This window comes from Pseudomonas sp. FW305-E2 (assembly GCF_058782925.1).
The window spans coordinates 74,738-128,171 of sequence record NZ_JBYSYE010000001.1 but is presented as its reverse complement, the minus strand read 5'-3'; the positions used below and the strand labels follow the sequence as shown (position 1 = coordinate 128,171).

Sequence of the window (53,434 nt, the reverse complement as noted above, 5' to 3'; positions counted from 1 at the left end):
GCGATGGCGGCCCCCACTTCGCTGTAATAAGGCTCAAGTGCCTGCTTCCAGCGTGCATCGCGCTCGGCATCGGGCGCTGGCGGCTGGTGGCAGAAGAAGTTCAGGTTCAGCGGGCGCCCCGGGCAGCCGGCGCGGAATGCGGCGATCTCGGCGCGCACCTGTTCGCCGCTGAGCATGGCGCAGGGCAGGGCGCCCAAGCCACCTGCCAGGCCCACGGCGATGGCCATGGCCGAGCCGGTCGCCCCCGCCATGGGTGCCTGCAGAATGGGCAGCTCGATGCCCAGCAGATCGAGGATACGGCGGTCGGGCCAATGGCTCATGCGATTCTCCTTGCGTGGGGCGAGCGATGCGGCGGGGGCTTGCGGCAAGTCTTAGAGGGCCTTGCTGACCTGGATGTCGCTGATTTTCTCGGCGTCCTCGCCATGGATCTTGCGCAGGGCCTCGAGGGCCTGCTCTTGCGAGGCATCGGGCATCAGCGCGAAATCCCAGCGACGCTGGCCGTCGAGCTTGTATTTGATGACGTACTTGATGGTCTGGGTCATGGTGGCCTTATCTGAGTTTCGACGACGAGCGGCGGATGATCTTGATCTTGTGGGTCAGCGTTGGCTTGCGGGTGACCGAGATCGGGCGAGTGGTGACAGTATCGATGGTGATGTTCCAGAAGCCGGTGCTGGGTACGGTGATCTTCGCCGGAAACTTCTCGAAATGGCCGCCGTGGTAAGTATGACGGCCGCCGTTCTTGAAGCTGCGGAAGTTGGCGTCGTTCATCAGGCGGATATTGCAGCGCTGGGAGCACTCGATGACGACGATATCGTCCTCGTTGAGGTGCTCGCGCTGGTGTACGAATTTCATGTGATGCTCCGCAAGGTTTGGATCTGCAAAAGCAAAAGATACCACGATGTGCCGTTACACTGCCGCGTTGATCGCCGGGCGTAGATAATTCTGCCAAAGCAGGGAGCAAAACCGCCTGGATGTGGTCGAAGCGAATTCTTGAAGGCAGAGGTGCAGCAAATGAAGTGGATGGTGGCGGCGTTGTCGGTGACGCTCGGTGGCTGTGTGAGCGTCGCGGAGCTGGAGCAATCGCGTGAAACGATGGATGTGATCTCTGGCAAGAGCCCGCGCGCCTATGCCGATTGCGTAAAGGAGAAGCTTGCCGATACGCGTGACCCGCTGACCGAAGAGCAGCGTGGCGACGGCCTGCGGCTGATCGTACCGCAGAAAGTCACCTCAGGTGCTGGCCCGGCGGCGCTGGTGGATATCGACAAGCGGGGCAGCGGCAGCAGCATCAAACTGCACGAGCGGCTGAATAACTTCCCGCTGCGCCTTGGGGATGTGCGCACTGCGGCAACGCAGTGCATCTCCGGAAGTTGATCTGAAGCAACGGCTCCTCCTTTCTCTGCTTATATGTTTTAAGCCTAAACATATAACAAAAGAAAAGGAGATTCGTGATGACACCGTTGAGACGCTTGATGATCGGCAGCTTGCTGATCCTGGCCTGGCCCGCGGCACATGCCGCTGACGGTCAGAAGGTCTTCACCCAGGGTGGGGCCAACCCCGCCGCCATGGCCTGCCTGGGTTGCCACGGCCCGGACGGCAAGGGCATTGCGGCTGCCGGCTTTCCACGTTTGGCCGGGCTACCGGCCGGTTACCTTGCCAAGCAGTTGCAGGACTGGCGCAACGGCAGCCGCAAGCAGCCGGTGATGGAACCTTTGGCCAAGGCCCTGAGCGACGACGAAATCAAGGCCGTCAGTACTTACCTGGCCAGCCTGCCAGCAGCGCCCGCTGGCGACCTGCACCGCCAGCAGATTGCCGATGACCCAACCACCCGCATGGCCCTGTACGGCGACTGGAGCCGGCAGATTCCAGGTTGCGTGCAATGCCACGGGCCGGGTGGCGGCGGGGTGGGCGAACACTTCCCGCCCTTGGCCGGCCAGCCCGCCAGTTACCTGGTGGCACAGCTCAATGCCTGGCGCGACGGCAGCCGCAGCAATGACCCCAACCAGCTGATGGTCGGCGTGGCCAAGGCCATGACCGATGAGGAGATCAAGGCTGTTGCCGAGTTCTTTGCCCGCCCCGTCCGCCAGGAGGTCACGCCATGAAAACCCTGATTCCCGTCTTGTTGCTGCTGGCCGTGGGCAGCGCCCAGGCCACACCGATCGCCATGGAAGACCAGTCGCAGTTGAAGGTGCCCGGTGTGCAGGCTGCACCGCAGTTCGTGCCGCCCGCTGAGCGTGAGTTGCCCGATAATGCCTTTGGCAAGATGGTGCGTGAAGGCCATTCCTTGTTCGTCGACACCCGCCGATTGATGCCCGAGGCGGTGGGCAACGGCATGAATTGCAGTAACTGCCACCTCGATCAGGGGCGGTTGGCGCATTCGGCGCCGCTGTGGGGTGCCTACCCGATGTATCCGGCCTATCGCAAGAAAAATGACAAGGTCAACACCTTCGCCGAGCGTATCCAAGGGTGTTTTCAGTTCAGCATGAACGGCAAGCCGCCGGCCGCTGACAGCCCGCAGATGACGGCCCTGGCGGTGTATTCATACTGGCTGTCGACCAAGGCGCCGACCGGCGTGGAGATTGCCGGACGTGGTTATCCGGAGGTGGCACAACCCAAGGGTGGTTATGACTTCAAGCGCGGCCAGCAGGTTTACCGTGAACAATGCGCGATTTGCCATGGCGATAACGGTGAAGGGCAAAAGGTCGCCGGCGAGTACGTAATGCCGCCGCTTTGGGGCAAGGACTCCTACAACTGGGGGGCCGGCATGCACCGCATCAATACCGCTGCGTCGTTCATCAAGTACAACATGCCGCTTGGCAAGCCGGGCAGCCTCAGCGATCAGCAGGCCTGGGACGTGGCGGCGTGGATCAACCGCCACGAGCGGCCACAGGACCCGCGGTTGGTAGAGGGATCCATCGAGAAAACGCGGGTGAAATTTCATGCCAATGATGGGGTGAACCTGTATGGTCAGCAGGTTGATGGGGTGCTGATCGGACAAGGGACGGGGAGCTGAGGTAAACCGGTGGCGGCCTCTTGGCGCGTGAGCCCGTCGAAGAGGCCGCCACCGTCACGCTGATTTCCCTGTCATCCAACGGTCATGTATGACAGCAATATTTACGATCCCCCGGAACTATCTACACTGGGATATCTCTATGATGGCAACGGTCGTTATCGGGGGCATTGTAAGGTGACTGCCGCCTGATTAGACTGCGCCGAATTCCACAGGCCTAGCCTTTTGTAAGGACGTATATGATCAAAAAATGCTTGTTCCCGGCAGCCGGCTACGGCACACGCTTCTTGCCTGCTACCAAAGCCATGCCCAAGGAAATGCTGCCGGTGGTCAACAAGCCACTGATCCAGTATGGCGTTGAAGAAGCATTGGATGCGGGTCTGAACGAGATCTCCATCGTTACCGGGCGCGGCAAGCGCGCCCTGGAAGACCACTTCGACATCAGCTACGAGCTGGAAAACCAGATCAAGGGCACCGACAAGGAAAAATACCTGGTCGGTATTCGTCGTCTGCTCAACGAGTGCTCGTTTTCGTACACGCGCCAGACCGAAATGAAGGGCCTCGGCCACGCCATTCTCACTGGCCGCCCACTGATCGGCGACGAGCCGTTCGCGGTGGTGCTGGCGGACGACCTGTGCGTCAACCCGGAAGGTGACGGCGTGCTGACTCAGATGGTCAAGCTGTACAAACAGTACCGCTGCTCGATCGTCGCCATCCAGGAAGTCGACCCGCAGGAAACCAACAAGTATGGTGTGATCGCCGGTGAGATGATCCGCGACGACATCTTCCGTGTGACCAACATGGTCGAAAAACCGGCCCCGGAAGACGCGCCGTCGAACCTGGCGATCATTGGCCGTTACATCCTGACCCCGGATATCTTCGACATCATCGCCAATACCAAGCCAGGCAAAGGCGGTGAAATCCAGATCACTGATGCCCTGTTGCAGCAGGCGAAGGATGGCTGCGTGATTGCCTACAAGTTCAAGGGCAAGCGTTTCGACTGCGGTGGCGCCGAAGGCTACATCGACGCGACCAACTTCTGCTTCGAGAACTACTACAAGACTGGCAAGGCTTACTGATAAGCCCTGCTGGCCTCAAAGCCATCCTTCGGGGTGGCTTTTTTGTTTGCGGCGGCCAACGGCGGTATGCTGGACGCCTGCCTGGGAGAGTGAATACATGGCCTTCGATTTTGATCTGTTCGTGATTGGCGCCGGGTCCGGTGGTGTGCGCGCAGCGCGTTTTGCTGCCGGTTTTGGTGCAAGAGTGGCAGTGGCTGAAAGCCGCTACCTGGGGGGGACCTGCGTCAACGTCGGTTGTGTGCCGAAAAAACTGCTGGTATACGGCGCGCACGTTGCCGACGAGCTGGAGCAAGCCGCGGGTTTCGGCTGGACGTTGGAAGAGGGGCATTTCGACTGGGGCACCCTGATTGCCAACAAGAATCGGGAAATCGAGCGCCTTAACGGCATCTACCGTAACCTGCTGGTCAACAGCGGGGTGACCCTGTTGCAGGGCCACGCGCGGCTGACGGGTGCCAACGAAGTGGAAGTGGACGGTCAGCGCTACACCGCCGAGCATATCCTCATCGCTACCGGTGGCTGGCCGCAGGTACCGGACATTCCCGGCAAGGAACTGGCCATCACCTCCAACGAAGCCTTCTACCTCAAGGACTTGCCGCGCCGCGTGCTGGTGGTGGGTGGGGGTTATATCGCCGTCGAATTCGCCGGCATCTTCCAGGGCCTTGGGGCCGACACCACACTGCTGTACCGTGGCGACCTGTTCCTGCGCGGCTTCGACGGCTCGGTGCGCACCCACCTGAAGGAAGAGCTGGAAAAACGCGGCCTCGACCTGCAGTTCAACGCCGACATCCAGCGCATCGACAAGCTTGAAGATGGTCGCCTCAAAGCCACGCTCAAGGACGGCCGCGAGCTGGTCGCCGACTGTGTGTTCTATGCCACCGGCCGGCGCCCGATGCTGGACAATCTGGGCCTGGAGAACACCGGCGTCGAGCTGGATGCGCGCGGCTACATCCGGGTTGATGAGCAGTACCAGACCACCGCGCCCTCGATTCTCGCCATTGGCGATGTGATCGGCCGTGTGCAGTTGACCCCAGTGGCCTTGGCTGAAGGCATGGCCGTGGCGCGGCGCCTGTTCAAACCCGAGCAGTACCGCCCGGTGGATTATCAGAACATCCCCACCGCGGTGTTCAGCCAGCCACCCATCGGTACCGTAGGCTTGACCGAAGAGCAGGCGCTGGAGGCCGGGCACAAGGTGCAGGTATTCGAAAGCCGCTTCCGGGCCATGAAGCTGACCCTGACCGACATTCAGGAAAAGACCCTGATGAAGTTGGTGGTCGATGCCGAGACCGACAAGGTGCTGGGTTGCCACATGGTCGGTCCTGACGCTGGCGAAATCATTCAGGGCCTGGGCATTGCGCTTAAAGCCGGTGCCACCAAGCAGCAGTTCGACGAAACCATCGGCGTGCACCCGACGGCGGCCGAAGAGTTCGTGACCATGCGCACCGTCACTCGCTGATGACGCGGAGCCTGCTGTACAGCCTGTAGACGCAGCCTTGTGCTGCTACGAGGTCCTTGCTGACACCGGAATGTTTCTGTCATTCGGGCCTCGTTGCAGCACAAGGCTGCTTCAGGGGGGGGTACAAGGCCGGATCAATACACCCACACCTCGACCCGCCGGTTGCGCAGCCGGCCTTGCTCCTGTTCATTGCCGGCCACTGGCAATTCATCGCCCATCCCGGTCACCTGCAGCACCTCCACGCCACCGCGCGCCAGTTCGCGGCGCACCGCTTGCGCACGCAGGCGGGAGAGCAGGGCTGCGCGCCCGGGCGTTTCCTTGGGGTCGCCGAACCCCACCAGCACTGCCTTGCCCTGCAGCTTCCCGGCCTGGCGCAGGTAATCTGCCACCCGCTGCACATCGCGCAAGGCCTTGTTGTCCAGCCTCGCGCTTCCTTCCTGGAAGCGGAAGTTCACACTCAGCCGCTGCGCCTGCAGGGCCAGGATGCGATAGCGCGGTGGCATGTCGCTTTGGGGGGCGACAGACAGGGCCTTGATCTGCTGCGAAACGAAACCCTGCTGGGCGATGATCGCCTGGCCGGCCGGGCTCTGAGCGAAGTCGGCCAGGGCCTTGGCCTGGGGCTTGGGGTTGGCTGGCAAGTAAAAATACAGGCGCCGCGAGAGCGGGTAGTCCTCACTGGCCACCCGTGCGCGCTCCGGCAGCATGGCCGGTGCGTCGCCCTCGGCCACCGCCAGCACCTTGGCCCCGTGTACGGCGGCCAGGCTGCTGAAACCGATGGCCTGGCGGTCGGTACCCACGTGTACCGCCAGTTCGTCGCTGGACTCGAAGCGCCTGGCCTTGACCGAAATTTCGGCGTGCTGAGGTTCCAGCACCAGTGCCTTGAAGGTCTCGAAAGTGCCGGAACGGTCGTCTCGGGCATACAGGTGAATGGCCCCGCCAGGTATGCCCAGTTGTTCCCAGCGCTGGATCTGTCCAGAGAAAATTTCCGCCAGTTGCCGGGTGTTCAGTTGGGGTATTGGGTTGTCAGGGTGGACGATGACCGCGACGCCGTCGAGGCCGATCACTTGTTCTGCGCCGGCTGCGCGCAGGTCGCCCAGCGCCTGCAACTGGCGCACTTCACTGTCGTTGATCGGCCGCGAGGCGGCGGCCAGGTCAGCCTCGCCACGGCCCAGCGCGACAAAGCCGGTGCTTGAGCCGTGGGCGGCAATGTCGATGCGCAAGGGCTGACCATGCACGTCGCGGGCGGTAATCACCCGCTCGTTGGCGACCTTGCCTGGCTGTTGTGCGATGGCGGTGGCCTGCTGCGCGCGCAATTGCCCCTGCACCAGCGCCGGCATCAAGGCCGCGCCGATGGTGTTGGAGCCTTGGACACGCAGGTGCAGGGGCTCAGGCAAGGTCGCTAGTGGAAGCAAGGTGAGCAGCAAGACAAGCAGGCGGAGCATGCCGGGTGGCCTATGGCACAGTATTGGCCGGCAGATTACGACAGTGGCGTGATGATAATGTGACGGGAGCGTACACCTTCAAGCGTGCAGCGCCTGCCCGATCGTGCGCCGCGCGGGCGACGCTCGATCTGGCAGGCGCTGCAACGCTGAAGAGGTTAATGTGCCCCGGCCGACTTGCTCAGGTCGCTCTCGGCCCATTCGGTATAAATGCAAGCGTCGGCCACTGCCCAACGCACCTTCACGCTGTCGCCCGGCTGCATCGGCATGCCCGCGGCCGACAGGGCCTTCACCGTCAGCTCGGTACCCCCTGCAGTCACCACATGACAGGTCTGGCTTTCACCCAGGAACAGCACTTCGCCCACCTTGGCACTGACCTCGTTCCAGCCCGCCGGCAATGGCTCGCGCGCCGCTTGTTCGGCGGTCAGGGCCAGGGCTTTTTCCGGACGCACCATGATCAGCGCATCCTGCTCGGCGGCCAGGCCTGGGGTGAGGCGGATGGCCACTGGTTGGCCCTCGAAGCTGCCTGCGCCATTGCTGCTGGCCTTGATCCGCAGGAAGTTGGAGTTGCCCAGGAACGACGCAACAAAGGCATTCGGCGGATTCTGGTACAAGTCGTACCCGGTGCCCAGGCCGACGATCTTGCCGTGGCTGAAGATGGCGATGCGCTGCGACAGGCGCATGGCCTCTTCCTGGTCGTGGGTCACGTAGACAATGGTAATGCCCAGGCGGCGGTGCAGCTGGCGCAGTTCGTCCTGCAGGTCTTCACGCAGCTTCTTGTCCAGCGCGCCGAGCGGCTCGTCCATCAGCAGGATGCGCGGCTCGTACACCAGCGCCCGGGCAATCGCCACGCGCTGCTGCTGGCCGCCCGACATTTGCGAGGGTTTGCGGTGCGCGAACGGCTCCAGTTGCACCAGCTTGAGCATGGCGTCGACGCGCTTGGCGGTTTCGGCAGCGCCGAGTTTGCGAATGGCCAGTGGGAAGGCGATGTTGTCACGCACATTCAGGTGCGGGAACAGCGAATAGCGCTGGAACACCATGCCGATATCGCGCTTGTGCGGCGGCACATTGACCAACGACTGGCCGTCGACCAGGATCTCGCCGCTGCTGGGTGTTTCGAAGCCGGCCAGCATCGACAGGGTGGTGGACTTGCCCGAGCCGCTGGAACCGAGGAAGGTCAGGAACTCGCCGTCCTGGATCTCCAGGTTGAGGTTGTCCACGGCGGTGAAGTCGCCGTAGTGCTTGTTCAGGCCGCGCAGGCTGACCAGGGTTTTGCCGTGCGCGTTGTCTTTGATCACTGCACTCATTGTTGTTTTCTCCGCGCTCAGGCGTTTTCGGTGCGCCGGCGCAAGGCGGCGGCAATGAACATGACCAGCAACGACAGGCCGATCAGCAAGGTCGAAGCCACGGCGATGACCGGGCTAAGGTCCTGGCGCAAGGTGGTCCACATCTTCACTGGCAGGGTCTGCAGGTCGGGGCTGGCCATCATCACGCTCAGCACCACCTCATCCCAGGACACCAGGAAAGCGAACAGGCCACCGGCGATCATGCCGGGGCGGATGGCCGGGAACGTGACCTTGAAAATGGCCTGCAGGCGTGATGCACCGCAGATCACCGCAGCATCTTCGATCGACTGGTCGAACAGCTTCAGCGAGTTGATGATCGAGATGATCGTGAACGGCAGGGCGACGATCACGTGGCTGACCACGAAGGCGAACAGCGTGCCGGTGTAACCTAGCTTGAGGAACAGTGCGTATACCGCCACGGCAATGATCACCAGTGGCACGATCATCGGCATGGTAAACAGCCCGTACAGCAGCTCGCGGCCCGGGAAGCGGCCACGCACCAGGGCGAATGCGCTGGGCAGGCCCAGCAACACGGCGGCGATGGTGGTCAGCACGGCCACCTTCAGGCTGGCCAGTGCGGCGTCCATCCACTCCGGGTTGGAGAAGAACTGGCCGTACCACTTGAAGGTCCAGCCCGGTGGCGGGAACACCAGCCACTGTGACGAGCCGAATGACAGCAACACAATGAAGACCACCGGCAGCAGCAGGAAGGCCGCGATGACCCCGGTGGTCAGGTACAGGCCCGTACGCAGCGGGCGGCCCATGGCATTGGGAGACAGGAGCATGGCGGTTTACCTCGCGTTGCCAACCGGGGATTCCGGCTGCAGCTTCAGGTACAGGTAGAAGAGCACCAGGGTGATCGCCACCAGCAGTGCGGCAGCGGCGCTGGCCAGGCCCCAGTTGAGGAACGACTGCACCTGCTGGATGATGAATTCAGGCAGCATCATGTTCTGCGCGCCCCCCAGCAGCGCCGGGGTGACGTAGTAACCGAGCGACATCACGAACACCATCAGCGCCCCGGAGAACAGCCCCGAGCGGCACAGCGGCAGGAACACCTTCCAGAAGTTGGTCCACGGGCTGGCACCACAGATCGAACCTGCCTGCAGCACCATCGGGTCGATGGCGTGCATGGTCGCCTGCAGTGGCAGCACGATGAACGGGATCATGATGTAGCTCATGCCGATGACCACGCCGGTGAGGTTGTGCACCATTTCCAGCGGGGCATCGATGATGCCCATGGCCATCAACGCCTTGTTGATCACGCCCGAGCTCTGCAGCAGCACCAGCCACGAGTAGGTGCGCGCCAGCAGACTGGTCCACAGCGACAGCAGCACGATGTTCAGCAGCCAGCGGCCCCACCCCTTGGGCACCAGGGTGATTGCCCAGGCCAGCGGGAAGCCCAGCAGCACGCTGATCAGGGTAACCACGCCGGCCACCGAGAAGGTGTTGAACAGCACCCGTGCATAGGCCGAGTTGGCGAACAGCTGCTCGTAGTTACCCAGCCCTGGCGTTGGCTCCAGCACCCCGCGCAGCAACAGGCCGACCAGCGGGGCGAAGAAGAACAGGCCAAGGAACAGCAGGGCGGGCAGCAGGTTGCGGCTGCCTTTCCAGCGCTGGCTCAGGCTGGCACGGCGCGGTGCGGTGCCCGGGGCGCCGGCGCCCGTGGGGGCACCTTGCGCGTTTTGCAGGGCGTTGATGGCGACTTTCATTTGACCAACCACTCATTCCAGCGGGCCGCGATAGCTTGACCGTTCTTGGCCCAGTAGGCGAAGTCGAGGGTGACCTGGTCCTGGGCGTAGGCAGTTGGCAGGTTTGGCGCGAGGTCCTTGTCCAGCTTGGCCACGCTGTCGACGTTGACCGGCGCATAGGCGGTTTTGTTGGCGAATTCGGCCTGGCCTTCGGCGCTGCTGGCGTTGGCCAGGAATTTCATGGCCGCTTCCTTGTTCTTGGCGCCTTTGGGGATGACCAGGAAGTCGGCCATGACCAGGTTCTGCTTCCAGCTCACACCCACCGGTGCACCGTCTTGCTGCAGGGCGTAGACACGGCCATTCCAGAACTGGCCGAGCGAGGCTTCACCCGAGGCCAGCAACTGCTGTGACTGGGCGCCACCGCCCCACCAGACGATGTCTTTCTTGATGGTGTCGAGCTTCTTGAAGGCGCGGTCCAGGTCCAGCGGGTACAGCTTGTCAGGGGCTACGCCGTCGGCCAGCAGGGCCAGTTCCAGCACGCCGGGGCTGGGCCATTTGTACAGGGCTCGCTTGCCGGGGTAGGCCTTGGTGTCGAACAGCGCGGTCCAGTCCACCGGCTTGTTGGCCCCGAGCTTGCCTTCGTTGTAGCCGAGCACGAAGGAGAAGAAGAATGAGCCGACGCCATGATCAGAGACGAAGCGTGGGTCGATCTTGTCGCGCTTGATCTGGTTGAAGTCCAGGGGTTCGAGCAGGCCTTCGCTGGCGGCACGCAGGGCAAAGTCGGCTTCGACGTCGACCACGTCCCACTGCACGTTACCGCTCTCGACCATGGCCTTGAGCTTGCCGTAGTCGGTGGGACCGTCCTGCACGACCTTGATGTTCGTGGCTTTGGTGAACGGTACTGCCCACGCTTCTTTCTGGGCGTCCTGGGTCGTACCGCCCCAGCTGACGAAGTTGAGGCTGTCGGCGGCCTGGGCGGCCTGACATGCCAGGGTCAGCAGGCTGGCGGACAGCACTGCGGTTACACGTTTGCTTAACAGCATGGTTACGCCCTCGTTGCTTTTGTTATTCGAGGCGGGGCTTTTGGTGCGCCCGCCAATAATGTTCGGGGAGCAGCTAAAACAAAGTGTTCTGATGGCCGCTTTTAATTGTAGGTGCCGGCCTGCAGGTTTAAGGTCTACGGGATATCATATTATGGTATTCCAAGATTTTGGCAAGAGGTATGAGGCGACCGGCCATCACTCCGCCCTGTCAAAAGCACCAAGGGCCCTGTAGGCGCGGGTTTACCCGCGAATGCGTCGGTGGTGCCACCCTCGCATTCGCGGGTAAACCCGCGCCTACAGGGCCCCGCTAAATCAATTGCTTGTGTGTTCTCAGCCATCCATCCCCGGGTCGAACGGGATGCTCTGGACCACCTCCAGCTCATAGCCCGCCAGCCCCGCGTATTTCAGCGGTGGCCCCAGGTGACGCAGCTTGCCCACGCCAAGGTCCTGCAGAATTTGCGCCCCGGTACCCACTTCGGAATACACCTTGGACTGGCCACGTTGATAGGGCCGCACAGGGTGGGTCAGTTGTGGCACACGCTCAAGCAAGGCCTGGGAGGATTCGTGGTTGGCCAGGATCACCACCACGCCAGTACCTTCCTCAGCCACCTTCTGCAGCGCCGCCCACAGCGTCCAGTTGGCGGGGCCGGCGTACTCGGCGCCCACCAGGTCGCGCAGCGGGTCAATCACATGCACCCGCACCAGGGTCGGCTGTTCGCGGCGAATGTCGCCCATGACCATGGCCATGTGCACGCCACCTTCGATGCGGTCTTCATAGGTGACCAGGCGGAAGGTGCCATGCACGGTCGGTAGCTCGCGCTCGCCGATGCGCTTGATGGTCTGCTCGGTGCTCAGGCGGTAGTGGATCAGGTCGGCGATGGTGCCAATCTTGATGCCATGCCGGGCGGCGAACACTTCCAGGTCGGGGCGACGGGCCATGGTGCCGTCGTCGTTCAGCACTTCAACGATGACCGAGGCCGGGCTGAAGCCGGCCAGGCGTGCCAGGTCGCAGCCGGCTTCGGTGTGGCCGGCACGGGTCAGCACCCCGCCTTCGCGTGCCCGCAGCGGGAAGATGTGGCCAGGTTGCACCAGGTCTTCGGGGCGGGCGTTGGGGGCCATGGCCGCTGCCACGGTGCGTGCCCGGTCTGCGGCGGAAATGCCGGTGGTGACCCCGGTGGCCGCCTCGATCGACACGGTGAACGCGGTGCTGAACACGCTACCGTTGGCCGGAACCATCTGCTCCAGGCCCAGGCGCTGGCAGTGATCGTCGGTCAAGGTCAGGCAGATCAGGCCGCGTGCCTCGCGGGCCATGAAGTTGATGGCCTGGGCGTCGCAGCGCTCGGCGGCGATCAACAGGTCGCCTTCGTTTTCCCGGTCCTCGTCATCCACCAGCAGGACCATCTTGCCTTGCCGGTAGTCCTCGAGAAGTTCCTCGATGGTGTTGAAAGCCATGGTGCACGCTCACTGTGGTGGGGTGAATTTTATGGTATACCATCATACACAAATATCGCCGTAACAGGAGAGCTGCACATGAAGGCCTACTGGATCGCCCATGTGGATGTGACCGACCCCGAGCAGTACCAGCAATACACCCAGCGCGCCCCGGCTGCCTTCAAGGCATTCGGCGGGCGCTTCCTGGCCCGTGGCGGGCGTAGCGAGGCGATGGAAGGGAGAGCTACGCCTCAGCGTAGTGTGGTGATCGAGTTCGATTCGTACGCGCAGGCCGTCGCCTGTTACCGCTCCGCGCTGTACCAAGAGGCATGCAGTCATCGCCAAGGGGTGGCGAAGGCTGAGGTGATCATTGTGGAAGGGTTTGAGCCCTGAGCAGGATTCGCCGGCCCTTTCGCGGGTAACCCGCTCCTACACAGGCCACCACAGAATTTGACGTTTGTGGTGGCCTGTGTAGGAGCGGGTTTACCCGCGAAAGGGCCGGACCTGCCGCACCGATGGCAGATTCATTGAAGCCTGCGGGCCGTTTCCGCAAATAGAAGCAAAAGACCCGCCCAGGCGGGTCTATTGCTCATTGCCTCACTGCAGATGCACTTTAAGTTCGTTGCCCGCCTGCCGCAGCGCCGCCTTTACTGCCGGCACTTGGCTCAACGGGTTGAGCAGCCCATAGTCATGAATCATTCCGTTGTAGCGCACCGAGGTTACTGTCACGCCCGCCGCATTCAACTTGCGGGCATACGCCTCACCTTCATCCCGAAGCACATCGAACTCAGCCGTTTGCACCAGGGCCGGTGGCAAGCCCTTCAGCTGTTCGGCGGACGCCCGCAGCGGCGAGGCGTAGATCTGCGCCCGCGCCTTTGCATCAACGGTGTAGTTGTTCCAGAACCACTTCATCATCCCGGTGGTCAGGAAGTGTCCTTCGGCAAACTGCTTGTACGATGCTGTCTCGAAGCTGGCATCGGTCACCGGCCACAGCAGCAGCTGGAAGCGCAGGGCAGGGGTGCCGGCCTCTTTGGCCTTGAGTGCAACCACCGCCGCCATGTTACCGCCAACGCTGTTGCCGGCTACAGCCAGGCGCTTGCCATCCACGCCGATCTCCTTGCCATGTTCAGCCACCCAGCGAGTCGCGGCGTACGCCTGGTTGATCGCCGTCGGGTAGTGCGCTTCCGGTGACGGGGTGTAGTCCACATAGACCGCCACCGCACCCGAGCCGACCACCAGGTCGCGGATCAGTCGTTGGTGGGTCGGGAAGTCGCCCAGCACCCAGCCGCCACCGTGGAAGAACATGAACACCGGCAAATCACCTTTGACATTAGTCGGGCGTACCACTTGCAGCTTGATTGACTGGCCATTGGCCTGAATCGTGCGTTCCTTCACTTCGATCCCCGAGAGGTCGACCTTTACCGAGGCCTGGGCGCCGGTCAGTACCGCGCGGGCGTCGTTTGGTGTGAGCTGTTCCAGCGGCTTGCCACCCCCTTTCTCCAGGGCTTCGAGGAAGGCCTGGGTGTGTTGTTCGACACCAGGGCTGCCTGCGGCGAAGGCACTGGAAACGGACAGGGCCAGGAGGGAGGCGGTGAGGGCTTTGTGGACAATGTTCATAAGCGAATCCTTTTCTGTGCAAGTGTTGGTAGTGGGCGTCTTGCCTGGCCTGAGGGGCCGTCGCTGCGACTTGTGCGTAGATTAGGCAGATGCACTCGTGGGAAAAAGCCGCTATAAAGTGTTTGACTGTCAGCAAGAGCGAGACAATGAACCCTTACGAAGACATGCGGATCTTTGCCCAGGTGATGGAGGCCGGTAGTTTCACCGCTGCCGCCGACCGTCTGGGCATGTCCAAGCAATCGGTCAGTCGGCGTCTGATGCAGCTTGAAGAGCGCCTGGGTGTGCGCCTGCTCAACCGCTCCACCCGGCGCCTCGATGCCACGCCACTGGGGCAGCACTACTACCAGTCGGCCCTGCGCCTGCTGGGTGAAGTGCAGCAGGTCGAACACGACATCAGCGGCCAGGCCCAGGTCCTGCGCGGCACCTTGCGCCTCAGCGCGCCGCTGTCGTTTGCCATGGCGCACCTGGGTTGCCTGCTGACCGAGTTTCTGCAGTTGCACCCCCAGGTTGATGTAGAGGTAGACCTGAGCGACCGCGCCGTCGACCTGATTGGTGAAGGCTATGACCTGGCGCTGCGGATTGGTGCACTGGAGGACTCCAGCCTGATCGCCCGGCGTATCGCCAGTGTCGAGCGGGTCTACTGTGCGAGCCCGGGGTATTTGCAAGCACGGGGAGTGCCGGAAAAACCGGATGAGCTCGCCGCACATGACTGCCTGCCCTATGGGCATTCGCGGCAGGTGCAGTGGCAGTTCCACAAAGGTGGTAAAGCCCAGGCAATTCAGGTGACCGGGCGCATGCGGGCGAACAATGGCGAGTTGCTGCGGGGGGCTGCGATTGCTGGGATGGGTGTCACTTACCTGCCGACCTTTATCGTTGGGCAGGCGTTGGCGGAGGGGCAGTTGGTGACGGTTCTGGATGAGTGGCGCCCGCCCGCGCTGCAGCTTTCGGCGGTGTATCCGCAGCACCGGCAGGTGGCGCGGCCGGTGCAGGGTTTTGTCAGCTTCCTGCGTGCGCGGCTGGCGCAGCTCTGACGGTCGGTACAGGCTATGCTTGCCCTATGAGTACACCCGTTCCTTTACGCCAACCTTGCCCCCCTGGCGCCTGCGTCTGCGGCCGCGAGCAATTGGCCGACCATCCGCAGGCCGCCCAGCGCATCCTCTTGCTGACCCGGCAGGAAGAAAAACGCCTGCTCGAACGCCTGGAAAACCTGAGGGACCTGGAAGACCTTCGACGTCTGCAGCAGCGCCTGTACGAAAACCTCGGCATCCGCGTGCACATCGCCCCCGGTTACAACGAGGTACGGACCATGCGCGGCATCGTCATCGAACTGGACGAGCAACCCGGGCTGTGCCGCAAGACCCGGCAGTCTATCCCGGCGGCAATCCGGCGCGGGCTGGAGCGTAATCCGCAGGTTGCGTTCCGGTTGCTCGATACGCATGACCTGTTGCGTGATACCTGAGCGTTGATACCAGCACCGGTCGCTCCCACACAGGCGCGCGTCAGTTCCGTTAATTTTTACAACGCTTGCTACGTCTACTTGAAAGCCACCCTGCGCCAGGCGCGCAGCGGCATCATCATTTAAGGAGACAGGCAATGACTTCCGTTTTCGACCGCGACGATATCCAGTTCCAGGTAGTGGTCAACCACGAAGAGCAATACTCGATCTGGCCCGACTACAAAGCCATCCCCAACGGCTGGCGAGCCGTGGGCAAAAGCGGCTTGAAGAAGGACTGCCTGGCCTACATCGATGAAGTCTGGACCGACATGCGCCCGCTGAGCCTGCGCCAGAAAATGGCCGAAGCTGCCGCCCAGTGACCGTGCTGAACCTGCTGTGCCTGCCGTACTCCGGGGCCAGCGCCATGGTCTACAGCCGCTGGCGGCGCAAGCTGCCGGCCTGGTTGCAGGTGCGCCCGGTGGAATTGCCTGGGCGGGGCGCGCGCATGGCAGAGCCGCTGCACACCGACATGCAAGTGCTGGCTCGGCAACTGGCCAGCGAGCAGCGCCTGACGGCAAGCGCTCCTTATGCGTTGCTCGGTCACAGCCTGGGTGCACTGCTGGCCTTCGAGCTGGCCCATGAGCTGCAGGCATTGGGCTGCCCGGCGCCGCTGGCCTTGTTCGCCTGCGGCACCGCGGCACCTACCCGGCGTGAGGACTACGACGGCAACAACTGGCGCGAGCCCAAGAGCGACGCCGAGCTGATCAGCGAGTTGCGCGCGCTGCAGGGCACGCCTGAGGAAGTGCTGGCCAACGCTGAGCTGATGAGCCTGACCTTGCCGACCTTGCGCGCCGATTTTCTGCTGTGCGGCACTTACACCTACCGGCAGCGACCGGCGTTGCAGTGCCCACTGCATGTGCTGGGTGGCGTGGAAGACCGGGCCAGCGATGAGCAACTGCGGGCATGGCGCAGTGAAACCCAAGGCGCGTTCTCGCTGCAGATGTTCCCGGGTGGCCATTTCTTCATCCATGAGCAGGAAGACCGTGTGCTCGCTGCGCTGACCGCGTCGCTGCAACCGCTTCGGCTGTCCGCCTGATTGACGTCACCGCTTGCCTGGGGGAGGCTAGGGTTTTTCCCAGGCAAGAGGCAGACAATGCTGATCGATCCACTCAAGGCCACGCTGCTGGTCGTCGACATCCAGGAAAAACTGATCGGTGCCATGAGCGACCCCGAAGGCACTCGGGCACGGGCCCGCTGGTTGCTGGCGGCGACTGCCGAGCTGGCGCTGCCGACGGTGATTTCCGAGCAGTACCCCAAAGGCCTGGGCCATACCCTGGCCGAACTGCTGGCCGCAGCGCCGGCAGCTGAAGTGGTGGAAAAAAGTCACTTTTCCTGCGTGGCTGCCGAGTGCCTGCCGGCCAGTTTGATGGCGCGCGAGCAGGTGATCGTTTGCGGCATGGAAACCCATGTTTGTGTGCTGCAGACCGTGCTCGGCCTGCTGGCACTGGGCAAGCAAGTGTTCGTGGTCGAGGATGCCTGCGACAGCCGCACGCCGGCCAGCAAGGCCGCAGGCCTGGCGCGCATGCGTGTTGCCGGTGCGCAGGTAGTGACCCGCGAGATGGTGCTGTTCGAATTGATGGGCAGTGCCGGGCACCCGCAGTTCCGCCACATCAGCAAAACCTATCTGGTCGGTGAACAGCCCTGAACGGCCGGTTACTGGCCATTTCGGTGATGGCTCTGGCGCTGTTGCAAGGCTGTGCCGGGCGCCGGGAAGAAGCGCCCGAAGCGGACCCGGCCAAAATCCGTGCGCAGCTCCTGCGGCTGTTACCCGCCCAGGTCAAGGACCGCGAGGGTTGGGCCAACGATATCCAGGCAGCCTTCGAAGCCCAGCGCATAGCGCCCAGTAAAAGTAATCTGTGCGCAGTGCTGGCGGTGACCGAACAGGAGTCGACCTTCACTGCGGACCCGCAGGTGCCCAACCTTGGGCGTATCGCCCGCCAGGAGATCGACCGCCGCGCTGCGCGTCTGCATATTCCCAAACTGCTGGTCGACGGTGCGCTGAAGACGCCGTCGGGCAACGGCAAGAGCTACCAGCAGCGGTTGCAGACGGTGCGCAGCGAAAAGCAGTTGAGCGAACTGTACGACGAAGTCGTTGCTCGCGTGCCGCTGGGCAAGACCTTGCTGGGCGGGCTGAATCCGGTGCACACCGGCGGGCCGATGCAAGTCAGCATCGATTTTGCCGAAAAGCATGCGAGGGATTACCCCTACAGCCATGAAGGCACGATTCGCCAGGAAGTGTTCAGCCGGCGCGGCGGCATGTACTTCGGTATTGCCCACCTGTTGGGCTACCCGGCCAACTACGAGCGCCAGCTTTACCGTTTCGCCGATTTCAACGCGGGCTGGTACGCCAGCCGCAATGCGGCATTCCAGGCGGCATTGAGCAAGGTCACGGGGGTGAAGCTGGCACTGGACGGCGACCTGGTGGCGCCAGGGGCGATCATGCCGGGGACGACTGAACTGGCCGCGCGCAAGCTGGGGGTGAAGCTGGGGCTGCGTAACCCGCAGATCCGAAGCCAGCTGGAGGAGGCCGACAGCCTGGCGTTCGAGGACAGCAAGCTGTACAGCGGGGTGTTCGCCCTGGCGGATGCCAAAGCCGGCAAGCCGGTACCCCGCGCAGTGTTACCGGGCATCGAGCTGAAGAGCCCGAAGATTACCCGCAAGCTGACCACGGCCTGGTTTGCCGGGCGGGTCGATGAGCGCTATCAGCGGTGCATGAAGCGTTAGCCTGGCAGCAACCGCGATCCTTGAGCGGGCTTGCACGCGAATACGGTGGCGGCGGCAACGGTGATCGGCGGGTGGAGCTTGGCCAGCAGGCCCGGCCTCTTCGCGGGTAAACCCGCTCCTACACGACGGCCTGTGCCCAACCACCGACGCGTGTCCAATGTAGGAGCGGGCTTGCCCGCGAACACGGGCGAAGCCCGTGCCATCCACCGCGCGGGCTTGTCCGATCAGCGCCCGCCCAATGCCCCAACCACCTGGTCAACGCTGGCTTTGAGCCCCGCAATCGCATCTTCAGGGTCACTCTCCACCACCACCAGCTTGGCCCCGGCCGCCTTGATCACCTCGGCCACTGCCGCTTCAGGCTGACGATGGTCCAGCACCAGCGCCACGTCCTGCGCCTTCAGGTTCTCCCCCAGCGCCTTGAGGGCGGCCGCATCCCATTCGACCGGCAGTGGCTGCTCGACCGCATCCAGGTTCAACCCGTTGACCAGATACCCCAGCCGCTCCGACAGGCTCACCACCGTCAGGTTGTCGACTTTGGCCAGCCGCGTCTGGCTGCTGGCCGAAAGCTCCAGCAATTGGCGCTTGAGCCCTGCCAGGTTGCCCTGGATCTTTGCCTTGTCGTCCGGCGCCAGGCGCTCCAGGTCATTGGCCACCACGTCGGCCATGCGTCCGAGGTTGGTCGGGTTGAGCCAGGGGTAAGCACCATAGGCATCGTCACCGTTCACCGCAATGCCCGGCAGTGCGCCATCCACCGGTCGCGCGGCATCGATCTCGACAATGCGGATATTGCTGCGTCGGGCCATCGGGTACAGCGGGTCGTCACGCCAGATCGAACGCACCCCGATCACCGCATCTGCCTGCTGGGCGGCCTTGTGCAGGCCTGCGCCACCACGCCCGCTGAAATACGACGGTTGGCGGCTGGCAGGCAGGTTGGCCGGTGCTGCCTGCTGAAGCTGCACCGCAGTGCCGTCGAGCAGGGCGCTGGCCAGGCTGTGGGTGACGGGCAGGGTCGTCAGCACTTGCGTGGCGAAAGACAGGGACGGCAGGCCGGCCAGTGCCAGCGCCAGGGTCAGGTGTTTGAAGTTCATGCCGGGTTTCCTTGCAGGCGGGGAACGAGGGCGCGGGCCAGGGCGGCCAGGGCAAAGCAGATGCCGGCGACCAGGATGATCGCGGCCCCTGACGGCACCGGCAGGTCGAAAACGATCGGCAGCAAAATACCGAGCAGGGTACTGATGGTGGCAATCAGCACCGACAGGAAGAAAAAGCCCTTGAGCGACTGACTGACCAGGCGAGCGGCGGCGGCCGGGATGACCAGCAGCGCACCGACCAGGATGGCCCCGATCACCTTCACCGCAGCCACGGTCACCAACGTCACCAGCACCACGAACAGATAGTCCAGGGTCTTCACCGCTACCCCGCGTACAGCCGCCAGCTGCGGGTTGAAACTGGCCAGCATGATGCGGTTGTACAGCGGCAGCGCCAATGCCAGCACCAGCGCCGCGACGATGCCCAGCACGAGCAAGTCCTGGGCGCTAACGGTCAGCACCGAGCCGAACAGCACGTTCTCGAGGATGTGCACGTTGATCTTGCCTGCCAGCATCAGCAGCAGGCTGGCGCCCAGCGCCAGCGACACCGACAGGAACACGCCAATCAGTGTGTCCGGCGACAGCCCGGTACGGTTGCGCAGGAAGTTGAGCAGGATGCCGAACAGCAGGCAGTAGCCGAACAGGCTGCCGTACGGGCCGGTATAGGGCTCACCCAGCAGGATACCGATGGCCACGCCGGTCAGCGCCGCATGGCCGACCGCTTCGGAGAAGAAGGCAAAGCGCTTGACCACCACCAAGGTACCCAGGCCGCCCAACACCGGGCCGATCATCAGGCCGGCCAACAGGGCGTTGACCACGAAGCCGTAGGCCAGCGCCTCGGGCAGATAGCCGGCAGTGGCCCAGTCCTGGACCGTTTGGCGAAAGATTTCAAAACTCATCAGGCAAGGCTCTCGCTACGCGGGTGAACGGAGAACAGACCGAGCAGACGCTCCGGAGTCAGGGCCTGGGCAGGCGGTGCATCGAACAGCACCTGGCGGTTAAGGCCTGTTACCCGGTCCGCCAGACGCAACACGGCTTCCAGGTCATGCTCGATCCACAGAACGGTAGTGCCGGCCTGGCGCCAGCCCTGCAATAACTGTTCGAACACCTGGATTCCGGCTTCATCGAGGGCCGACATCGGTTCGTCCAGCACCAGCAACTGCGGCTCGGGGATCAGGCCTTGGGCCAGCAGCACGCGCTGGCGCTCACCGCCGGACAATGCACCCATGCGCCGCGTGCGCTTGTCGAGCATGCCAACCTGAACCAAGGCTGCATCAATGGCTGGCTTCACGCGCCGCGACAGGCCGAGGAAGGCCGGGCGGCGCTGGCACATGGCGGCCATGAAGTCGTCCACGGTCATGGGCAGGCCGCGGTCGAACTCCAGTGCCTGCGGCACGTAGCCAATCACTTCGCGCTCACCAGGCCAATGCAAGGTCAACTGGCCCTGGTGTGGCATCTGCCCGAGCAGGGTCTTGATCAACGAGCTCTTGCCGCCGCCGTTGGGGCCGACGATGGCGTGCACGCTGCCTGCTGCCACGCTGAAACTGACCTGTTCGAGGATACGCGTGCGCCCCAAGGTCAGGTCGATGCCAGTGAACTCGATGCGCGGCCCGCAGGCTGTCGCCAGGTTGGCGGCAGCGGTCATGCGCGGTTCTCCTGAATGGCGCGGACCACCGTGTCGAGGTTGCGCTTCATTTCCACCTCGTACTTGTCCTTGGTGTAATCGCCGTAGGAGATATGCGTCAACGGATACAGGCGTACGCCGGACTCACGCTGAATGGTTTCGACATAGGCCGACGGGAAGTCCATTTCCGAGAAGATCACCCGCACGTCCAGTACCTTGAGCTGGTCGATGGTTTTTTTCAGCTGCGCCGGGCTGGGCTCGATGCCATGGGCCGGCTCGACGACGGCGGTCACCTCCAGACCGAAGTCGCGCACCAGGTAGTCATAGGCAGCATGGATGGTGGCGACCCGGAACGTTGCGCCAGGGGCTTCGGTGACCTTGGCCAGGGCTTCGGCACGCAGGGCGCGCAGGCGCTTGGCGTAGGCACGGGCGTTTTGCGTGTACAACTTGGCGTTGTCCGGGTCGAGCTTGCCCAGTTCACGGGCGATGTTGTTCACTTGGGCGATGGTGGTGCTGATCGACAGAAAGGTGTGCGGGTTGACCACCTTGCCGGCACCGCGCGCGGCGATGCCAGTGGCCGCCAGCAGCGGCACGTTCTGATTGGCTTCGATAGTGGCAATGTCGGGTTTTTCGCTGGTGGCGATCATGCGGTCTGCGAAATCGTCATGGCCAACACCGTTGAGCACCACCACGTCCAGCGTGCCGATGCGCTTGATGTCCTCGGCCCGCGGCTCGTAGGCGTGCGGGTTGAAGCCCGCCGGAATCAGGGGAACCACCTCGGCCTTGTCGCCGACAATATTGCTCACGTAGCTGTAGTAGGGGTGCAGGGTGATGCCGATTCGCAGCGGCTTGCTGTTATCGGCCAGGGCCATTGCCGGCAGGGCAAGGGACAGGAGCAGGGCGAGGGCGGAGCGAAACATGGGCGGGTCCTTGGGTTCAGTGACGGTGTTCGCGGGTGACCCCGGCGTCGTAGTGGCTGACCACCTGTTGCCAGCCAGCCGCGATCAGGGCGGCCTGGCCGAGGTCGTCCGGGATCACGGCGGCGCTGTCGCGGCGCAGCCAGATATCGGCTTGGCCTGTGCTGTCGGGGGGCAGGATCAGCAGCAGGCTGCCGGCCACTTCCGGGGCCTGGCTGCGGCCCAGGTAGGCGCCGGGTTCCAGCCATGACCATTGGTGGCCGCCACGGCTTTGGCTGCCGGCATCGACCACGAACGGCGGCAGGCCTTCTTCGACCAGGGCCTTTACGCTGGGCGTGACGGCGTTTTCTTCGCGCAGGAGCTGGATCTCGTCGAAGGCTACCCGCAGGTCGGTGTACAGGCCTTGCTCGGCGGCGGTGAGGTCGCGGCGGGCGTCGATCTGGTGGCTGGCGATGGCCTGTTCGTCCTCGCGCTCACCGCGCAGCAGCACCACGCTGGCGGCGAGCACCACGATCAGCAAGCTTGCCAGCAGCACGTACAGGGTTTCGTGCCCGGCACCGGCCGGGCGAATGACGTGGGCGCGGCTCATGGCTGGGCGATATCGGCGTAGTCCACTTCCACCACGTGCCCGGGGCCAGCATCGAACAGCACGTAGAATTCGCCGTCCGGGCGTTTGAAGGTCAGCGTCGAGTCGTCGCCAAGCTTGCCGCCGACCAGCACCTGTTCGTCATAACCAATCACGTCCAGGGTCACTCCGGGGGCACCGCTGCCGTCCGAGAAACCGCCGGTGCACTTGACCTGACCGCTGGCCAGTTCTTCGCATTCGCACATCGGGTTGTGCGCCAGCGCAGGGCCGGCGACCAGTACCAGCAAGGGCAGCGCCAGGGTGCGCATCCGGTGATTCATTTGTTTTCTCCTTGTTTCTCGAGCCATGCCACAGTGGCTGGCGATGCCTTGGCCAGGGGGATCGACGCCTGGTGCATGCTGCCGTCCCAGCCTTCCAGGGTGATCCAGATGTGCGCGTCGGGTTTGGTACGCGGCGGAATCGGCAACGAGGTGCCCATGTTGTAAGGTGCGCCGAAGAAAATGGTGCCGGCGGCGCGCAGGCTTCTTGGCTTGCCGATGCGCAGGTAGGCTGCCTTGACGTTTTTTATGCAGGCCTTGCACAGCGATGCATTGAACGATTTGAAGTAGCCGGCGGGGCCGTCGGCGTGTGGCGCCTCGTCACGCAGTTCAGCAAGGTCGAGGCTGTAAGGGCCGACCTGGATGTCACTGATCACGTTGGCGCCAAGGCCAGCGTCGCCGCGGAACAGCCGGGCGTCGGCGAAGTACTTGGGCATGAAGCCCAGCGGGATCAGGATCAGCAGGATGTTCAGGTGAAAACGCCACTTCAGCCAAAGCTGCTTCAGCGGGCTGGCGGGCACGGCCTGGGCCTGGCTCATGAATGGATCTCCACGGTGGTTTCACTGTGTACTGCACGCGGAGCGCGCTCGCTGCGCTTGAGGGCCGCGGCGGTGGCCTGGGCGGTGCGCTTGGCCCAGATCAGCAGGCCGCTGAGCACCATCAGGGTGAGGATCAGGCCGAAGAAGAACCACACCAGCTTGATCGGCAAACCGCCAAAGTCGCCGGTGTGCAGCGGGCGCATGGACTCGGTGACGAACTCCAGGGCCGAACGGTCGCGGATCAGGAACTGGCTGTCGACATTGCGTGTGTACGGATTTACCGACGCACTCTGGAACATCAACGGGTACCAGCCCGGGCCAGACAGCATGACGTGGCTGTAGGCAGTGGCGGGGAGCGAGATGGAGGTCACTTCCAGCCCCGGGATCGCCAGCCCGGCAAGGCGTGCCGCCTCATCCAGGTCGATGCGCGAGGCGGGGCTGCCATCTGGCGTTTGTGGCACTTCCTCACGGGCGATCACCGGCACGATGGGCTGGCTGGAAAGGGTGATGTGGTTGTCGGACAGGATCGCCTGGATCAGGAACCAGGTGCCGGTGACGGAAATGACCGCAATGAACCAGATTGACCACACCCCGGACAGACGGTGCAGGTCACCCCAGAAAATTCGCGAACCATGGCCGGTACGCACGGGTTTGAAAAAGCCTCTCCAGAACTTCTTGTAAACCACCAGGCCGGTGACCAGCGAGGCGAGCATCGGCAGGCCGAGCAGCGAGACCAGGTACCAGCCCCAGCTGAAACCGTTGGTGAACGGCACCAGCCACCAGCCGTGCAGGGCGCGGGTGAAGGCTTCGAAGTTGAAGTCCGGGGTCTTGCCCTGAATGGTTCCGGTGTAGGGGTTTACATACAGCGTCGGGCGGGTGCCGTCAGGCAGTGTGACATTGGCTTTCACCGCGAAGTGCGAACCATCTGGCTGGCTCAGGCGTTCCACCACCATGTCCGGCTCGGCCTTGTTCAAGGCCTCCAGTACCTGCTGAAAGCTCATGCGCTCGGTGTCTGCGTCTGGCTTGTTGGCGCGCACAGCCGGATCGGCGAGCCAGACGATTTCCTGGCTGACCACGGCGAGCATGCCGGTGAAGCAGACGATCAGGACAAAGAACCAGATCGGCAAGGCGAGCCAGCTGTGGACCAGGAACCACAGCTTGGATTTGGATTTTTTCGGTGTTTGGGCCATCAGACGGTCTTCTGCTATGGGTGGTCGAGCGTGTGCCAACCAAAGAGTGCTGTACTGATAAGGACGAATGAGAATCGAAAACCTGCAGGTTAAAATGAAAGCAAATGTTTCAAAGCACAAACACCGGACTGCGCACGAGGCACCAGTCCGGCCTTGATGGCTGGTTGTAGAGAGGGGTCAGGCGCGGGTCAGTGCCACGGCTGCTTGGGGCTTTTCGTGCAACTGCTCCAGGTCCTGGTACAGCGCTCGGCCAATTTCCGCAGCGCGTGCCGGCAGGACCGAAAGCAGGGTGTCACTCAGGCCGTGGCTGTTTTCGCAGAAGCCCTGCAGGTACACCGAGGCTTGCAGGTCCGGGCTGGCCAGTACGCGGTAGTTGCGGTCGACGCTGAAGTCCTCCAGGTAATCGGCCAGCGGCGCGAGCAATTCGCGGTGCGAGCGGCGCTCGTAACCGGTGGCGAGGATAACGGCATCGTAGCGGTGGGTTTGCTGCTGGCCGGTGGCGAGGTCGCGCAGGGTCAGTTCCAGGCCTTCGCGGGTGGCCACCACCGCTTCCACCTGGCGCCGGCACAGCACGTTGTGGCGGTGCTGATGGGCAACCTTCTGCCGGTAGAGTATGCCGTAGATGCGCTCGATCAGGTTGAGGTCGACCACCGAGTAGTTGGTGTTGTGGTATTCGCCCAGCAGTTTGCTGCGCTGTTCGGCCGGTTCGTTGTAGACCAGGTCGGTATAGTCGGGCGAGAAGATCTCGTTGACGAAGGGGCTGTCGTCGGCGGGCTTGAGGGCCGAGCCGCGCAGAATCATGTCGACCTTGACTGACGGGTAGCTGTCGTTGAGGTCGATGAACGCCTCGGCGGCGCTCTGGCCTGAGCCGATCACGGCAATGCGCATGGGTTTGCCAGCCGTGCACGGCAGTTTGGTCAGGCTGCTCAGGTACTGCGAGTGGTGGAAGACTCGCAGGTCATCCTTGAAGGCGCCGAAGTTTTCCGGGATTTTCGGCGTGCCACCGCTGCCCACCACCACTGAGCGGGTGGCGCGGCTGTATTCGCGGCCTTGTTTGTCACGCGTGATCACGCACAGGTGTTGGACCCGGCCTGCATGCATGTGCGGTTCGATGCGCAACACTTCCTGCCCATACACCGCCTGGGAGGCGAAATGCTCGGCGGCCCAGCGCAGGTAGTCGTTGTACTCCAGGCGGCAGGGGTAAAAGGTGCCGAGGTTGATGAAGTCGGCCAGGCGCTGCTTCTGGTGCAGGTAGTTGACGAAGCTGTAAGGGCTGGTTGGGGTACGCAGCGACACCAGGTCCTTGAGGAACGAGATCTGCAACTCGCTCTGGGTAGCCAAGGTCTCGCCGTGCCAGTGGTAGTCTTGCTGCTTGTCGATGAACAGTGCGTCGAGTGCATGGCCCCGGGATTCGGCGAGTTCTTCCAGGGCGATGGCCAAGGCCAGGTTGGAGGGGCCGAAGCCCACGCCGATCATGTCTTTGATGGTTTCCTGCTGTGAAGACTGGCTCATGGCTGCGATTCCCTGAATGGTCGAATATGGACGCCCGCCGGGGCTCCGGCTCCTGCGCAAGTACATGAGTTGGAACGAGCCAGCCGAGGGGGAATTTAAGCGGGCTAAAGAACAGCGTGAGGCGGCCGATGTGTTGGTTACGGCAAGGACCAATTTTTCAGGCAGGGAATCGACATGAGCGGTATCACGGCAAGCAACCTGATGATCAATGGTGTTTCAGCGCAGACGCTGAGCGCGAACGCAGCAACCGAGCGTGAACAGGCGAAACAGGCCGATGAGGCGGTGGGGCCGTTGAGCATCAGCAGTGACAGCATGAAGGTGTCGGCGGGTAGCCAGGCGCAATCCACCGACGCAGAAGGCAGTGGCGAGTCGGGGGCTGTGAGCGAGCTGCGTCAACTGATCAAGGATCTGCAGAAGCAATTGGCAGAGGAACAGAAACAGTTGGCTGCATTGCAGAACAGCAAGATGGACGAGGCTGCGAAAGCAGCAGCGGTTGGTGCCAAGCAGGCGAGCATTGCTACCCTCAATGGGCAGATCATGGCGGCCACGGCGCAGTTGCTGGAACTGTTGCAGCAAGAGGGCGGCAGCAGTGCGGGCGGGATGGTCAGCGCTACGGCCTGACTGGACATGCACAGGCCGCTGTAGGAGCGGGTTTACCCGCGAATGGGCCGGCCCTGCTGGCCAATTTCCACCTGCCGTTCACCGTTGCCGCCGCGACCGTATTCGCGGGTAAACCCGCTCCTACACCTATCGAGGGTGGACATACATGGGTGATTGGGCACAGGCCGTCGTGTAGGAGCGGGTTCACCCGCGAAAGGGCCGGGCCTGCTGGCCAATTTCCACCCGCCGTTCACCGTTGCCGCCGCTACCGTATTCGCGGGTAAACCCGCTCCTACGCCTATCGAGGGTGGACACACATTGGTGATCGGGCGCAGGCCGTCTTAGGCGCGGGTTTACCCGCGAACACGGGCGAAGCCCGTGCTATCCACCGCGTTGTCTGTTTCGCCAACAAGCCCGCACGCGCCAGGAAATGGCGGTCATTCGGCCGCCAACCGCCCCTTGTTCTGCCGGTCGGCCTTGTACTGCATGGCCACTGCCGGTGCCGGCTTGGCGGCACCGGTTTCCAGCCATTGACGCATGCGGCTGGCATCGGCGAAGTGGGTGTACTTGCCGAAGGCATCGAGAATGACCATGGCCACCGGGCGGTTATCCATGCGAGTCAGCAATACCAGGCAGTGCCCGGCCTCGTTGGTGAAGCCGGTCTTGGTCAGCTTGATATCCCAGTTGCTTTTGTTCACCAGGTGGTCGGTGTTACGGAAGCCCAGGGTGTAGTTGGGCTTGCGGAAGGCGACGGTCTTTTCGCGGGTGGTCGACAGCTCGCTCAGCATGGGGTACTTGCGCGAGGCCATCAGCAGCTTGGCCAGGTCGCGGGCAGTGGATACGTTCTGCGTCGACAGGCCAGTCGGCTCAACATAGCGGGTGTGGGCCATTCCCAGGCTGCGGGCTTTGGCATTCATTGCCTTGATGAACGCCGGATAGCCGCCGGGGTAGGCGTTGGCCAGGCTATTGGCCGCACGGTTTTCCGACGACATCAGGGTAATCAGCAGGGTTTCGCGGCGGTCCAGCTGGCTGCCCAGGCGCACGCGCGAGTACACACCTTTCATCTCCGGGTTGTTGGCAATGGTCATGGTGAGCATTTCATCCATGGGCAACTTGGCATCCAGCACCACCATCGCCGTCATCAGTTTGGTCACCGAAGCGATCGGCACCACGCGGTCGGCATGGCTTGAATACAGCTCCTGGTTGCTGTTCAGGTCGATCAGCAGAGCGCTGCCTGAAGCCAGATGCAGTTTGGAGGGGTCACGTTGAACCTGGGCCGGGGGTTGTGCAGCAGCAGTCGACGGAAGGGTCGCGGTACCTGTGAGCAACAGCAGCAGGCTGAGGATGGACAGGGATGTTTTCACGTTGAGGCTCACTAAAAGTTGGTATGTCGTTGGCTGTGCAAGGGTTTTCCCCCTAAAACCGATGCATTTTGGAGTATGGCTGAATTGCTGTCGAATGCCTTATGACTAAAGGGCGCAAGGTGAACGATATTTAATCCTGTACCCATTACGTTCTTTTCCAGCTTCGCCAGTTCCGTCCAATCGTTGGCAGAATTCAACCACTTGGCGTAGGTCGAGAGAAGCACCTGCACCGAGCGCCCAAGCTACCTAGCAATGAACGCTGGATTCGTGGTGACGAGCCAGAAGGTTGGAAGATGAATGGCGACTCCGTCGAGACGCGGCGCTTCTGCTTCGAGCGGTATTGCGCGATCTCTCTGGCCCTTGCCAGTGCGCCAAGAGCCCGGCTGTTCAACATTACGGTGCGGGTGTATTTCGTCTTGGTCCGCTCGACTGCCTGCTTTTCAACCACGATCCGGCAGATGTGAGCCGTCTTTTTCTCGACGTAAGGCTCCAAATCGCGGAGGAAACTCGTGATTTAGCCCTTTTCGATCTGGCCATCGATAGCAAACTACGAGCCTGCGATCTGACCAAGCTTCGCGTACGCGACGTTGCTCATGGGGAGCACGTGTCATCGCGGGCGATAGTGATGCAGCAGAAAACCCAATGTCCCGTACAGTTTGAAATTACAGAGCAAATGCGGCTGGCCCTACAGGCCTGGATACATCAAGCCCAACTCCACAGCGAGGATTGTCTTTTCCCAAGCCGGCTACACGCCTCAGTGCATCTCTCCACCCGGCAGTACGCCCGAATCGTCAAAGCGTGGATAAAGTCTATTGGGCTAGATCCTGCTATGTACGGCACCCACACGATGAGACGTACAAAGGCATCGCTGATCTATCGCAGGACAAAGAACTTGAGAGCAGTTCAGCTCCTGCTCGGCCATACAAAGCTTGAAAGCACGGTGCGATACCTGGGCATTGAAGTCGATGACGCATTGGAGATGGCAGAGCAGACGGAGGTCTGACAGCGTCCAGCGACGGTCGAGGTATGACCGTCGCGATTCGACCCATTGCAGCCGTTTAGACAAAGCAGTGGATGCCACGACCTACGCTGCTCACTGATCGGCTAAGCATAGATACTGATGTAACTGCTCTCCAAGAACCTCGAACGCCTGAGCGATCCTGTTAATTTTGCGCAGGTCATTGTGCATTGCGATCCACACCTCAACCTCAAAGCCAAAATCGTGTGGTAGCACATGTACCAGTCCGTGCGATTTTGCGATTTGAGTCGGGCAGAGCCCGAAGCCTAAGCCCGCTCTCAGAGCGGCCAGCTGAGCAAGGTGATGATCAGAGGCAATGGCGAAATGCTGGTCGGCATCGCACAGACCAGAGTCGATAAACCGACGCAAATCCGCTGAGCGTCTGTCTGGCCCGATCAGCGGTCGCTGGCGCAGCGACAGCAGGGAGGTTGGGTTACCGTAGCGCTCCAGGCACCCGGCACTGGCATGGATGCCAATCTGCAAACTGCCGACACGCCGCACCGTGATATCCGCTTCATTGGGCCGCATCAGCCGCACCGCAATATCCGATTGCAGCCTGGCGATGTCTTCAAGGGCATCGCTTATGCTCAGCTCAAGTTTGAGTCCGACGTGTTCGTAATGGAAAGGGCGCAGCAGGTCGGGCAAGACTTCGACGCCAAGCAACTCGCCACAGGTCAGCCGGACTGTACCGTGATCCATCGACGCTTCAGAGCTGGCCATGCGGTTGAAGGTTTGCGCGGCCAGATCCATGGCCTCCACATGTTCGATCAGGCGCTGCGCTCCGGCAGTAGGCGTCAGTCCTTGAGGTGTGCGGGTGAACAGACTCACACCGAGAGCGTGTTCAAGACAGTCGAGGCGCCGGCGCGCAGTGGCCTGGGCGATACCCAGCAGCTTCGCCGCGCCGCTCAGGCTACCAGAGCGCAACACGGCGAGAAATACACGCTGGCTTTCCCATTCAATACCGCTCATACATTCTTGGCCAACAGTTGCTCCTAATTTGATCTTCTGCCCGAGCCCGTGAAAAGCGATCATTCGCCCACATTTTTCCGGGCGTCATTGTAAGGAACTAACGCATGAGAATCACCGGTCAGTGCCGATGTGGGCAAGTCACCCTTGAGATCGTGGCGCGGCAATTGCCGCCGCTGTATGCCTGCCACTGTTTGAACTGCCAGCGCTGGAGCGGCAGTGCGTTTGGTCTGCACATGCTGAGCGCGGCTTCGGCTGTTCAGGTGTCTGGCGAAACGGCGATCTTTGAGCATGAACACCAAGGTCAAACGTCTACCCAACATGCCTGCGGTACATGTCATACCCGGCTGTTCAACGAGACGACGGCAGCACCCGGCATGCGAGTGGTACGGGCCGGCATCCTGGAAGGGGCTGAGCGCTTCGAGCCGGTTGCGCATATCTGGACTCGGCGCAAGCAGCCATGGCTGGTGCTGCCGGGAGCAATCGCACAATGGCAGGAGAGCCCCACGCCAGAAGCATTTGCCGCCGCATTAGGGTAAGAGCTTGCTCTTCCATAAGTGAAGATGTCGCTCGCCGAGCGGCAAATTATCAGGGTTGACTACGTCCGCTTTGGGTCGATTGCAGCCGCTCACGACTGACCGCTATCGACCCATAGCTGCCCTTCGCGAAAGGCAGCTACCGGCCAAAAGCGGCCCTTGATTATCTACGAAATCAGGGCCCATTCAGTAGCCGTGGAAAGAAAGTCGGTGTTGGTTATCAGAAAATCCTGCAGGCAACAGTTGCGGAATAGTCAGAGCCAGCGGCGAACCTCGGCCTTGTAGCGGCGGTAGTCGTCGCCGAACTTGGATTCGAGATAGCGCTCCTCGCGGGCGATTACCTGTTTCTGGATCACAATCAGCACCAATGGAAGCAAAGCCAAGGCGATTGCTCCGTCGAAGCCGACCGCAATGCCGGCATAGACAAGCGCCATGCCGAGATACATGGGGTTGCGGGTCCACCGATAAGGGCCGGTCGTTGCGATGAGGGTCGTTGGTCGCGACGGCGGAATGTTGGTGCCCAGACGCCGGAACAGCCCCGCCGCCGCAAGCATCATCACCGCGCCGGCAGCGAACAGCAGCGCGCCCGTCGCGACCAGCAACCACCGGTCGATGCCGAAGTAGCTCAGGGCGAGGAACCGATCCGCCGCCAGCCCCAACAGCAACGCTCCTAGATAGATGAAGGGCGGAGGTAAGCGCACCCCCGCGCTGTCCGGTTCGACGGCCATGTTCATTTCCTCTCTAAGCGCTCAAGCCAGCATCGACTGCTGGGCAAAAATACCCGCCATCGCGCCCTGCGATGATGCCTGGGTGACCGAGGGCAATATGGGCGTGGTGAGATCGCCGGCGGCGTAGACGCCGGGTGTGCTGGTTTGGCGGCGTTCGTCGACCTTGAGGACGACGCCGGTTGGCGTATCCATCGTGGCGAGGCCCAGCGATTCATGCAGGTTTGCGGATGGCTTGTTGCGCGGATGAGCAAACAGGATGTCGACCGCAACAGTGGAGCCAGTGTCGAGATTGACAGTAGCGATATGCCCTTGGTGATGGGCGATCTCAACGATCCGCCCGTCGATGACAGATATGTTGCGGTGAGCCAGATCGGCCTGGATATCAGGCGCAATGTCGTGACCATCGGCAAAGACAGTCAACCTGTCGGTCCAATCGAGGAACAGCCTGACCTGGTTGTGAGATTGCGGGCCGGACCACACGAGGCCCCAATGTTGCCCGGCGACTTCAAAGCCGTCGCAATAGGGGCAGGGGACGATGGACGTGCCCCAGCTCTCGGCAAAGCCTGGAACATCAGGCATCTGATCTGCGACGCCATAGCTTAGGATTACGCGGCGGGCCTTGAGGCTTTTGTGATCGTCAGTGACAACGCAGAAATCGTCGATTACGCCAGAAATTTTCTCCGCCCGGGCATTGACCAGCCTGACCGTTGGATAGCGCGCCAACTGCTGCCGCGCCGCGGCCAGGATTTCCAGCGGCGGTGTGTGATCGTGACCAAGCAGACCATGTGAACGGCCGGCAAAACGGTTACGCGGGCAGCCGGTATCGAGAACGATGACCTTGCGACGGGCACGGCCGAGCTGTAAAGCGGCGGCGAGACCGGCAAAACTTCCGCCGATGATGATGACGTCATTCATGGTGATGGGCTCCGCTGGAGGGCAGGTTCAAACCTAGGCTTTGGATTGCAAATTTAAGATACCGAGTGGTATCGTATACCTTGAATTAAGATACTGCAAAGTACCAATATCATGACTGAGACCATACAGGGCCGGCGCGGCCGGCCCACCAACGAGGCGCTTGCCCAAACGATACTCAACGCCGCGAGCGAACTTTTTGTGGAATTGGGTTTTCAAGCGACGACGTTGGACAAGGTCGCCCAGCGGGCGAAGATATCCAAGCTCAGCATCTATAGGCGCTTCGAGAACAAAGAGGCGCTGTTCAGCGCAGCCATCACGGCTGGTTGCCAGAAGTCGTTTGCACCACAGGCCCTGCTTGAAGGTGCCGAAGGTTCGGTCGAAGACCAACTTATGGCGGTGGGAACATCACTGCTGCGCACGCTGTTGAGACCAGACGTCAGCAGTATCGAAGCCATGGTCATGGCCGATAAAACGAGTCAAAACGCCTTGAGCAAGCGCCACTACGAAGCAGGCGCCGCCCATGTCATCGCCGACATCGAGATCCTGCTGCGCCAACTTCACGCGAAGGCGCTTCTCAACGTGCCCGATTCCCTCCAAGCCGCCCGCTTGTTTGCTGCGCTCTTCAAAGGGTCCGATCTACTGATGATCGCCCGCTTCGATCAGGCGAGAGCAGAGGACGAAAACGAAATCGAATCCTACTGCCGGTCGGCCGTCGCCATGTTCATAGCCGCGCACGGTCGCAGCGACCGCGCAAGTGGATAAGCATTTAATTGCTCCAGGGCAGCTTGGCCTAGGCTTGGTTTTACGCTTCAGGGTTCGCAGCGGAATCACAGGCTGCGTCCGATAACTACGCAGTACTGACGCAAGTGCTCAGCATCGCAGCCTGAATCGACCATAGACTCGGAGACTCCTTCAAGCTGCTGGCTGCTATTGACCGTTTGCTGTCCTTAGCGAGAGACCGCTTTGGGTCGACAGCGGACTGTGGGAGGTGGGTGTAGCTGACGACCCAGGACGGATCTTGGTTGGCTGAACGCCTGGATGGGGGAATAAAGCTGTCTAAAACCGCCCGAAAGCGTCTCGGTTTTATTGGGCCAAAGTCGCTGAAACTGGCTGAACCCTATTAGACAGGCCAGATGCTCAGGCCGCTTGCGGTGCGGTCTGAGGCTAGATTCCCACGCTACTGCTGCATTGCCGGGATGTGCTGGATGGACGTACAGCCGGCGCGTACCAATTTTTGTACCAATAGTGGGATGCAGTTCAGCGAAAGGTCCCGGTATTGAGGTTCTCGCCCGTGTCCGGTGATCTGATATAAAACCTTTCTGGACAGGGTAAGCGCACACTTGATGTAGCTCAGAGCTTCTGAGCATTGAGAGGTGCGTATGACCATAGATAGGGATGGAATGGATTGGGATCAGCAGGTTAGCAGGCCGGCTGAAAACAATGGTCCGCCAGGCGGTCAAGACTCGGAAGGTAAACGGGAGCAGCCCGAGGATCGCGACGACTCCGCACATAATCGGCCCTTTCGAGGCAAGCAGAGACCAGGCCCGCCGGACCCATCGCGGGCATCCAATGCCGAGCGTTATAGTTATCACAAGCGCCCACTGGAGTAATTGCCAGTACAGTGTGTAAAGGCTGGCGGAAGTACTGTTCAGCCCAGCTAATAGAAGCCCAGCCCCGCGCTGGGCTTTTTGCATTCATGAGACGCCATGAGGGCTTGTGATAGCAGGGCTGGGCATCGACGTTCAGCGGTGGATAAGCGAGAGCTCGCTGATGATGCAGATCGAGCCGTCCTCGGCGGGGGTTGCGTCGGTGTAGTCGACCTGGTTGTAAACCCCGCCGTGGAACTCGAACAGGTGCGAAGCCCAGGTACTGTCGAGCTGCAAATCGCCCGACGAGGCGGATACCCCGTTGCATTCGGCCGTCACGGTTACCACGCCTTCAGACGTGGTGTGAATGCTGATGTGGAACGTCGCACCCAGTGGCACCCCCTTCAGGACTGTGGAATTCACCGGGTCGGTCTGGTTGAAGGTGCGCCGAAACCCCAGGGTGATGTTGCCCTTGTTCCAGAACACCTTTACTGGCGGGCCGTCGTCCCCGCGTACGTGCATCTGGGCGATGACCACCTTCTGCGCCGAGTTGACCTTGGTCAGCGTCATGGTCTGGCGATTCCAGTGATCCTGGGCGCTGGCCAGCGTCCAGTCTTGCGTTTCTGTCCATTCGCAGCGTGTCCTGTGGGTGCTTTTGCTCGAAGCACCTTTGGTTGGGGCTGAGAACTGGATCGAGCCATCGCTGAGCACTGTCACGATGCTGGGAAAGCGGGCAATCGCTTCAGCACCGTTTAGCTCCAGAGCAACGGGGTTGGTTGAGGAGACGGCTACCGGCGTGGCGATGGTGAGGTGGCTGATATCTACGGCCATGGGGAACTCCTGGCGAAAAGGTTTGAGTGGCATAGCCGCCGTACAAGCGACGGCCGAACACAAAGTTAGCCTCAGGCTAAAGATCGGTCAATAGCTTATGGCTAAATTAATTTCGCTTCACGGGAAATTACCTACAGGCGAAATTTTCCGCAGTGGGGGGCTTTACGCAGGATTTGACGGTGAGCTAAGCTTTCGCCGAGTACTGTACGAATATACAGCTATCAGGATGAGAATATGGCAAGCCACATGAAGTCGGAACCTCAACAGCGCCAGGAAATGACCGGAATAGAGGGGCTTAGCCTGCGGGTATCGTCAATGATCAACCACCCGCTCGCACAGACGCAGCGCTGGGTAGTGGTGCACCGTCTGGATACCGACGGTGAAGCGGAATGGGAGGAGGTGATGGGCCAACTGCTGGAAATGCCCGACTTGCAGCTGACGTTCAATGATGACGCTAGCGTGACGGTGCGATGGGCGCGCAGTAGCGTGGAAGAGCGTGATGATTTTATCGTCGAACGCGACTGCGAGGCGCAGGTCGAGGAGGCTGCACCGTTCTGAGCTTCAGCAAAAGCCCGCCGGTCAGGGCGGGCTTCGGTTTATACAAGGTGGGCATTCCACACCAGCAGTACCCTGGCCTGTATGTAGGTCTCTTCCCGACGAATCATGCGGTCTTTGTGCCGCGAGTTGTCGGAGATCATCTCGAAGTGGTCCTCGTCCGCGATCTGTAGCCGCTTGATGTAGATGTGGTCGCCCCAGGAAAAGAAGTAGATGCCATCGCCGACGAACTCTCGGATGCTGACGTCGACGATCAGCGGGTCGCGGTGCCTGATGGTCGGCTCCATCGACTGGCCCCAGCCGGTCACCATCTTCAGGTGATGGTGCTCGCTGAACGTCACGCCCAGTTCGCGCAGGTGGCTGGGGCTGACGCGAACGTCCTTGAACATCTCGGGGTAGTCGTGGGGGATCTGGCCGCCGCCCATGGCTGCCCGCACGTCATAGTGGGCAATCCACACTTCGTCACCGACCAGGCCGGGGCGCAGCGGCTCGGCTTCCAGCAGCGTGGCATCTGCAGGCTCTTGCGCCGCAGCCAGCAGCCTTTGCCGGGTTTCTTCAGCGATACCTTTGCCGCTTCGGGCAAGCATCTGTTTGACCAGGTCGGCTGCAGAGAGCTTGTTGTCAACTGGCTCGGTAGCCGCTTGTGCGTGTTCGCCTGGCGACAGCGCGTCGAACCAGCCCCGTGGCAAACCTTCGATGCCCTCGATGCGGCGGGCCACGTCATCGCCCAGGTTTTTCACGGTCTTGTCGGAAAGGATCTGGCTCAAGTGTGCAGGCGCCATCCCCCAGCGCTCTGCGCAGGTGCCCTTTCTCTGGCTGCCGATCAGCTTCACCAGGTTGTGCTTGCGAATTTGGTAGATGTCCATGGGGTGAAGCATGCCAGTGTTTAGCTTGCTGCTAAATGCGCGCATAGCTAAATCTACTCTTGTGGTGTGTTTAGCTATAGGCTAAATTAAGCACGCAAACAAGGAAAGCTAGCGAGACATTTTTCTCCAGGGCTGATCACATCATCGTCTGTAATGAGGTTCACATGGATCCGACCGACCTCGGCCCGGGCACCGTCACTTGGCTGGGCGGTACGGGGACTGTACTGCTGGGTGCGTTTCTGTGGCTGCGTAAATGGTTGTCGAGGGATGCAGTCGACCGCGCGATGGACAGCGCTGAAATTTCTGTCATCCGCCACCTGACAGAGCTGCTGGACATTGAACGGGATGCCCGAAGGGAGGCGCAGGCAAAAGCTGATCTGCTCGCCAAGGAACGAAACGAACTGGTGATGACCGTAGGCCGGCTGCAAGGCAAGGTCATGGTGCTGACCAGTAAGCTGGGCAGTAGCGGCCAAACGTAGGGGGGCAGCCCGGGCAATCCGTGAAGAAAAAAAAGCCCGCCAAATTGGCGGGCGACAAGGGCGTAGGGAGCAACGCACAACAAATTCGGTTCAGGCAACCAAAGTACCTGGTTGCAACTGTTCGGCCAGTGCCTGGGCTGAGGCGAGCGTCGGCATCGGGCCGCTCACGGCTTCGCCGTTGCGAACCAGGTACCAGCACGCCAGCAGGCCCTGCTCACGCAGTGAGGCGGGAACGGCGCTGCCGACAACGGACATGATCTGGATAGTGGCCATGGGGACCTCCTGTGAAACATGGCCCTACCATACGCAGCAGCCGGGATTGTTTGAAATCAACTTCCTCGATAGTGATCATTGCTCCTATCAACCATTACCAGCGCGGTGGCCCGTAGTACACCGGTGGCGGCCCATAATAGGTGCGGTAGCCCGGTGGCGGTGGGGGTGGTGCGTAGTAGGGCTGGTAGTAAACCGGCTGTGGTGGCGGTTGTACGTACACCGGCGGCGGCGCGTAATAGACCGGCTGGCGTTCGACATACACTGTGCGGTCATGGCCGCCATAAACCGTCGCCCCAACCACGGCGCCGACCACAGCCGCACCCAGCAGTGGACCCGGCCCGTACCAACCACCGTGCCCATGGCCGCCATAGCCGCCGTGAGCTGCTGCAGGCCCGCTGATGGCCAGGGCGCCGACCAGCAGGACGATTCCGGGAATGAGACGGTTCATAAAGCAACCTCGCAGGAAAACCCCACGTCCGGGGCCCTGTTACTATGACTCCGGTCTCTGTCAGCTGAGCACAGGGGAACGGTAAAGGTTGTGTAAGGGGCGACCAGTGGTTGACTCTGTTACGCTGAATAAACGTTTCAGTTATGACCAAGGAGCCTGCTATGCCGACAACTCCAAGCCGGGACACCGTGCTTTGCATCTCTCTGGCCGGTCGCCCCGGCACCTTCGGCGTGCGCTTTCACAACCACCTGTACCAGCAGTTGGGCCTGGACTTCTACTATAAGGCCATGCGCACCGATGACCTGCCGGCGGCGGTGGCAGGGATCCGCGCCTTGGGTATTCGCGGCTGCGGGGTGTCGATGCCGTACAAGGAAGCCTGCATGGCCTTGGTCGACGAAATCGATCCTTCGGCGGCGGCCATCGACTCGGTCAATACCCTTGTCAATTGTAATGGCCACCTGAAGGCGTACAACACCGATTACCTGGCTGTGCGCCAATTGCTGGCTCAGCATCAGGTCGACCCGGGCACTGCCTTTGCCCTGCGAGGCAGTGGGGGCATGGCCAAGGCCGTGGCCAGCGCCTTGCGCGATGCCGGGTTTGCCGAAGGCATCATCGTTGCACGCAACGAGCAGGCCGGGCGTCAGTTGGCGGATGTCTGTGGTTATCGCTGGGTGCCTGAGCCAGGCGACCTCTGCCCGCCGATGCTGGTGAACGTGACGCCGATCGGTATGGCAGGCGGGCAGGAGGCAGAAGAGCTGGCGTTTCCCGAGCACGCCATCGCGGCTGCGGAGCGGGTGTTCGATGTGGTGGCGATGCCGGCGCAGACGCCGTTGATTCGCCGGGCTCAGGCGTTGGGCAAGCCGGTGATCACTGGGCTGGAGGTCATTGCGCTGCAGGCGCTGGAACAGTTCGTGTTATACACCGGGGTAAGGCCGACGCAGGAGCAGGTGGATGCGGCGGTGGCATACGCGCGGGCTAGCTAGTTAATGCCACCCCCTTCACAGCTTCGGCGGCGAAGGGGGTACAGGCGAAACCCGGATCAGAACACCTCGTGCCCGTTATCCAGCTGTTTGTCGACCAGTGCCCGGCCATGGGCCAGCGACACACGCTGCGCATTCTCAAGGTCGGAGAAGAACTGCATGGGCATCGACATGCGCTTGCTGGTGTGCCCGTCAGGTGCCGTGATCAGGCAGCCGGCGGCATAGGGCAGGGGGGAGTCGGGATGGGGCATCACGCTGGCAGTGATGGTGTGCTCGCGGTATTCACAGTGAAGAGATTGCATCGTCCTTACCTCGCTGTGGCATGTGAAGCAGTTACCTTCATATACCACAGCAAGAGGCCGGGAGTTCCCGGCCCGACGAGCGCGCCGCGACGAACGCTTAGCCTTCGAGCTCGGTTGGCTGGATCACTTCGACCCAATAACCGTCCGGGTCCTTGACGAAGGCCAGGTGGTTCATGCGGCCGTCCTGCAGGCGTTTCTGGAACGGTACTTCCAGTTCCTCGAAGCGCGCGCAAGCGGCGCGTACGTCGGGTACCGAAATGCAGATGTGGCCAAAGCCGCGCGGGTCGGTGTTGCCATTGTGGTAGGCGAACTCGGCATCGTTTTCGGTGCCATGGTTGTGGGTCAGCTCCAGCACGCCGGGGATCGCCTTCATCCACTGGTGGCGTGCGGTGTCATCAGCGGGGATCTGGGCAGGGTCGACCAGGGCCAGGAAGTACAGGCTGAAAGCGGCTTCAGGGAAGTCACGCTTGTCCACCAGGCGGAAGCCCAGCACGCGGGTGTAGAAGTCCAGCGACTTCTCGATGTCCTTGACCCGCAGCATGGTGTGGTTGAAGACGAACTGGGCGGTGGCGGCGTCAGGTTGCGCGGTGACGCCAGGCAGGGTTTGCAGATCGTGCAGGCTCATGGGAACTCCTGAGACGGGGCCGGGCGCAGGGCGCCGGCAAAACAGACAGGCTGGCCATGATACGGCAGTGCGCCGATTGCGCAAATGAAAGCGCCCTGCAAAGGCAGGGCGCTGAAATTAGAGGCCCGCATGTGCGGGCGCGTGATGGGGTCGCTAATCCTTTAGCTGTTTCGATACTGAGCCACGCCTTGTGAAAAAAGCGTGAAGCCTTTGTGGGCATTTCATCAGCGTACCCAGCTTTCTACCGTGGCGGCCCCATATTGTTCTTTCCAGGCCTTGAGGCCGCGGTGGTTGCCGCCTTTGGTCTCGATGCGTTCGCCGGTGTGCGGGTTCTGATAGACCTTGACCACCCGCGGGCGGCGTTGTTGCTTGGGGGGTGTGCTGGAAGCGCGGGCCACAGCCTTCGGGTCGAGGATGGCGATGATATCGCGCAGGCTCTTGTCATAGCTTTTCATCAGGCCGACTAGTTTCTGCTCGAATTCGATTTCGCGTTTGAGGCCGGCATCCTTTTTCAACGCTTCCAGTTGCGCCATCTGTTCCTGGAGCGCTTTTTCGGCAGCACGAAACTCTGCAAGTCTGGACACTGTAATCACTCCTGTACGTCGGTCGTGGCAGGGCGTGACGAACATTGAAGAAGAGTAAAAACGCCGGCCACGCAGGTGGGTTCCACTGTTCGCTGATATCGAGTGTAGTCATTCATGGCTACTGGGTAAACTGCTAACTTTTTGCAAGTAAGCCGGGAACTTTCCTAGTTTTGCGTGCGCTATTTTGCGGTGTTTCTGCGGTTGCGCGACAGGGGGGCTAGACCATGGTCCAATGGCCCGCGCCAGAGCCTTTGCGCGATCATTTCAGATGATGGCCGACTCATGTTCGGACCTGCCGCAGTGCCGTGGCCAACCCGTGCCACAGGTTGTTAACTCGTCTTCATTCTGGATGTTTGCTCGCATGTTTTCCCCTTTCCCCCTCGCCCCCGGGCGCCGTGTAACCGGCCTGGTTCTATTGTGTGCCGGTGTCAACGCCCAGGCTGCCGGGTTTCTTGAAGACGGCAGTGCCAAGATCGAAGCACGCAATGTCTATTTCAACCGGGACTTCCGGGACGGTTACAGCAGTTCCAGCCAGGGCGCATCCAAGCGCGAAGAGTGGGCACAAGGCTTCATCCTCAATGTGCAATCCGGTTATACGCAAGGCCCGGTAGGTGTTGGTGTGGATGCGCTGGGCATGTTCGGCTTCAAACTGGATTCCAGCCCGGCCGACAGTAACAGTGGATTGCTGCCCTCGTCTGGCCACGACCCCCGGCACTCGGCCGACCAGTATGCGAAGATGGGCCTGGCGGCCAAGGTCAAGGTCTCCAATACCGTGCTCAAGTACGGCTCAATGATGCCTGATGTGCCGTTGCTCAAGTACAACGATGGCCGTCTGCTGCCGACTCTGTTCCAGGGTGCCATGCTCACCTCTGAAGAACTGCACGACCTGAAGTTCACCCTGGCTCGCCTGGACAACTACACCGCTCGGGATTCCACCGACCGCCAGGACATCCGCGTGCACTGCAAGAACAAGCGTTATGCCTGCGATACCGAAGCCGACCACTTCGACCTGGCTGGTGTCGACTACCGTTTCAACGAGCGTTTCAGCGCCCAGTACCAAGTGGCCAAACTGGAGAATATCTACCGTCAGCACTTTCTCGGCCTGGTGGCCAGTCAGCCGCTGCCGGTGGGCAGCCTGTCAGCTGACATGCGCCTGATCAAGAGTGATGACATCGGCAATGCCCGTGCCGGTGAAATCGACCATCGCGCCTTCAGCGGCATGCTTGGCTACAGCCTCGGTGGCCACAAGCTCAGCGCCGGCTGGCAGCGCATGTATGGCAACAGCGCCATGCCGTACCTGGATGGTAGCAACCCGTACCTGGTCAACTATGCCCAGGTCAATGATTTCGCCGCTGCACAGGAGCGCTCCTGGCAAGTGCGCTATGACTACGACTTCAAGGCATTGGGTGTACCCGGCCTGACCTTCTTCACCCGTTATATCAACGGCGACAATATCAAGGTGCCGGGCAGCCGTGCCGAAGGCAAGGAGTGGGAACGCGACACCGAGTTCAAATACCAGGTGCAAAGTGGCTCTTTCAAGGATGTCAGCGTACGCCTGCGTAATTCCACTTACCGCAGCAACTATGAACAGTGGGCGCGTGACATGGATGAGACGCGGGTCATTGTCAGCTACAACTTCTCGATCTTCTAAGCGGCTGCTTTGCCAAATACCGGTAGCCGCCTGACAATGGTGGCGGGTTCCCGCAAAGGGCAGGGCAATGAAAGACCTGTTGTTGATCGGCATCGGCGCGGGTGACCCGCGCCAGGTCACCTATGAAGCAGTCGATGCGCTGCGATGCGCTAGCGTGTTCTTCGTGCTTGACAAGGGCGACGACAAAGATGAACTGGTACGCCTGCGCATGGCCATTCTGCAGCGCTACCGCCCCGAAGGTGGCTATCGCCTGGTGCCGGTGGTCGACCCGTTGCGCGATGTGCAGGCGGATGACTACCTGGGCGCGGTACAGCACTGGCACCGGCAGCGTGCTGCGCTGTATGCGCGCCTGATCGAGGAGGAAATTGGCGACGGGGAAACAGGTGCCTTCCTGCTGTGGGGCGAGCCGACCTTGTACGACAGCACCCTGCGCATTCTCGACCTGGTCCGCGAACAGGGCGTGACGTTGCGCTTGCAGGTCATCCCTGGCATCAGCAGTGTGCAGGCGCTGGCGGCGCGGCACCAGGTGCCGCTCAACCGCATCGGCGAGCCCCTGACCGTGCTGCCGGGGCGACGCCTGGCCGGGCAGGGGGCTATCGACAACGTGGTGGTGATGCTCGACGGGCAGTGCGCCTTTGCCGGGCTCGATGACCCGGCGTTGACCATCTACTGGGGCGCGTACCTGGGGACCGAGGATGAAGTGCTGATCGCCGGGCCGTTGCAGGCGATGAAGGCACGGATACTGGAAGTGCGCGAGCGGGAGCGGGCGCGCAAAGGGTGGATCATGGATACCTATCTGCTGCGCAGAGAGCTGTGAGGTGGGTTGCCTGTGTCGGCCTCTTCGCGGGCAAGCGAAACAGGCAACGCCGTGCTCAAGGGGTACCCACAATGCCCACCACCGTGTCCCGCAACTGGTCGATGCTGAATGGCTTGCCGATCAGGTGCATGCCCTCCGGCACATTGAAACTGTCGGCGTAGCCGCTGGCGAACAGCACCGGTAATAGCGGCCGCAGTTCGCGCGCTTTTCCCGCCAGCTCCTCACCTCGCATGTCCGGCAGCCCCACATCGGTCATCATCAGTGCAAGCGCCTGGCCGGGGTCTTCAAGTACACGCAGGGCGGCTGTGGCGTCTTCTGCCTCGATGACCTTGTAGCCCAACTCGTCGAGCACTTCGACCGTCAGCATACGTACGATGTCGTCGTCTTCGACTACCAGAAGGTGCATGGTTCAAATCCTGTACAAATGAGTGTCTTTAATCTGTGCGCCGCGCGGCATCAGAAGTTCCCGAGGATACCGCTCCATGCAAATAGATGGAACGATTGCCGAATGCAACCTTCAAATACTGGCTAAATGCCCTGCCAGACCCGTCAAAGCTGGTTAGACTCGCTTATCAGGACAGCGCAGTGGCAGATAACAATAACGACTGATCGGCCACTCTTTTCAATGGACTTTTCTAGCTCGGGCGTTTTCTCATGATTCAAGCAGCCTCGATGGACCAGCGAAGCTTTCGCAAGCTGTTGAGCCGTAACATCGGCCTTCCCCTGGGGGTTGGCCTGCTGGGGGCCGTGGCCTTCGTCGCGGTGATCAACTACCTGCTTTCGGCCATGCAGTGGGTCGAGCACACCGACCGGGTGATCGGCAATGCCAACGAAACGGTCAAGCTGTCAATCGACATGGAAACGGGCATGCGCGGCTTCCTGATCACGGGCGACGAGCGCTTCCTTGACCCTTACGAGGTGGCCAAGCCACGCATTCTCGGCAGCCTGCAAAGCCTGCGCAGCATGGTCGAGGACAACCCGCAGCAGGTTGACCGTATTGACCGGCTGATGGCCTTGCAGCGGGCCTGGAACGACTTCGGTAACGAGATGATCAGCCTGCGCCGCAGCCAGGGCGATTACCAGGCCTCGATCGGCAATGGCCGGGGCAAGCGCATCACCGATGAAATCCGCAAGGAGTTCGATGACCTGATCATTACCGAACAACAACTGCGCATGGCCCGTAACGAAAAAGTCAGTGCCGTCACCGTGACGGCGATTTCGGCTTTCGTGCTGTTCATTGTCGGCCTCAGTGCATTGCTGGCTTACCTGGGCCGTCGTGACCTGCTGGCACTTTCGGCCAACTACGCTGAAAACCTGCAGGCCCAGCAACGCTCGGCGCAGCGCCTGGAGCACCAGGCCTGGTTGCGCACCGGCCAGACCCAGCTGGCGCAGCAGGTGCTCGGGCAACTGACCTTGCCCATGCTTGGCGAGAACATCCTGCGCTTCTTTGCCTCTTATCTGGGCAGCGTGGTGGGCGCCGTGTACGTGCGCGACGAGCATGGCCGGCTGGTGCGCGTGGCCTGTTATGGCCTGAGTACCGAAGAGCAGGCCCGTGAGCAGATCGAGTCGGATCACCATGGCCTGTTGGCCCAGGCGGTCCGCGAAGGCCGCTTGCTGCGCCTGGAGGAACTGCCCGAAGATTTCTATCGCTTCAGTTCCGGCCTGGGCAGTGGCTTGCCGCGCAGTGCATTGCTGATGCCGGCGACCGAAGACGGGCAGATCAACGGGGTGATCGAGCTGGGTTTCCTGCGCCCCTTGCAAGAACGGGATGAAGAGCTGCTGGAGCGGGTCGGCGGCAACCTGGGCATGTCGATCGAGAGCGCCCGTTATCGTCAGCGCCTGCAGGAAGTGCTGGCCGAAACCCAGCAACTCAATGAAGAGCTGCAGGTGCAGCAGGAAGAACTCAAGACTGCCAACGAAGAGCTCGAAGAGCAGTCACGGGTGCTCAAGGAGTCTCAAGCCCATCTGGAAACCCAACAGGCCGAACTCGAGCAGACCAACGAGCAGTTGTCGGAACGCACCGATGCGCTGGACCGCAAGAACGATGAGCTGAGCCAGGCGCAGCTGGAGCTGCAGGCCCGTGCCGACGACCTGCAGCGATCGAGCAAGTACAAGTCCGAATTCCTCGCCAACATGTCCCATGAGCTGCGCACGCCGCTCAACAGCTCGCTGATCCTGGCCAAGTTGTTGGCTGAGAACGGTGAAGGCAACCTCAGTGAGGAGCAGGTCAAGTTCGCCGAATCCATCTACTCGGCCGGTAACGATCTGCTCAACCTTATCAACGACATTCTCGATATCGCCAAGGTCGAGGCCGGCAAGCTCGAAGTACGGCCCGAGACCACCCAGGTCGAGCGCCTGGTCGAAGGCTTGCGCGGCATGTTCCAGCCGCTTGCCGGTCACAAGGGGCTGGCCTTCGAGGTCAAGGTCGAGCCGCAGGTACCGGTCACGCTGTTCACCGACCGTCAGCGCCTGGAGCAGATCCTCAAGAACCTGCTGTCCAACGCCATCAAGTTCACCGAGCGTGGTCAGGTCAGCATGAACGTCAGCTTCCAGGCTGGCAGCGGTATCGTGTTCGCAGTCCGTGACACCGGCATCGGCATTGCGGCCGATCAGCAGCAGGCGATCTTCGGCGCCTTCCACCAGGTCGATGGCACCAGTAATCGCCGCTATGGTGGTACTGGCCTGGGGCTGTCGATCTCCCGTGACCTGGCGCATTTGCTCGGTGGCCAGATCAATGTCGAAAGCAGCCCTGGGCAAGGCAGCGTGTTCAGCCTGATTCTGCCGGAGCGCTACGCCGCCGAGGCCGAAGACGTCGAGCCGCAAAGCCTGCGCCCGGCCGTCGATGCGTTGCCGCCCGCACCGCAAGCGCCGTTGGCCGCCGCTGTCATGCGCCCGGCGCCGGCCTTTGCCGACGACCGCGAGCGGGCCCCTTTCGATACCCGTTGCATTCTGGTGATCGAAGACGAGCCCAACTTTGCCCGCATCCTCTTCGACCTGGCCCATGAGCTGGGCTATAGCTGCCTGGTGGCCCATGGCGCCGACGAAGGCTTCGAGCTGGCAGCCCAGTACATTCCGGATGCGATCCTGCTGGACATGCGCCTGCCCGACCACTCGGGCCTCACCGTCCTGCAGCGCCTCAAGGAGCAGGCCAGCACCCGCCATATCCCGGTGCACATCATTTCGGTTGAAGACCGCGTCGAGGCGGCCATGCACATGGGGGCGGTGGGGTATGCGGTCAAACCCACCAGCCGCGAGGAGCTCAAGGAGGTGTTCGCTCGCCTGGAAGCCAAGCTCACGCAAAAGCTCAAGCACATCCTGCTGGTGGAAGACGACGACCTGCAGCGCGAGAGCATCGCCCGGCTGATCGGCGACGACGATGTCGAGATCACGGCCGTGGCCATGGCCCAGGATGCCCTGGCGCTGTTGCGCCAGAACATCTACGACTGCATGATCATCGACCTCAAGCTGCCAGACATGCTCGGCAACGAGCTGCTCAAGCGCATGACCGCCGAGGATATCCGCGCCTTCCCGCCGGTGATCGTGTATACCGGCCGCAACCTCACCCGCGAGGAAGAAGCCGATCTGCTCAAGTACTCACGCTCGATCATCATCAAGGGCGCACGTTCGCCGGAGCGCCTGCTCGACGAAGTGACGCTGTTCCTGCACAAGGTCGAATCGCAGCTGTCCAACGAGCGTCAGCGCATGCTCAAGACCGCGCGCAGCCGCGACAAGGTGTTCGAGGGCCGCAAGGTGCTGCTGGTGGATGACGATGTGCGTAATATCTTCGCCCTGACCAGTGCCCTGGAGCACAAGGGCGCCATTGTCGAAATCGGCCGCAACGGGCGCGAAGCCATCGAGCGCCTGGAGCAGCACGACGACATCGACCTGGTGCTGATGGACGTGATGATGCCGGAGATGGACGGCTTCGAGGCCACGCGGCTGATCCGCCAGCAACCGCGCTGGCGCAAACTGCCGATCATCGCCGTGACCGCCAAGGCCATGAAGGATGACCAGCAGCGTTGCCTGCAAGCCGGTGCCAATGACTACCTGGCCAAGCCGATCGACCTGGACCGCCTGTTCTCGTTGATCCGTGTCTGGCTGCCGCAACTGGAGCGAATTTGACTAGCGAACGCAACACCGACATCGAGATCCGACTGCTGATCGAGGCGATCTACCTCAAGTACAGCTACGATTTCCGCAATTATTCCGGCGCTTCGATCAAGCGTCGGATCCTCCACGCGCTGCGTCAGTTCGATTGCCTGACGGTGTCTGCGCTGCAGGAGCGTGTGCTGCACGACCCGGGCATGTTCATGCAACTGCTGCAGTACCTGACGATCCCGGTCAGCGAGATGTTCCGTGACCCTGACCACTTCCTTGCCGTGCGCAACGAAGTGGTGCCGTTGCTGCGTACCTGGCCCTCGATCAAGGTCTGGATCGCGGGCTGCAGCACGGGGGAAGAGGTGTATTCCATGGCCATCCTGTTGCGTGAGGAAGGGCTGCTTGAGCGCACCATCATCTACGCCACCGACATCAACCCGCATTCGCTGGACAAGGCCAAGCAGGGCATCTACTCGATGCAGAGCATGCGCGAATACGAGGAAAACTACCGCCTGGCCGGTGGCCGCCGAGACTTCGCCGAGTACTACACCGCCGCCTATGGCAACGCCATCATGGACAGCAGCCTGCGTGACAATGTCACCTTCGCCGACCACAGCCTGGCCACCGACAGCGTGTTCTCCGAGACCCAGTTGGTGTCGTGCCGCAATGTGCTGATCTACTTCAACAAGGACCTGCAGGATCGGGCGCTGGGCCTGTTCCATGAGTCGCTCTGCCACCGTGGTTTCCTGGTGCTGGGTAGCAAGGAGTCGGTGGACTTTTCGGCCTACAGCGATCGTTTCGAGCCGCTGGTCAAGCCTCAACGGATCTTCCGTAAATCATGAGCGGTGTACGTGCAGTGGTGATCGGCGCCTCCGCCGGTGGCGTGGCGGCATTGTTCCAGGTGCTCGGCGCGCTGCCGTCGACGTTCGCCATACCGGTGCTCTGCGTGCTGCACCTGCCGGACGATCGCCACAGCCAGCTGGCCGGCGTGCTGCAGCGGCGGCTTCATCGGCCGGTGTGCGAGGCACGTGACAAGGAGAGGATCAGCGGCGGGCAGATCTATGTGGCAGGGCCGGGTTACCACTTGTCGGTGGAGCGCGACCTGACGCTGTCGCTGAGCCAGGAAGAACCCGTGCACTTCTCGCGCCCGGCGATCGATTTCCTGTTCATCTCGGCGGCCGATGCCTACGGCGACAGCCTGCTGGGTGTGCTGCTCACCGGGGCCAACGAAGACGGCGCCAGGGGCCTTGCCTACATCAAGAACAATGGGGGGCGCACGATTGTCCAGGACCCTCGTGACGCACAGGTTGCCCTGATGCCGGAGGCCGCCCTGGCCCTGCACCAGCCCGACCATATTCTTACTCTGAGCGGTATCGGGCAGTTGCTCGCGACCCTGGAATACAGCGCATGCTAAGCCACACCATCGCCAAACTGCTGATTGTCGACGACTTGCCGGAAAACCTGCTGGCGCTCGATGCCCTGATCCAGGGCGAGGACCGCGAGGTGCACCAGGCACAGTCTGCCGAGGCTGCCTTGTCGTTGCTGCTCGAGCACGAGTTCGCACTGGCCATTCTCGATGTGCAGATGCCGGGCATGAACGGTTTTGAACTGGCCGAGCTGATGCGCGGTACCGACAAGACCAAGCACATCCCGATCGTCTTCGTCAGCGCGGCGGGTCGCGAGATGAATTATGCCTTCAAGGGCTACGAGAGCGGGGCCGTGGACTTTCTGCACAAGCCGCTCGACACCCTGGCGGTGAAAAGCAAGGTCTCGGTGTTCGTCGACCTGTTCCGCCAGCGCAAGGTGCTTGGCCGGCAGCTGGAAGCCCTGGAGCAGAGCCGCCAGGAACAGGAGCTGCTGCTCAGCCAGTTGCAGGTGGCACGGTGTGAGCTGGAGCACGCCGTGCGCATGCGTGACGACTTCATGTCGATCGTCTCCCACGAGGTGCGCACGCCGCTCAATGGCCTGATCCTGGAAACCCAGTTGCGCAAGATGCACCTGGCACGGGGCAACCTGGACGCCTTCAGTGTCGACAAGCTGCAGGCCATGGTCGAGCGCGACGAACGGCAGATCAACAGCCTGATCCGGTTGGTCGAGGACATGCTCGATGTTTCGCGCATCCGTACCGGTAAACTGTCGCTGCGGCCCAAACTGTTTGACCTGGGCCAACTGGTGCGTGGGCTGGTGGAAAACTTCACGGCGCAGGCCATGGCCCTGGAAACACACATCGAATTGCAGCGTTGCGAAGCGCTGAAGGGGGAGTGGGACGAATTCCGGATTGAACAAGTAGTGGCCAACCTGTTGTCCAATGCAATGCGTTACGGCGAGCGCAAACCGGTGCAGGTACGGGTGTTCGAGCAGGGCGGCATGGCCTGGGTGCAGGTGCAGGACCACGGCATCGGTATCAGCGCCGTCAACCAGCAGCGGATCTTCCAGCAGTTCGAGCGGGTCTCTGCCCAGCAGGCCAGCGGAGGGTTGGGCCTGGGGTTGTACATCTCCGAGCAGATCGTCCAGGCGCACGGTGGCCGGATACAGGTTGAAAGCGAGGAGGGCAAGGGTGCCACATTCACCCTGCAATTGCCGATGGCAATATTCAAAGAACAAAACGACCAGGCGCGGGCAACCTCTGTGTAAGCCTGGGGTCTGATGGCCAACTGTAAGTATTTCAAGGCGTTAACATGAGTGAAGATGCACAAGATGTGGTTCTGGTCGTCGAGGATGAACCGGCGATTCGCATGATTTTGCGCGATTACCTGGCGGGTGAGGGGTACCACGTCCTGGTGGCTGAGGATGGCGAGCAGGCGTTTGCCATCCTGGCCAGCAAACCGCACCTGGACCTGATGGTGACAGACTTCCGTTTGCCGGGGGGGATCTCGGGGGTGGATATTGCCGAGCCCGCGGTGAAATTGCGGCCTGACCTGAAGGTGATTTTCATCAGCGGCTACCCGGCGGAGATTCTCGAATCTGGCAGCCCGATCACCCGCAAGGCACCTATCCTGGCCAAGCCGTTTGACCTGGATACCTTGCACGAGCAGATCCAGTCGCTGTTGCGCTGAGGCATCCGGCCTTTTCGCGGGGCAAACCCGCGAGGAGGCCGTTGCAGGCTATCGCAGCGTCCGCTCAATTCCGCCGACCAGCAAGTTTTCCATCAGCTCCAACCCTTGCGCTTCAGGCAGTGCTTTGAGCAACCCCGGCAGCTGGTTGAGAAACGTCGCCAGTACATGCGCTGTAGCGTCCAACGCTTGCCCCGGCAGTTTCGCTTGCGGTGCGATCAAGCGCAGCAAACCCGCCTCATAGCGCTTGCGCAACGATGCCAGGTGCGCCTGTTGCGCCTCACTCAAACAACACAGATCCCGCTCGGCCAGCCGAAACTGCAGCGGCCGTTCGGCATGCAACTGCCAGTGCGCAGCAATCAGGCAGCTCAATGCCGATGTCCCCCGGGCCATGGCCCGGCGGGCCTGGTCCAGGGTGGCCTGCAGCTCTTCGTACAACTCTTCGATCAAGTCGTACAGCAGGTCCTGCTTGCTGGGAAAGTGATGGTACAGCGAGCCGGCGGTCAGCCCCACATGGGCCGCCAGCTCGCGCATGCTGACCTGGCCAAAGCCCTTTTCGGCAAACAATGCCATGGCCTGGTCACGTCGCTCCTCAAAGTTGGCACAGCGCATTGCGGCATTGACCGGGGGCATGGTGCTTGGTCCTCAGTAGGTGAAGAAACCGCGACCGCTCTTGCGCCCCAGCCAGCCGGCCGCGACCATTTCCTTGAGCAGCGGAGCGGGGCGGTACTTGCTGTCGTTGAAGCCTTCATGGAAGGCCTCCATGATCGCCAGCAGGGTGTCCAGGCCGATCAGGTCGGCCAACGCCAGCGGGCCGATCGGCTGGTTGCAGCCCAAGCGCATGCCGGTGTCGATGTCCTCGGCACTGGCCAGGCCTTCCTGGCGCACGAAGATCGCCTCGTTGATCATTGGCACCAGGATGCGGTTGACCACGAAGCCCGGACGGTTGCCGGCGGTGATCGGGGTCTTGCCGACTTTTTCGGTCACCACCAGCGCCTGGGCGTAGGTGTTGTCGCTGGTCTGCAGGCCACGAATGATTTCGACCAGCGCCATCATCGGTACTGGGTTGAAGAAGTGCACACCAATGAAGCGCTCGGGGTGCTCGATGCTGGCGGCCAGTTGAGTCACCGACAGCGACGAGGTGTTGGTGGCGATCAGGCAGTCGGCGGCAACGTTGGCTGCCACCTGCTGCAGGATGCGCTGCTTGAGCTGCAGGTTCTCGGTCGCCGCTTCGATCACCAGGTGTGCAGCACTGAGCTGGGTGTAGTCGGTGCTGGTGCGAATGCGTGCTTTGGCGGCTGCGGCCTTGTCGGCGTCGAGGGTGCCTTTGCTGACCTGGCGCTCGAGGTTCTTGCTCAAGGTGGCCACGCCGCGCTCGAGCGCTGCGTCGGAAACATCCACCAGCAGCACCTGGTAGCCGGCAATGGCGCACACCTGGGCAATGCCGTTGCCCATGGTGCCCGCGCCGATCACGGCGATCTGTTCAATGCTCATGTGTCAGTCTCCCTCAGACGCGCTCGAACACGACAGCGATGCCTTGGCCACCGCCGATACACATTGTGGCCAGGGCGTAGCGGCCCTGGATGCGCTGCAGCTCATGGATGGCCTTGGTGGCGATGATCGCACCGGTGGCACCCACCGGGTGGCCCAGGGAAATGCCCGAACCGTTGGGGTTGACCTTTTCCGGGTCGAAGCCCAGCTCGCGGGCTACGGCGCAGGCCTGGGCGGCGAAGGCCTCGTTGGACTCGATCACATCCAGGTCTTGTAGGTTTAGGCCGGTTTTTTCCAGCACTTTGCGGGTGGCCGGGATCGGCCCCAGGCCCATCAGCTCCGGCTCCACCCCGGCGTGGGCATAGCCCACCAGGCGTGCCAGCGGTTTCAGGCCCAGGCGGCGCACTGCGTCACCGGTGGCCAACACCAGGCCGGCGGCGCCATCGTTGATACCGCTGGCGTTGCCGGCGGTGACGGTGCCGTCTTTCTTGAACACCGGCTTCATGCCGGCCAATTGTTCGGCGGTCACATCAGCACGCACATGCTCGTCGACACTGAACTGCACGCTGCCTTTGCGGGTTTTCAGCTCCAGCGCAACGATCTGGCTGGCGAAGCGGCCCTCGGCAATGGCACGCGCGGCACGGCGCTGGCTGGTCAGGGCCAGTTCGTCCTGCATTTCGCGGGTAATGCCGTGCTTGGCCGAAACGTTCTCGGCGGTGATGCCCATGTGGAAGTGCTGGAACGGGTCCTGCAGCACGCCGACGGTATAGTCGATGCCTTGCAGGTCACCCATGCGTGCACCCCAGCGCGCTTGTGGCAGCAGGTAAGGGCCACGGCTCATGGATTCGGCGCCGGCTGCGACGGCCACATCGGTGTCGCCCAGCAACAGGCCCTGGGCCGCAGAGACAATAGCCTGCAGGCCAGACCCGCACAGGCGGTTGACGTTGAATGCCGGCGTTTCCTTGGGGATGCCAGCGTTCATTGCCGCTACCCGTGCCAGGTAGGCGTCACGCGGTTCGGTGGGGATCACCGTGCCCATCACCAGGTGGCCGACTTGCTCGGCGGCCAGGCCCGAACGCTCGATGGCGGCGCGGGTCACGGCGCTGGCCAGGTCGGCCAGTGGCAGGTCCTTGAGGGAACCGCCGAAGCCACCAATGGCTGAACGGACGGCACTGACGACGTAGATTTCTGCGCTGCTCATGAGGGCTCCGATTGCGAAGGCGTGGCGGGACCGGGCCAGGCTCTGCGAGAATGGTGGGCGGCCCCGAAGTGGGATCGAGTCTAGGCAAAGGCTCTGTTGCCGCCTATGCCGGATCTGTTCAAACAACCTGGCACTTTTTGCCACTCAGCATAGACAGCGAAAACCGCCATGCGCGAAAGCGATTCAGTCGCCGTGTACTTCCTCAACGCCATGCTCCACGCCCTGCGCGACACGCCCGCCGAGCGTGATGCCCAGCTGCGTGCGGTGGGCATTGCCCCGCAGCTGCTCGATCAGCCTCAGGCGCGGGTGCCGGCCAAGGCGTTCGCCCAGCTGTGGCTGGCGTTGATCCAGCGCCTGGACGATGAGTTCTTTGGCCTCGACAGCCACGGCATGCCGCTGGGCAGTTTTGCCCTGATCTGCCGGGGTTTGATCCTCGAGCCGAACCTGGAAAAGGCCTTGCGCCAGTGCATGGGGGGCTTCGGCCTGTTCCTGCGTGACCTGCGTGGCAGCCTGACGGTACGTGGCGGGCGGGCGCTGATCAGCGTGCAGTCGAACATTGCCGACCCTTTGACCCGGGTCTATGCCGAGGAAACCTACCTGGTGCTGATGATCGGCATGCTGTGCTGGCTGGCCGGGCGGCGGATTGCCATCGACCGCACGGAGCTCGCGGTGTCGCGCCCGGCCCAGGAGGACGACTTGCTGCTGTGGGGGCCGGACCTGCGCCTGGGCAGCGGACGCACCGAGGTGGAGTTCGACAGCGCTTACCTGCGCCTGCCGGTGGTGCAGGACCGAGCCGCTTTGCAGACCTTCCTGCGCAGTGCGCCACAGGGCCTGGTGATCCGCTTTCGCAATCAGAACGGGCTGGTGGCTGAGGTGTATCGGCACCTGCGGGCATTGCGCTATGGACAGTGGCCGACATTGGCCGCGCTGGCGCAGCAGCAGGGGGTCAGTGCCAGTACCTTTCGCCGGCAGTTGGAGCGGGAGGGTCGTTCGTACCAGCAGATCAAGGATGAAGTGCGCCGGGCCATGGCCTTCGAGCGGCTGCGCGAAGGCGCGTTGAGCATTGCCGAAATTGCCGAGCAGGCGGGGTTTCAGGAACCGAGTGCCTTCCACCGGGCGTTCAAGAAGTGGACCGGGCAGAGCCCAGGAAGCTACCGGGCGCGGCTGGCCGGCCTGCGTTCTACCTGTGGGAGCGGGCATGCCCGCGAAGAAACCAACGCGGTGGATGGCACCGGCTCTGCCGGTGTTCGCGGGTAAACCCGCTCCTACAGGGCATGCACAGAATTGTGGGAGCGGGCATGCCCGCGAAGAAACCAACGCGGTGGATGGCACCGGCTCTGCCGGTGTTCGCGGGTAAACCCGCTCCTACAGGGCA

General features: G+C 62.0%; 60 protein-coding genes and 1 pseudogene. 27 read left to right on the top strand and 34 right to left on the bottom strand.

Translation table 11 applies throughout. The annotated features are described in order from the left end of the window. The 3 genes and pseudogenes from AC3WLP_RS00610 to AC3WLP_RS00600 form a co-directional block, all read right to left on the bottom strand. Positions 1–263 (bottom strand): annotated as a pseudogene (locus AC3WLP_RS00610) (nitronate monooxygenase); the annotation flags it as partial. Positions 264–371: 108 nt separating this feature from the next. Continuing rightward, a complete protein-coding gene (locus AC3WLP_RS00605) occupies positions 372–542 on the bottom strand; it encodes a hypothetical protein (RefSeq protein ID WP_012051910.1) in 171 nt (56 codons plus the stop codon). Between the two features lie 7 nt (positions 543–549). Beyond that, the gene (locus AC3WLP_RS00600) at positions 550–852 is read right to left on the bottom strand and encodes a DUF1883 domain-containing protein (protein WP_003250918.1); all 303 of its coding nucleotides are present in this window, start codon (positions 850–852) and stop codon (positions 550–552) included. Positions 853–1,011: 159 nt separating this feature from the next. Between AC3WLP_RS00600 and AC3WLP_RS00595 the strand changes: the two genes are divergently transcribed. The 5 genes from AC3WLP_RS00595 (at position 1,012) to gorA (ending at position 5,539) form a co-directional block, all read left to right on the top strand. Then, a complete protein-coding gene (locus tag AC3WLP_RS00595; protein WP_012051911.1) occupies positions 1,012–1,371 on the top strand; it encodes a hypothetical protein in 360 nt (119 codons plus the stop codon). Between the two features lie 77 nt (positions 1,372–1,448). Continuing rightward, positions 1,449–2,099, top strand: a complete 651-nt coding sequence (locus tag AC3WLP_RS00590; protein ID WP_012051912.1) for a c-type cytochrome — start codon at positions 1,449–1,451, stop codon at positions 2,097–2,099. Further along, positions 2,096–3,010 (top strand): c-type cytochrome, encoded by a 915-nt coding sequence (locus AC3WLP_RS00585; protein ID WP_088512351.1) that lies wholly within the window; start codon positions 2,096–2,098, stop codon positions 3,008–3,010. Before AC3WLP_RS00590 ends, AC3WLP_RS00585 begins: the two co-directional genes overlap by 4 nt. 236 nt (positions 3,011–3,246) lie before the next feature. Further along, on the top strand, positions 3,247–4,086 hold the full coding sequence (gene galU / locus AC3WLP_RS00580) for a UTP--glucose-1-phosphate uridylyltransferase GalU (RefSeq protein WP_010954649.1): 840 nt from the start codon (positions 3,247–3,249) through the stop codon (positions 4,084–4,086). 97 nt (positions 4,087–4,183) lie between these two features. After that, positions 4,184–5,539, top strand: coding sequence for a glutathione-disulfide reductase (gorA, locus tag AC3WLP_RS00575; RefSeq protein WP_014756181.1), 1,356 nt, complete (start codon positions 4,184–4,186; stop codon positions 5,537–5,539). 134 nt (positions 5,540–5,673) lie between these two features. Here the strand turns inward: gorA and AC3WLP_RS00570 are convergent, their stop codons facing one another. From AC3WLP_RS00570 to ribBA, 6 genes are all read right to left on the bottom strand, one after another. After that, positions 5,674–6,981, bottom strand: coding sequence for a substrate-binding domain-containing protein (locus AC3WLP_RS00570; protein ID WP_014756182.1), 1,308 nt, complete (start codon positions 6,979–6,981; stop codon positions 5,674–5,676). A gap of 155 nt (positions 6,982–7,136) precedes the next feature. Then, positions 7,137–8,285 carry an ABC transporter ATP-binding protein gene (locus AC3WLP_RS00565; protein ID WP_012051916.1) on the bottom strand — a complete coding sequence of 383 codons (1,149 nt, stop codon included), beginning with the start codon at positions 8,283–8,285 and terminating at the stop codon, positions 7,137–7,139. Between the two features lie 17 nt (positions 8,286–8,302). Continuing rightward, positions 8,303–9,109, bottom strand: coding sequence for an ABC transporter permease (locus tag AC3WLP_RS00560; RefSeq protein ID WP_003256236.1), 807 nt, complete (start codon positions 9,107–9,109; stop codon positions 8,303–8,305). A 6-nt stretch (positions 9,110–9,115) separates the two neighbouring features. After that, a complete protein-coding gene (locus tag AC3WLP_RS00555) occupies positions 9,116–10,033 on the bottom strand; it encodes an ABC transporter permease (protein WP_088512350.1) in 918 nt (305 codons plus the stop codon). Continuing rightward, positions 10,030–11,055 carry an ABC transporter substrate-binding protein gene (locus tag AC3WLP_RS00550; protein ID WP_004576593.1) on the bottom strand — a complete coding sequence of 342 codons (1,026 nt, stop codon included), beginning with the start codon at positions 11,053–11,055 and terminating at the stop codon, positions 10,030–10,032. Before AC3WLP_RS00550 ends, AC3WLP_RS00555 begins: the two co-directional genes overlap by 4 nt. A gap of 330 nt (positions 11,056–11,385) precedes the next feature. Beyond that, positions 11,386–12,507 (bottom strand): bifunctional 3,4-dihydroxy-2-butanone-4-phosphate synthase/GTP cyclohydrolase II, encoded by a 1,122-nt coding sequence (gene ribBA, locus AC3WLP_RS00545; RefSeq protein WP_012051917.1) that lies wholly within the window; start codon positions 12,505–12,507, stop codon positions 11,386–11,388. 78 nt (positions 12,508–12,585) lie between these two features. Between ribBA and AC3WLP_RS00540 the strand changes: the two genes are divergently transcribed. Continuing rightward, positions 12,586–12,879 (top strand): DUF1330 domain-containing protein, encoded by a 294-nt coding sequence (locus AC3WLP_RS00540; RefSeq protein ID WP_003256229.1) that lies wholly within the window; start codon positions 12,586–12,588, stop codon positions 12,877–12,879. Between the two features lie 204 nt (positions 12,880–13,083). Here AC3WLP_RS00540 and AC3WLP_RS00535 read toward each other — a convergent pair whose 3' ends face one another. Continuing rightward, positions 13,084–14,103 carry an alpha/beta hydrolase gene (locus AC3WLP_RS00535; RefSeq protein WP_014756183.1) on the bottom strand — a complete coding sequence of 340 codons (1,020 nt, stop codon included), beginning with the start codon at positions 14,101–14,103 and terminating at the stop codon, positions 13,084–13,086. 146 nt (positions 14,104–14,249) lie between these two features. Between AC3WLP_RS00535 and AC3WLP_RS00530 the strand changes: the two genes are divergently transcribed. The 6 genes from AC3WLP_RS00530 (at position 14,250) to AC3WLP_RS00505 (ending at position 18,322) form a co-directional block, all read left to right on the top strand. Beyond that, entirely contained in the window at positions 14,250–15,134 is an 885-nt protein-coding gene (locus AC3WLP_RS00530) for a LysR family transcriptional regulator (protein WP_029611836.1), read from the top strand. Between the two features lie 26 nt (positions 15,135–15,160). Then, on the top strand, positions 15,161–15,562 hold the full coding sequence (locus AC3WLP_RS00525) for a hypothetical protein (protein WP_017148247.1): 402 nt from the start codon (positions 15,161–15,163) through the stop codon (positions 15,560–15,562). 134 nt (positions 15,563–15,696) lie between these two features. Next, positions 15,697–15,918, top strand: a complete 222-nt coding sequence (locus AC3WLP_RS00520; RefSeq protein ID WP_003256222.1) for an MbtH family protein — start codon at positions 15,697–15,699, stop codon at positions 15,916–15,918. Then, on the top strand, positions 15,915–16,634 hold the full coding sequence (locus tag AC3WLP_RS00515; protein WP_014756187.1) for a thioesterase II family protein: 720 nt from the start codon (positions 15,915–15,917) through the stop codon (positions 16,632–16,634). Before AC3WLP_RS00520 ends, AC3WLP_RS00515 begins: the two co-directional genes overlap by 4 nt. Positions 16,635–16,691: 57 nt before the next feature. Further along, positions 16,692–17,243: an isochorismatase family protein gene (locus AC3WLP_RS00510; RefSeq protein ID WP_014756188.1), complete on the top strand. Its 552-nt coding sequence runs from the start codon at positions 16,692–16,694 to the stop codon at positions 17,241–17,243. 26 nt (positions 17,244–17,269) lie between these two features. Further along, the gene (locus AC3WLP_RS00505; protein WP_017148248.1) at positions 17,270–18,322 is read left to right on the top strand and encodes a DUF1615 domain-containing protein; all 1,053 of its coding nucleotides are present in this window, start codon (positions 17,270–17,272) and stop codon (positions 18,320–18,322) included. Between the two features lie 224 nt (positions 18,323–18,546). Here the strand turns inward: AC3WLP_RS00505 and AC3WLP_RS00500 are convergent, their stop codons facing one another. The 9 genes from AC3WLP_RS00500 to AC3WLP_RS00460 form a co-directional block, all read right to left on the bottom strand. Then, positions 18,547–19,410 (bottom strand): metal ABC transporter substrate-binding protein, encoded by an 864-nt coding sequence (locus AC3WLP_RS00500; RefSeq protein ID WP_014756190.1) that lies wholly within the window; start codon positions 19,408–19,410, stop codon positions 18,547–18,549. Then, entirely contained in the window at positions 19,407–20,306 is a 900-nt protein-coding gene (locus AC3WLP_RS00495) for a metal ABC transporter permease (RefSeq protein WP_003256215.1), read from the bottom strand. The genes AC3WLP_RS00500 and AC3WLP_RS00495 overlap by 4 nt, the downstream gene beginning before the upstream one ends. Then, a complete protein-coding gene (locus AC3WLP_RS00490; protein WP_012051924.1) occupies positions 20,306–21,052 on the bottom strand; it encodes a metal ABC transporter ATP-binding protein in 747 nt (248 codons plus the stop codon). The genes AC3WLP_RS00495 and AC3WLP_RS00490 overlap by 1 nt, the downstream gene beginning before the upstream one ends. Next, positions 21,049–21,951: a metal ABC transporter substrate-binding protein gene (locus AC3WLP_RS00485; RefSeq protein ID WP_014756191.1), complete on the bottom strand. Its 903-nt coding sequence runs from the start codon at positions 21,949–21,951 to the stop codon at positions 21,049–21,051. The genes AC3WLP_RS00490 and AC3WLP_RS00485 overlap by 4 nt, the downstream gene beginning before the upstream one ends. 16 nt (positions 21,952–21,967) lie before the next feature. Beyond that, on the bottom strand, positions 21,968–22,537 hold the full coding sequence (locus tag AC3WLP_RS00480) for a DUF6162 family protein (RefSeq protein ID WP_012051925.1): 570 nt from the start codon (positions 22,535–22,537) through the stop codon (positions 21,968–21,970). Continuing rightward, entirely contained in the window at positions 22,534–22,854 is a 321-nt protein-coding gene (locus AC3WLP_RS00475; protein WP_003256211.1) for a hypothetical protein, read from the bottom strand. Before AC3WLP_RS00475 ends, AC3WLP_RS00480 begins: the two co-directional genes overlap by 4 nt. After that, positions 22,851–23,390, bottom strand: a complete 540-nt coding sequence (locus tag AC3WLP_RS00470; RefSeq protein ID WP_014756192.1) for a PA2404 family protein — start codon at positions 23,388–23,390, stop codon at positions 22,851–22,853. Before AC3WLP_RS00470 ends, AC3WLP_RS00475 begins: the two co-directional genes overlap by 4 nt. Next, on the bottom strand, positions 23,387–24,580 hold the full coding sequence (locus tag AC3WLP_RS00465) for a PepSY-associated TM helix domain-containing protein (RefSeq protein ID WP_088512349.1): 1,194 nt from the start codon (positions 24,578–24,580) through the stop codon (positions 23,387–23,389). The genes AC3WLP_RS00470 and AC3WLP_RS00465 overlap by 4 nt, the downstream gene beginning before the upstream one ends. 177 nt (positions 24,581–24,757) lie before the next feature. Continuing rightward, positions 24,758–26,092 carry a lysine N(6)-hydroxylase/L-ornithine N(5)-oxygenase family protein gene (locus AC3WLP_RS00460; protein WP_014756194.1) on the bottom strand — a complete coding sequence of 445 codons (1,335 nt, stop codon included), beginning with the start codon at positions 26,090–26,092 and terminating at the stop codon, positions 24,758–24,760. A gap of 174 nt (positions 26,093–26,266) precedes the next feature. On the opposite strand from AC3WLP_RS00460, the gene AC3WLP_RS00455 reads away from it, so the two are divergent. Next, positions 26,267–26,713 carry a hypothetical protein gene (locus tag AC3WLP_RS00455; RefSeq protein WP_012051928.1) on the top strand — a complete coding sequence of 149 codons (447 nt, stop codon included), beginning with the start codon at positions 26,267–26,269 and terminating at the stop codon, positions 26,711–26,713. Positions 26,714–27,129: 416 nt separating this feature from the next. On the opposite strand, the gene pbpG is transcribed toward AC3WLP_RS00455, so the two are convergent. Beyond that, positions 27,130–28,056 (bottom strand): D-alanyl-D-alanine endopeptidase, encoded by a 927-nt coding sequence (pbpG, locus tag AC3WLP_RS00450; RefSeq protein ID WP_012051929.1) that lies wholly within the window; start codon positions 28,054–28,056, stop codon positions 27,130–27,132. Between the two features lie 433 nt (positions 28,057–28,489). Here pbpG and AC3WLP_RS00445 point away from each other — a divergent pair, with 433 nt between their 5' ends. Continuing rightward, positions 28,490–29,059: a tyrosine-type recombinase/integrase gene (locus AC3WLP_RS00445; protein WP_042161462.1), complete on the top strand. Its 570-nt coding sequence runs from the start codon at positions 28,490–28,492 to the stop codon at positions 29,057–29,059. Positions 29,060–29,149: 90 nt separating this feature from the next. Here AC3WLP_RS00445 and AC3WLP_RS00440 read toward each other — a convergent pair whose 3' ends face one another. Beyond that, positions 29,150–30,106 (bottom strand): LysR family transcriptional regulator, encoded by a 957-nt coding sequence (locus tag AC3WLP_RS00440; RefSeq protein ID WP_012051931.1) that lies wholly within the window; start codon positions 30,104–30,106, stop codon positions 29,150–29,152. 41 nt (positions 30,107–30,147) lie between these two features. Between AC3WLP_RS00440 and AC3WLP_RS00435 the strand changes: the two genes are divergently transcribed. Beyond that, on the top strand, positions 30,148–30,579 hold the full coding sequence (locus AC3WLP_RS00435) for a GFA family protein (protein WP_012051932.1): 432 nt from the start codon (positions 30,148–30,150) through the stop codon (positions 30,577–30,579). Between the two features lie 251 nt (positions 30,580–30,830). Here the strand turns inward: AC3WLP_RS00435 and AC3WLP_RS00430 are convergent, their stop codons facing one another. Both AC3WLP_RS00430 and AC3WLP_RS00425 read right to left on the bottom strand, forming a co-directional pair. Beyond that, complete coding sequence (locus tag AC3WLP_RS00430; RefSeq protein WP_041167306.1) at positions 30,831–31,304, bottom strand: methyltransferase family protein; 474 nt, start codon at positions 31,302–31,304, stop codon at positions 30,831–30,833. A gap of 21 nt (positions 31,305–31,325) precedes the next feature. Further along, positions 31,326–32,219: an NAD(P)/FAD-dependent oxidoreductase gene (locus AC3WLP_RS00425; RefSeq protein ID WP_014756204.1), complete on the bottom strand. Its 894-nt coding sequence runs from the start codon at positions 32,217–32,219 to the stop codon at positions 31,326–31,328. 111 nt (positions 32,220–32,330) lie between these two features. On the opposite strand from AC3WLP_RS00425, the gene AC3WLP_RS00420 reads away from it, so the two are divergent. Continuing rightward, positions 32,331–32,981, top strand: a complete 651-nt coding sequence (locus tag AC3WLP_RS00420) for a TetR/AcrR family transcriptional regulator (protein ID WP_014756205.1) — start codon at positions 32,331–32,333, stop codon at positions 32,979–32,981. Between the two features lie 980 nt (positions 32,982–33,961). Here AC3WLP_RS00420 and AC3WLP_RS00415 read toward each other — a convergent pair. Further along, entirely contained in the window at positions 33,962–34,636 is a 675-nt protein-coding gene (locus AC3WLP_RS00415) for a polysaccharide lyase family 7 protein (RefSeq protein WP_003256199.1), read from the bottom strand. A gap of 234 nt (positions 34,637–34,870) precedes the next feature. Here AC3WLP_RS00415 and AC3WLP_RS00410 point away from each other — a divergent pair, with 234 nt between their 5' ends. Beyond that, a complete protein-coding gene (locus AC3WLP_RS00410) occupies positions 34,871–35,194 on the top strand; it encodes a DUF1654 domain-containing protein (protein ID WP_088512348.1) in 324 nt (107 codons plus the stop codon). Between the two features lie 38 nt (positions 35,195–35,232). Here the strand turns inward: AC3WLP_RS00410 and AC3WLP_RS00405 are convergent, their stop codons facing one another. After that, positions 35,233–36,057, bottom strand: a complete 825-nt coding sequence (locus AC3WLP_RS00405; RefSeq protein WP_088512347.1) for a S24 family peptidase — start codon at positions 36,055–36,057, stop codon at positions 35,233–35,235. Between the two features lie 164 nt (positions 36,058–36,221). Between AC3WLP_RS00405 and AC3WLP_RS00400 the strand changes: the two genes are divergently transcribed. After that, positions 36,222–36,536 carry a chemotaxis protein gene (locus AC3WLP_RS00400; protein WP_088512346.1) on the top strand — a complete coding sequence of 105 codons (315 nt, stop codon included), beginning with the start codon at positions 36,222–36,224 and terminating at the stop codon, positions 36,534–36,536. A gap of 90 nt (positions 36,537–36,626) precedes the next feature. Here the strand turns inward: AC3WLP_RS00400 and AC3WLP_RS00395 are convergent, their stop codons facing one another. After that, on the bottom strand, positions 36,627–36,809 hold the full coding sequence (locus tag AC3WLP_RS00395; protein ID WP_012051943.1) for a hypothetical protein: 183 nt from the start codon (positions 36,807–36,809) through the stop codon (positions 36,627–36,629). A 94-nt stretch (positions 36,810–36,903) separates the two neighbouring features. Beyond that, positions 36,904–37,257 carry a hypothetical protein gene (locus AC3WLP_RS00390; RefSeq protein ID WP_003256193.1) on the bottom strand — a complete coding sequence of 118 codons (354 nt, stop codon included), beginning with the start codon at positions 37,255–37,257 and terminating at the stop codon, positions 36,904–36,906. Between the two features lie 161 nt (positions 37,258–37,418). Here AC3WLP_RS00390 and AC3WLP_RS00385 point away from each other — a divergent pair, with 161 nt between their 5' ends. Beyond that, entirely contained in the window at positions 37,419–38,240 is an 822-nt protein-coding gene (locus tag AC3WLP_RS00385; RefSeq protein ID WP_088512345.1) for a shikimate 5-dehydrogenase, read from the top strand. A gap of 56 nt (positions 38,241–38,296) precedes the next feature. Here the strand turns inward: AC3WLP_RS00385 and AC3WLP_RS00380 are convergent, their stop codons facing one another. The 3 genes from AC3WLP_RS00380 to AC3WLP_RS00370 all read right to left on the bottom strand — a co-directional run bounded on the left by AC3WLP_RS00380 (position 38,297) and on the right by AC3WLP_RS00370 (position 39,748). Beyond that, complete coding sequence (locus tag AC3WLP_RS00380; protein ID WP_003256190.1) at positions 38,297–38,539, bottom strand: hypothetical protein; 243 nt, start codon at positions 38,537–38,539, stop codon at positions 38,297–38,299. A 97-nt stretch (positions 38,540–38,636) separates the two neighbouring features. Then, a complete protein-coding gene (gene gloA, locus AC3WLP_RS00375; protein WP_003256188.1) occupies positions 38,637–39,164 on the bottom strand; it encodes a lactoylglutathione lyase in 528 nt (175 codons plus the stop codon). A gap of 224 nt (positions 39,165–39,388) precedes the next feature. Next, entirely contained in the window at positions 39,389–39,748 is a 360-nt protein-coding gene (locus AC3WLP_RS00370; protein ID WP_010954596.1) for a histone-like nucleoid-structuring protein, MvaT/MvaU family, read from the bottom strand. A gap of 361 nt (positions 39,749–40,109) precedes the next feature. On the opposite strand from AC3WLP_RS00370, the gene AC3WLP_RS00365 reads away from it, so the two are divergent. Then, positions 40,110–41,399 carry an OprD family porin gene (locus AC3WLP_RS00365; protein WP_017148255.1) on the top strand — a complete coding sequence of 430 codons (1,290 nt, stop codon included), beginning with the start codon at positions 40,110–40,112 and terminating at the stop codon, positions 41,397–41,399. A 67-nt stretch (positions 41,400–41,466) separates the two neighbouring features. Next, a complete protein-coding gene (gene cobF / locus AC3WLP_RS00360; RefSeq protein ID WP_088512344.1) occupies positions 41,467–42,216 on the top strand; it encodes a precorrin-6A synthase (deacetylating) in 750 nt (249 codons plus the stop codon). Positions 42,217–42,271: 55 nt separating this feature from the next. On the opposite strand, the gene AC3WLP_RS00355 is transcribed toward cobF, so the two are convergent. Then, complete coding sequence (locus tag AC3WLP_RS00355) at positions 42,272–42,622, bottom strand: response regulator (protein WP_088512343.1); 351 nt, start codon at positions 42,620–42,622, stop codon at positions 42,272–42,274. A gap of 248 nt (positions 42,623–42,870) precedes the next feature. Here AC3WLP_RS00355 and AC3WLP_RS00350 point away from each other — a divergent pair, with 248 nt between their 5' ends. The 5 genes from AC3WLP_RS00350 to AC3WLP_RS00330 are packed head-to-tail and all read left to right on the top strand — an operon-like array spanning position 42,871 to position 49,370. Then, positions 42,871–46,338, top strand: coding sequence for a response regulator (locus AC3WLP_RS00350; protein WP_017148256.1), 3,468 nt, complete (start codon positions 42,871–42,873; stop codon positions 46,336–46,338). Further along, complete coding sequence (locus tag AC3WLP_RS00345) at positions 46,335–47,156, top strand: CheR family methyltransferase (RefSeq protein ID WP_003256179.1); 822 nt, start codon at positions 46,335–46,337, stop codon at positions 47,154–47,156. Before AC3WLP_RS00350 ends, AC3WLP_RS00345 begins: the two co-directional genes overlap by 4 nt. Next, complete coding sequence (locus AC3WLP_RS00340) at positions 47,153–47,728, top strand: chemotaxis protein CheB (protein ID WP_012051950.1); 576 nt, start codon at positions 47,153–47,155, stop codon at positions 47,726–47,728. The genes AC3WLP_RS00345 and AC3WLP_RS00340 overlap by 4 nt, the downstream gene beginning before the upstream one ends. Continuing rightward, complete coding sequence (locus tag AC3WLP_RS00335; RefSeq protein ID WP_088512342.1) at positions 47,722–48,948, top strand: hybrid sensor histidine kinase/response regulator; 1,227 nt, start codon at positions 47,722–47,724, stop codon at positions 48,946–48,948. The genes AC3WLP_RS00340 and AC3WLP_RS00335 overlap by 7 nt, the downstream gene beginning before the upstream one ends. Positions 48,949–48,992: 44 nt before the next feature. Next, on the top strand, positions 48,993–49,370 hold the full coding sequence (locus AC3WLP_RS00330; RefSeq protein ID WP_003256176.1) for a response regulator: 378 nt from the start codon (positions 48,993–48,995) through the stop codon (positions 49,368–49,370). A gap of 48 nt (positions 49,371–49,418) precedes the next feature. Here AC3WLP_RS00330 and AC3WLP_RS00325 read toward each other — a convergent pair whose 3' ends face one another. The 3 genes from AC3WLP_RS00325 to AC3WLP_RS00315 are packed head-to-tail and all read right to left on the bottom strand — an operon-like array spanning position 49,419 to position 52,059. Continuing rightward, complete coding sequence (locus AC3WLP_RS00325) at positions 49,419–50,000, bottom strand: TetR/AcrR family transcriptional regulator (RefSeq protein WP_003256175.1); 582 nt, start codon at positions 49,998–50,000, stop codon at positions 49,419–49,421. Positions 50,001–50,012: 12 nt separating this feature from the next. After that, positions 50,013–50,861, bottom strand: coding sequence for a 3-hydroxybutyryl-CoA dehydrogenase (locus AC3WLP_RS00320; protein WP_003256174.1), 849 nt, complete (start codon positions 50,859–50,861; stop codon positions 50,013–50,015). Positions 50,862–50,874: 13 nt separating this feature from the next. Next, a complete protein-coding gene (locus AC3WLP_RS00315; RefSeq protein WP_003256172.1) occupies positions 50,875–52,059 on the bottom strand; it encodes an acetyl-CoA C-acyltransferase family protein in 1,185 nt (394 codons plus the stop codon). A 168-nt stretch (positions 52,060–52,227) separates the two neighbouring features. Here AC3WLP_RS00315 and AC3WLP_RS00310 point away from each other — a divergent pair, with 168 nt between their 5' ends. Further along, a complete protein-coding gene (locus AC3WLP_RS00310; protein ID WP_004576025.1) occupies positions 52,228–53,316 on the top strand; it encodes an AraC family transcriptional regulator in 1,089 nt (362 codons plus the stop codon). Positions 53,317–53,434: the final 118 nt, after the last annotated feature.

Excerpts from the sequence above, each read along its gene's own strand:
- AC3WLP_RS00605 (WP_012051910.1), bottom strand. The coding sequence starts at position 542 with ATGACCCAGACCATCAAGTACGTCATCAAATACAAGCTCGACGGCCAG.
- AC3WLP_RS00600 (WP_003250918.1), bottom strand. The coding sequence starts at position 852 with ATGAAATTCGTACACCAGCGCGAGCACCTCAACGAGGACGATATCGTC.
- AC3WLP_RS00595 (WP_012051911.1), top strand. The coding sequence starts at position 1,012 with ATGAAGTGGATGGTGGCGGCGTTGTCGGTGACGCTCGGTGGCTGTGTG.
- AC3WLP_RS00590 (WP_012051912.1), top strand. The coding sequence starts at position 1,449 with ATGACACCGTTGAGACGCTTGATGATCGGCAGCTTGCTGATCCTGGCC.
- AC3WLP_RS00585 (WP_088512351.1), top strand. The coding sequence starts at position 2,096 with ATGAAAACCCTGATTCCCGTCTTGTTGCTGCTGGCCGTGGGCAGCGCC.
- galU (WP_010954649.1), top strand. The coding sequence starts at position 3,247 with ATGATCAAAAAATGCTTGTTCCCGGCAGCCGGCTACGGCACACGCTTC.
- gorA (WP_014756181.1), top strand. The coding sequence starts at position 4,184 with ATGGCCTTCGATTTTGATCTGTTCGTGATTGGCGCCGGGTCCGGTGGT.
- AC3WLP_RS00570 (WP_014756182.1), bottom strand. The coding sequence starts at position 6,981 with ATGCTCCGCCTGCTTGTCTTGCTGCTCACCTTGCTTCCACTAGCGACC.
- AC3WLP_RS00565 (WP_012051916.1), bottom strand. The coding sequence starts at position 8,285 with ATGAGTGCAGTGATCAAAGACAACGCGCACGGCAAAACCCTGGTCAGC.
- AC3WLP_RS00560 (WP_003256236.1), bottom strand. The coding sequence starts at position 9,109 with ATGCTCCTGTCTCCCAATGCCATGGGCCGCCCGCTGCGTACGGGCCTG.
- AC3WLP_RS00555 (WP_088512350.1), bottom strand. The coding sequence starts at position 10,033 with ATGAAAGTCGCCATCAACGCCCTGCAAAACGCGCAAGGTGCCCCCACG.
- AC3WLP_RS00550 (WP_004576593.1), bottom strand. The coding sequence starts at position 11,055 with ATGCTGTTAAGCAAACGTGTAACCGCAGTGCTGTCCGCCAGCCTGCTG.
- ribBA (WP_012051917.1), bottom strand. The coding sequence starts at position 12,507 with ATGGCTTTCAACACCATCGAGGAACTTCTCGAGGACTACCGGCAAGGC.
- AC3WLP_RS00540 (WP_003256229.1), top strand. The coding sequence starts at position 12,586 with ATGAAGGCCTACTGGATCGCCCATGTGGATGTGACCGACCCCGAGCAG.
- AC3WLP_RS00535 (WP_014756183.1), bottom strand. The coding sequence starts at position 14,103 with ATGAACATTGTCCACAAAGCCCTCACCGCCTCCCTCCTGGCCCTGTCC.
- AC3WLP_RS00530 (WP_029611836.1), top strand. The coding sequence starts at position 14,250 with ATGAACCCTTACGAAGACATGCGGATCTTTGCCCAGGTGATGGAGGCC.
- AC3WLP_RS00525 (WP_017148247.1), top strand. The coding sequence starts at position 15,161 with ATGAGTACACCCGTTCCTTTACGCCAACCTTGCCCCCCTGGCGCCTGC.
- AC3WLP_RS00520 (WP_003256222.1), top strand. The coding sequence starts at position 15,697 with ATGACTTCCGTTTTCGACCGCGACGATATCCAGTTCCAGGTAGTGGTC.
- AC3WLP_RS00510 (WP_014756188.1), top strand. The coding sequence starts at position 16,692 with ATGCTGATCGATCCACTCAAGGCCACGCTGCTGGTCGTCGACATCCAG.
- AC3WLP_RS00505 (WP_017148248.1), top strand. The coding sequence starts at position 17,270 with ATGGCTCTGGCGCTGTTGCAAGGCTGTGCCGGGCGCCGGGAAGAAGCG.
- AC3WLP_RS00500 (WP_014756190.1), bottom strand. The coding sequence starts at position 19,410 with ATGAACTTCAAACACCTGACCCTGGCGCTGGCACTGGCCGGCCTGCCG.
- AC3WLP_RS00495 (WP_003256215.1), bottom strand. The coding sequence starts at position 20,306 with ATGAGTTTTGAAATCTTTCGCCAAACGGTCCAGGACTGGGCCACTGCC.
- AC3WLP_RS00490 (WP_012051924.1), bottom strand. The coding sequence starts at position 21,052 with ATGACCGCTGCCGCCAACCTGGCGACAGCCTGCGGGCCGCGCATCGAG.
- AC3WLP_RS00485 (WP_014756191.1), bottom strand. The coding sequence starts at position 21,951 with ATGTTTCGCTCCGCCCTCGCCCTGCTCCTGTCCCTTGCCCTGCCGGCA.
- AC3WLP_RS00480 (WP_012051925.1), bottom strand. The coding sequence starts at position 22,537 with ATGAGCCGCGCCCACGTCATTCGCCCGGCCGGTGCCGGGCACGAAACC.
- AC3WLP_RS00475 (WP_003256211.1), bottom strand. The coding sequence starts at position 22,854 with ATGAATCACCGGATGCGCACCCTGGCGCTGCCCTTGCTGGTACTGGTC.
- AC3WLP_RS00470 (WP_014756192.1), bottom strand. The coding sequence starts at position 23,390 with ATGAGCCAGGCCCAGGCCGTGCCCGCCAGCCCGCTGAAGCAGCTTTGG.
- AC3WLP_RS00465 (WP_088512349.1), bottom strand. The coding sequence starts at position 24,580 with ATGGCCCAAACACCGAAAAAATCCAAATCCAAGCTGTGGTTCCTGGTC.
- AC3WLP_RS00460 (WP_014756194.1), bottom strand. The coding sequence starts at position 26,092 with ATGAGCCAGTCTTCACAGCAGGAAACCATCAAAGACATGATCGGCGTG.
- AC3WLP_RS00455 (WP_012051928.1), top strand. The coding sequence starts at position 26,267 with ATGAGCGGTATCACGGCAAGCAACCTGATGATCAATGGTGTTTCAGCG.
- AC3WLP_RS00440 (WP_012051931.1), bottom strand. The coding sequence starts at position 30,106 with ATGATCGCTTTTCACGGGCTCGGGCAGAAGATCAAATTAGGAGCAACT.
- AC3WLP_RS00435 (WP_012051932.1), top strand. The coding sequence starts at position 30,148 with ATGAGAATCACCGGTCAGTGCCGATGTGGGCAAGTCACCCTTGAGATC.
- AC3WLP_RS00430 (WP_041167306.1), bottom strand. The coding sequence starts at position 31,304 with ATGGCCGTCGAACCGGACAGCGCGGGGGTGCGCTTACCTCCGCCCTTC.
- AC3WLP_RS00425 (WP_014756204.1), bottom strand. The coding sequence starts at position 32,219 with ATGAATGACGTCATCATCATCGGCGGAAGTTTTGCCGGTCTCGCCGCC.
- AC3WLP_RS00420 (WP_014756205.1), top strand. The coding sequence starts at position 32,331 with ATGACTGAGACCATACAGGGCCGGCGCGGCCGGCCCACCAACGAGGCG.
- AC3WLP_RS00415 (WP_003256199.1), bottom strand. The coding sequence starts at position 34,636 with ATGGCCGTAGATATCAGCCACCTCACCATCGCCACGCCGGTAGCCGTC.
- AC3WLP_RS00410 (WP_088512348.1), top strand. The coding sequence starts at position 34,871 with ATGGCAAGCCACATGAAGTCGGAACCTCAACAGCGCCAGGAAATGACC.
- AC3WLP_RS00405 (WP_088512347.1), bottom strand. The coding sequence starts at position 36,057 with ATGGACATCTACCAAATTCGCAAGCACAACCTGGTGAAGCTGATCGGC.
- AC3WLP_RS00400 (WP_088512346.1), top strand. The coding sequence starts at position 36,222 with ATGGATCCGACCGACCTCGGCCCGGGCACCGTCACTTGGCTGGGCGGT.
- AC3WLP_RS00395 (WP_012051943.1), bottom strand. The coding sequence starts at position 36,809 with ATGGCCACTATCCAGATCATGTCCGTTGTCGGCAGCGCCGTTCCCGCC.
- AC3WLP_RS00390 (WP_003256193.1), bottom strand. The coding sequence starts at position 37,257 with ATGAACCGTCTCATTCCCGGAATCGTCCTGCTGGTCGGCGCCCTGGCC.
- AC3WLP_RS00385 (WP_088512345.1), top strand. The coding sequence starts at position 37,419 with ATGCCGACAACTCCAAGCCGGGACACCGTGCTTTGCATCTCTCTGGCC.
- AC3WLP_RS00380 (WP_003256190.1), bottom strand. The coding sequence starts at position 38,539 with ATGCAATCTCTTCACTGTGAATACCGCGAGCACACCATCACTGCCAGC.
- gloA (WP_003256188.1), bottom strand. The coding sequence starts at position 39,164 with ATGAGCCTGCACGATCTGCAAACCCTGCCTGGCGTCACCGCGCAACCT.
- AC3WLP_RS00365 (WP_017148255.1), top strand. The coding sequence starts at position 40,110 with ATGTTTTCCCCTTTCCCCCTCGCCCCCGGGCGCCGTGTAACCGGCCTG.
- cobF (WP_088512344.1), top strand. The coding sequence starts at position 41,467 with ATGAAAGACCTGTTGTTGATCGGCATCGGCGCGGGTGACCCGCGCCAG.
- AC3WLP_RS00355 (WP_088512343.1), bottom strand. The coding sequence starts at position 42,622 with ATGCACCTTCTGGTAGTCGAAGACGACGACATCGTACGTATGCTGACG.
- AC3WLP_RS00350 (WP_017148256.1), top strand. The coding sequence starts at position 42,871 with ATGATTCAAGCAGCCTCGATGGACCAGCGAAGCTTTCGCAAGCTGTTG.
- AC3WLP_RS00340 (WP_012051950.1), top strand. The coding sequence starts at position 47,153 with ATGAGCGGTGTACGTGCAGTGGTGATCGGCGCCTCCGCCGGTGGCGTG.
- AC3WLP_RS00335 (WP_088512342.1), top strand. The coding sequence starts at position 47,722 with ATGCTAAGCCACACCATCGCCAAACTGCTGATTGTCGACGACTTGCCG.
- AC3WLP_RS00330 (WP_003256176.1), top strand. The coding sequence starts at position 48,993 with ATGAGTGAAGATGCACAAGATGTGGTTCTGGTCGTCGAGGATGAACCG.
- AC3WLP_RS00325 (WP_003256175.1), bottom strand. The coding sequence starts at position 50,000 with ATGCCCCCGGTCAATGCCGCAATGCGCTGTGCCAACTTTGAGGAGCGA.
- AC3WLP_RS00320 (WP_003256174.1), bottom strand. The coding sequence starts at position 50,861 with ATGAGCATTGAACAGATCGCCGTGATCGGCGCGGGCACCATGGGCAAC.
- AC3WLP_RS00315 (WP_003256172.1), bottom strand. The coding sequence starts at position 52,059 with ATGAGCAGCGCAGAAATCTACGTCGTCAGTGCCGTCCGTTCAGCCATT.
- AC3WLP_RS00310 (WP_004576025.1), top strand. The coding sequence starts at position 52,228 with ATGCGCGAAAGCGATTCAGTCGCCGTGTACTTCCTCAACGCCATGCTC.